Source organism: Shewanella sp. MM_2022_3, from assembly GCF_022557375.1.
In the GTDB taxonomy this organism is placed as follows: Bacteria; Pseudomonadota; Gammaproteobacteria; order Enterobacterales; family Shewanellaceae; genus Shewanella; species Shewanella xiamenensis.
Map to the genome: position 1 here is coordinate 57,672 of NZ_JAKZGV010000002.1, position 55,107 is coordinate 112,778.

Below are 55,107 nucleotides of genomic sequence, written 5' to 3' on the forward strand. Positions count from 1 at the left end.
GGCTTTTGAGCGCGCCTTGCGGGTCGTGCTATCAGCAAGCGTACCTAGTGGCAAGTTAGTGAACGGGTGCATGCCGACGTAAGCGTCACAGTCATTACAGGCATAAACCCAAGGCCACTCACCATACTGCTTACCGCTGTAAATAACCTGGTGATGAGTGATGCTCACTAGCCCTTGGCAATAAGGGCAAATACAGGGGATTTCTACGCGGTCTTTTACCAGTTTTAGCGCTCTACGGCTTGGGTTCCACGGCGTTTTTCCGTGGGTATCCAAAGGCGTTAAAGGCTCTGAGTGGTGTTTATTACGCCTCATAAACTACCCACTCCATTTTAGGTTTAGCGGTGCGAAGCTGGTGGGCTATCTCATCAGCTAAGGCCTGCTGATACTCAGCCTCAGTTAATTCAACTTTCTTTTTGCCGACCTTTTTAACGCGATTAACCTTGCTCTTTGCCAGTTGCTCCGCTTGGCTGCGGGTTATGCCAAATACTCTAAACATAGCTAACCCCTCACTAACATGCGGTCGATGCGCTTGGCGTGCTCGATAGCGCGCAGTTTGTTGCTGGTAAAACGCGAACCTAACAATGCCCAACCATGTTTAAACGCTTTTACCGTGGCTTGACCTACTAGAATATCGCCACGTTTGCAGCCTTCTGAACGTGGCGCCTCGATTGCACAGGCGCCGATACCGCGATGATATTGTCTTGCTCTTGCCATGATGTTTTCTCCAAATGAAAGCTATCGCGGCAGGCTATGCGCTTGCCGCGCTTAGGTTTTTAATGGGTTCAAGTGAGTCACGCGCTAGTAGTTGGCGCGTTAATAACGGATAGTCATTGCGCCAAGTTCGCCTTTAGCGGCAGCGGTAATAATGGCCTTGCTTAGCTCCTCAGTTGCACCGATGGCGATAAGTTGCTGCATAACGGTTTGGTTAATCTTGCGGCGGTGTTCAACATTAGCCGCTTTGCGGTCGGCTTCTTCTTTTGCCTTGCGTTCTGCCTCGTCTTTCGCTGCTTTATCCGCCTCACTTTTTGCAAGCGAGTTAAATTTGTTTTTAGCAGTTTCGTAAACAGAGTTGTAAATAACCCAAACGCGCTCAGTTTCAGTGCCGATTGTTGCCTCACTAAATTCAATCCGTGATATTTGATCAAGGCATTGCTTGGCTTCTACTGAATTAAGTACGTCTCCAACCTTTACCAGCCAACCGTTAAGCAGTTGAATAATTTGGTCTGCGGCATGTTTGTGGATGGCGGCTTGATTAGCTCTCTGTATCGCGGCCTGTTTATCTATCTCCGCTTGTTTAATTTGAGCTTGCAATTCGGCCTGGGCATCCGCTTTAGCTTTTGTCGCCGCTTCTTCGGCAATCTGTTTTTCACGGGCTAAGCGGTCTTGCTCGGCTTGCGCGTCTACCTTGCGCTGGTTGTCTGACTCAATGAGCGCGGCTTGATATGCTAGCGTCATTTTTTCAACGGTTTGTGCTTTGGCGGCTTCGCCTGCTTCTTTCATCGATTCAAAATCGTCGCCCACTGGCTCGGCTTTAATATCCTCAAGCACGGCTTTGATAAAGTCGGCGCGCTCATGAACATTGCTCGGCATGTTTTCAAGCATGCTTTGATATTCTTCGCCAAAGTAATCAACCTTGGCTTTAAGTCTCTCTAGAATAGCCTTTTGTTCTTCTTCCCACTTGGTTAAGGGTTCGCGCGTTTTGTCGCGCAAAGCGTCGCATTCATCAACAAATTCTTTAATGTTTTGCTCGATTGGCTTAACCACGGCTTTTAGATGTTTAAGATAAGCGCGACAAGGTTTTTCGACGACTCCTTTGCTACGGCTAACGCTGGCAGCAAGCGAGGCGATACGGTCGCGGCCTTTGGTGGTGGTTAGGTCTGGCACTTCGTTAACGCTGGCTTTAATGTGATCAAGATATGGCTTTAACGCGCCTGGCTCAGTGTAAAGCAATGGCCCGAGTTCTACGGCCTTGGCTTCGGTAATTTCTTCAAACGGAACGGGTAGGTTAGCGGTTTGTTCTGGCGCAGTTGCTTGAACATTTTTAGGGGATTTTGCGGCCATGATTGGCTCCTTAATTAATTTTAGATAAAGCAAAGCCACAGCGCGCTAACTGCGCGCCGTGAATGAGTGTTTGGTGGGGGTTAGGCTAGGTTAGTCGTTGCACCAGCTAGTTTCGTAAGATGACGCATAAGTCCCTTCGTCAAACTCGATTTGGCCTTTCATGGCGTAGACGTTGAACAGGATTTTTTCAAAGCCGTATTGACGGCCCATGCTGAGCTGTTCGCCTGCTTTATGACCGTCAACGCGCAGCCCGATGATTTCCCATTTTCCTGATTCTTTATCTTGATGCATGTGAAGGTTGTACTTACAGTCACGCTTTGACCGATCACTTTCTTTATCAAGGTAGATCTGCGCAAATTTCCCATAGGTGTTATCTTCTTCGATAATCAGCGTGATCTCGCCTTCATAATCATCATTGTATTCGCGACTTTCTGCGATCACCTTTTGTACCAGCCACGAAAGAGTGATTTGCTCAGGCAATTCGGTAAGCAATTCATTAAGCTCTTTATCGAGAATGGCAGCAAGGCGATTATCGTAAAACTGTTGGGTGGCCAGCTTGAGGCGGTTAGTCACGTATTCGTTATAGGTTGGCAGATCCGCAATGCTTTCAAGTTGCGGCATGATGGCTTTGGCAAACTGCTCTTTAAGCACTTTGCCAACATCGCCATAACTTTGAAAGCAGTCTCTAGCAGCATCATCAATCAGCTTGTCAGCATACTTTCCGATTGCTTGCTCAAGCGCGCCTGACTGAATGCGTTGCTGCAGCACTTGGCCAAACATTTCTTGCACTGTGGCAGTCATAGGGTTAACGGTTGGTAAAAATTCTTGTTGGTTTTCCATTTGATAGATTCCTTGGCGGCTATGGCGCCGCCATATTGATGGTTTAAAAGGGGAAAGATGATTTAGGCGACTTCGCCTGTTTCATAGTCGATTTCAGGCTCTTTAGGTTGCAGCCGTTCTTTGCGATTTTTGTAGATTGCGCCTAAGTGTTTCTTCTCAGAGTCGTTAACCTTGTGAGATTGAATTGCCGTGGCAATTTCGGCGGCGACTTCATCAAGCTCTTGAATCGTTGTGCAGTCATTAAGTGACAGGCTTAACTTTTCAAACGGTGATGGCAGCGCGGCTTGCGCTGGCTGACCAATTGCCTCTTGCTGGACGGTCGCACCGCTTAACACTTGGTTTAAGCGTGAGTCGGCGCGCTGCTCTGGCTGCGGTGTAATGTCGCGCTCTGGTCGCTCTGATTCCAATTCATCGGCAGAATAAACGCCTAGAATGGCCTCAGGGCAATATAGGCGCGCCCACCGCTTAACCGCTAAATAAGCTAATTGCTGCTTAGGGTCGGATGCCCAAAGGGTTGAATTGCGAACCTGTGCTTGAGATAACAAAAGCTCTAGTGGGCGTGGTTCGCTTTCTCCTGCTAAGGTGTTGAATACCTTAACCCCTAAGCCTTTTTCATCGGCAGGCGTCCAATTAGGCGCTTGGTATGGCTTGCCGTTCTGGTTTGTCTTGGTGATGAAATTACCAATCACTTTTGACCAGTCGCCAAAAAACTCGTAATGAAATGCACCCTGTACTGAGCCTGAGTGCTTCACTACTGCGTTAACTAACTGCGCCTCATAACCAAGCGTGCCGCTAACAACGTGGGTTTTTTGGGCAACTGCAAACGGATTCATGCGCCACAGCGCCGATTGCATTACGATAGCCATGCAGTCAGCCACGTTACCTTGCAGATGCTGCGGGACAGTAGCTTTGCCGCCTGCCATGGTTTCAGCTAAGCGATACATATTATTCATCGCGTCGAGGTTCATCATTAATTCAGTGGTGCTTGTCGGCTGGTCAATGATGATTGGTGTATGTGCTGTCATGCTGCACGCTCCATTTTATGAGTGTGTTCAATCACACTCTGGTTAAGTTCTGTGTATTCATTTTCAAGCGCATCAAGCTCTTGCGCTTCAAAGGCGTTGAGTCCAACTGTTACCGCTACGTCGGTGTAAGCAGGCCAGACGTTGTGCTCCATGCAGCGCTTAAGCTCGCGCATGGCTTTGCGGTACTTGAGATAACCAAGGCGCTTAACATCGGCATCGAGTATCACCGGCGCGGTGATCACAAACGGGCGGCTTGACTCGACAACGAGGAAAGCAAATTCATCGGCGCCAGCAACGTCGGTGTAAAGCGCGTCTTGAATGTGGTAGCCAAGCTTTTTAGCCTTAGCGCCAAAGAAGCGCGGATCTGCGCTAGCATCACTTTTAAGGTCGATAATCAGCGAACCTATCATGTAGTCTGGTCGGCATTTGATAATCAGTCCTGTGTCAACGTCGCGGGTGAAGATGCTGCGTTCTGCTACGCCGCCAGTGGTTAGCGCCTTAGCTTTGGGGTTTGACTCAAGCGACTGGCGCAGTATCGGCATATCGTCCCACTGGTCGCTAGTCAGCACCACTTGACCGTTTGCATCGGCTTTGGCTTTGAATGCATACCAAGCCTTACTACTGCGGATTTTGATTTCTTCTGGCTGGCACACGTAGCTTGACGCGAACAACCAAGGCTGTAAGAAGGTGGTATGCACTGCCTTACCAAAATCGAAGTAGGCTTTTTCAGGATCCGGAATGATTTTCGCGATGTACTTGGCGTAATACTTTTGCGGACACTCAATAAACAGCTTGAGCTTGCTTGAACTAACACCGATTGCGCCGTGGTAAATGTCATCTGGCAAGTCGTCGATGATTAAGCGTTCGCCAGGCACTAATTGTTCAAGGCGCGCATTAAGCGTTTCGATAGTCCACGGTTTTGGCGCAAAGGCCGCAAATGGGTCATCATCTTCGACTAACGCTGCTGGCTCAGGTGTGAGCGCGTCGGCATATAAGCTTTTATCGTGGTCGATTTTGGTTGACAATTCAGGCTGTTTGTCAACTTTTACGGTTTTATTGTCAACTTCAACAGCTTCATCAGCAACCTCACGTGACTCAACTAGCGTGCAATGGCTTTCTATATTGCGGCGAAAGTGTTTGCGGTTGTAACCTTCTGCGGCAAGGTTAGCTTCGGCTTGGCGTTCTGCTGCTGCGAGGCTATCAACCTCAATGCAGTAAGTAATACTGCAAGTGCCTTTAGGCGCTGACGCCATAGGGTTAAAGGTCATTTTAAAGAGCTTGCTCATGACTATTCTCCTTGTTTAATAATTGGCAGTTGTGCAGCGGCTGCGCGGACGGCTGCGGCGGCTTCTTTGCCATAGCCCCAAATGTCGCCGTTATCTGGATTCCAACGAGTAGGCGCAATCCATTCAATCGATAGTTGTTCGCCTTTTACGATGTAGTCACGCATTGCACAGACTAATTCGCGTAACGTTCCTCCATGGTTAAACCCTCTCCATCTGCCTCGGTAATGGGTGTAAACCCGTACTTTGGTATATTCATCGACAAACCAAACCTTGCCGTTTTTATCAAGCTCAAGTGTTGCTATGGTGCCTTTGTTGTCGAAGAAATTGCGGCCATGCTCGGATATCACTTTGATGAGCGCGTTTGCGTGTTCTACGCGCTCAGTGATGATTGGCTCCGGTAAGTCGTAATAAGATTTACAGCCGCATTTTGGGCAAGCACCGCAGTAAATAGCAAAAGACTTAGAAGCGTATTTAGGGTCAGCGATCTTGCTTAAATCTTCATGTCTACCAGTCCAGCGGCAGGTGCGGCGGCTACATTCGATACGTTGTGTCATGCCACATCCTCCAAGCTATCCAAATGCGCCTGCACTAAATCCGGCGCTATCATGTTTGATAAACGGGTAATTTCGGCATCAATTAACACGTTGATACCGTGCGGATTGCCGTACAGATAGGCGATTTTCATGGCTTCTTTAATTCCATCGTTATCGAGTACGGTTTCGATAATGGTGTCTAGGTCATGTCCTTCCACGGCAATACCTCGCTGTAGTTGGTTTTCAATCCACTCCGCCTTAGCATCAATCGCTTCGGCCTTGGCGCTATCAAGCGCGATTAAGTGAGATAACTGTGCAGTGAGATAATCACCCACTGCATTTACGTTGGTTAACATGGCAGCGCGCTCCTTAGGTCTATCCGATAAACGCCGCGGCGCTGCTCCTTGCGCTCAATGTATCGCTCGGTGCGGTCGGTAGTGTTGATGGTTTGGTTTTGGTATAACGGCCCGCCAATCTTTGCGACTCTGGCGCGGCCTAAGCAGTTGATCCGCAGCGTGCCAATGGTGGTTAGTTTGTCGTCGATGTAGTGATACAAATAACCTGTGAACTGGCAGAAATGCATGTCAAACGCATCGCTAACAGGGCCGATTAAGCAATGCTGCTCGATTGACTCGAGGCAGTTTTTAATCGCGCTATCGTTCATTGCGTCGCCTTTTTTATTAGCGAGCAGTGCAACGGTAAGCGCGAATAACAGTTGGTTTTCAAAAACCGAATAACGGTCGTCCATAAGTCCTCCTTGATAGGCTTTATCAAAGCCTCTCGATGAAAATCTTTGATAAAACGTTGCCGGTTACGTCATCCGGCGGCCTGAACCCGTCGTAGCGTCGCTCTATAGCCGCTAATTACTGGTGCAAGGCTTTCAGGCGTCCTTGCTGCTTTACCAGTGGTTTCTTTGCTAATTAACCCTGACCAGTCCCAAGGCTGGCTATCGACATGGATACTCGGGGCGCAGTCATAACCTGCGCTTGTAAGTGGCCGCTTCTAACGGCTAGTTAGTCACATGGGCTTGTCCTCTGATTGATTGGCTACTTTTGCCGTGCCATTGGCGTGATTTAATGAAATTCCTCTAACGATTAAATCTAAACAATTAATACTGCTGCGAATCATTTGGTTAACGTCTGCTTTTGAAACTGGAGTTCCACATGACCATTTGGGGTTCTCGCTTTTTAGCCATTCAATTCTTTTTATGTGGTGAATTTCATCAGCTTCTAATTGGCTTTGATTGAGTGATTTTTGATTGCTCATGATTGAAACCTTTTATTGATTCGCATTGGTGAAGCAGTTTGTGTACGGCCTTCCGAGCTTTCGCTGTACCCCAGCGCTTTGTAACGCCGTAACTCAGCACGTTGCGCACCGCGCTATTTAACCGATTGTGCAAACTGCTTCCCAATGCGCCCTCACTGTTAAATAAGGGGCTTTGTCCATCTACCACACCGCCGATGGTTGGCGGGGCTATACACATATTTGGGTCATGCTCGCAGTGAAACCATTCAGTACCTGTTCTTATGGGCTCTTCCCACTCAAACAGTCCGGTCGCCAATAGCGGTGTATAGGTCTGTTTACGCGGATTACTATCCTCCGCCGCGTGATCCTCGGAGTAACCTAGTCCGAATCTCAACAAGCGATGAGGCGGGTTTAGTTGTTCATGGGCCAGTCTGTTAAAGAGCGTTATCGAAAATTTATGAAATCTTCGATACAAGTAATTCTTGTATTTAATCCTACAAGTGAAATATAAAAAATCAAGAAAAACTTGTATAAATTTTTTTAGACAGGGTAATATTCGATGGAAGCTTTGAAGTGGGCGGTGTTATTCCGCTTTTCTGAAAGGTTTTTTTAACATACTATTCACCTGCCCAAACGGGCAGGATGACGGATTAAAAGGAAGTTATATGAGCAATACAATTGTTGGGCAACAGTCTGTAAACACCGCAGTTTCTTACTCCACGGCTACTAATAGCACTCAACCTGCATCGACTTCTGGCGATGCTTCCACGACTCAATCTGTTGCAACTGCTGAAAGCGATACTGTAACAATTAGTGAAGAAGCGCTTGCATTACTTGAAGCAGATAACGGCGATGGTGTTGAGCCTCCATTATTATCGACTAAAGATAATGGTGACGGGGTAGAGCCGCCAATGCAAAAAGCTGACAATGGCGATGGAGTTGAACCTCCAAAAGCTAAAGCATATAACGGCGACGGTGTTGAACCGCCAATTATTAAATAAGTAGATATTTAATATCGGCTAGAGGCAGGAAACAATGACCAATCTGTTAACAAATGAATTGCTTGATTATATTGGCGTAGCTGTAGAAGTCACATTAGTTGCACTTCTGATTGTGCATGTAGTCTGGTTAAGACGCTTATCATCAGAGTCAATAGCTGTTGTGGTTTTTTTAGTTGTCCAATCGCTTGGCGTTATTTTGAAATATCCAATACGCGGAGCTATATCTAGCTATGATGTTGATGTTGGCAGATTGGTTTTTTATATGACATTTGCTTTTATAGATATTATCGGCGTTGTGATGATCTATAAGTTGCACTCGTTTTTAAACCAAAAGTTTTCAAGCTGTGCCAAATACTTAGCGTTTAGCTTGCAGTTTTTTGCTTTGTTGCAAATTGTAAGGTTGTTAGATAGGCAGATAGGACCAGATTTGTTAGGTTTGATTTATAAATATTCAATACCGAGCATGAACGTTTCTATTTTAATTGTGATGATCTTCTTTACGGTAAAACAGATACAACACCAAAAAGGATTTTCAGGCATTAGAGGGATTTAACAGTGTATAACATATTTATGATTGCTCTCGTTTTTGTGTTTGTTTATTTCTTCTTTATTGTTAATAAGAAATATAACTCATCGGTTAAGTCTTGCGGCGCTAAGGAAGATGCAGAACGCGAGCTAGCAGCTAGCTTTATTCGCAATGCAATAAAGCAATATGAGTTAAGGCATACTCGGCCTGATCTGCAACTGGTTTCTGAGTTTGAAAGACTGACGGATGAGCAGGATGAGCTGGTAGAAAGGTATTTTAATTATCTTGAAGAGCTTGAAGCTAACCAGGTGAATGAATCAGTCGTACCGATAACGATTAAAGCCTCTAGATAAAAATAAAGCCGCAATTAGCGGCTTTATTTTTGAAGTGTTTCTTGTATTGCTGGCGGTTTCTCTTGTTCAGGATCTAGTCCGTATTCTTCAAGTAACTTGGAGAAGAACACATCATTCATGATACTCATCGTCACGTCATTGCGTTTCATGCCTATCCATCCCATAGAAAGCAGTGCTTGCAATGATTTTGCATGAGCTGAGCAAGCTTGACTCTTAAATTCATCCGACCGAATAAACTTAAGAATATCGTCAAGATTTTCCGAGGTAGATTGACCCATCCCGAATTGCAACCAATTAGGTGAAGTTTTTAATACTGTAGCCAGTTTTCGCATGCGTGTAGTTCTGGGCGTCGTTTTACCAGACTCCCATTGCTGCACTGACTGAAAAGACACACCCATCAGGTCGCCTAATTCTTCCTGACTGAGTTTTTGCTTTTCTCTAGCCGCTTTAATGCGCTGACCAATCAAGTTCTTATCGTCCATTTTTATAATGCTACAAGTATTGCTTTATTATGCACCACAAGAATAACTTGTCAAACTGGTTTTAAGGTGCAAGAATTAACGGAAATACAAGTAATACTTGCATGAGGAAGGTATGACTAAAAAAATTAGAGATTTAATCCCGAAGGGTTTGCCGCAATCTGCGATTGCTGACGCTTGCAATGTTACTCAACAAGCTGTTGTGCAGTGGCTTAACAATAATCAGATCCCGGCAAGGAGAGTGAAGGCGTTTAGCAAAATCACAGGTATTGCACCAGAGAAGCTAAATCCCGAAGTCTTTGGTGACTCAAGCGAGTCCGCTGCATAGCGAGGTGTAGTGATGCAAACAATATTCATCGCTATTAAAGGGGCTTCAAAGGGGCTTCAAAGGGGCTTAGTAAGGGATAACAAACCCCCTTATAAAGGGGTGTTTTATGCGTGAGTACAGCGTGGTTAAACCCCATTTTTGGATTGGTAAAACTGGCAAAGAATTACGGGGAAAACCTGAGGCGCAACTTCTTGCAATGTACTTAATGACCAGTCCGCACAGCACGATGATTGGCGTTTTTCATTGTCCAATCATGTACATGGCGTATGAGACTGGGTTAAGTATCGAAGGGGCTTCAAAGGGGCTTGCGAGCCTCTTGGAAGGTGGGTTTTGCACCTTTGATGCGGCTACTGACACAGTGTTCGTTAAGAACATGCTCAAGTTTCAAGTTGGTGAGAATTTAAACCCTAAAGATAACCGAGTAAAAGCGATTAAAAGGGCGTTTGGAGAGCTACCAGAAAGCAAAGCAAAACAAGAGTTTGCTGAGTTTTATTGGGAGGTCTTAGGGTTGGCAAAACCAGCGCAAAAAGAAAGCTCCTTCGAAGCCCCTTGCAAGCCCCTTCGAAGCCAAGATCAGGAACAGGATCAGGAACAGGAACAAGCAGCGCAAATCGCAAAAAGCGCGATTAGCTTGCCGCTGCTGGGTGGTGGCTTTATCGCTATCAAGCCTGAGCAGATAGAAAGATTCAATGAGCTGTACCCGAACCTAGATAACGAGCAAGAGCTGCGCAACATGATCGGCTGGTTTGAATCTCAGCCAGACAAGTTAAAACCCAAGACCAAGATTTTGCAGTTTGTGAATACTTGGCTGGCTAATCGCCAAACCGATTATTTGAACTCAAATCGGGCGTTTGATGATCTGGACGATACCAGCTGGGCAGAAGGATTGATGTTGCCAGGCGTGGAGCAAGCGCAATGAACGGCCCATTAGCGTTAAGCCAACTGCAAAGCCGTGCGATTAAGTACATCGGCGAGCAGCAACAGCAAGCACCTATGACGATTGGGCCCAATAGCCCTGTGGCTCACATCGTAAACCAGACCTTAAAGCAACTGATTGCGGTTAAGCCTGCGCACAAGCAAGCGTTCTCAGTGCAAGGTGCTGTAGCTGAATGGAAGCGCACATGGACACAAGCGTTTGCACAGCATGGCATTCGAACGCTTGAGCAAATCGAGCTTGGCATTAAGCGCGCACAGTTGGACCCAAGCCCGTTTATGCCTAGCTGCGGCCAGTTTATCCAATGGTGCAATCCAAGCGAGTTATCCGACGTCGATGTGCTTGAGGCATTCACTCGGATGATTGAGCGTAAAAAGCCTCTGACTGATGTTGAGCACGCAGTACGGCTTAAGTGTGCATACCAATGCCGCAACCAACTACCTCAAGAAAAAGCACTGGCGCTGTTTACTTCGCACATGCGCGCATACAGCGCAAAGAAAGCGCGCGGTGAGTTTATTCCAAGCCGTGAAACCAAGTTACTTGAGCGCACAGGCGAACTGCGCAAGTTCAATCAAGATTTTGAAGCGCAGATCGGCAAGCGTATAGCGAGAACGTCGATTGAAATCCGCATGCTCAAGTTGCAGTTAGCAACAAAACGCCGCAAAGCGTTTAAACAGCGCAAAGCCAACAGCCGCTTAAGAGTGGTTAGCCATGGCTAGAGCACTTAAAGCGCTACCGGATGATGCGCCAGATTTATACGCATTTGTGAATGCGCCTAAGGCGGCGAATGACGAAACGGTAAAGCCTGCGGCGCCAAAGCCAGATATGCGCGCATTGGTTGAAGCAGCAAGAACAGCAAAACCCGTGCGCTCAATACCGCTGTTTTATCACTGCCGTGGTGGTGAATCAGATTTGCGCTTTGTGCAGCGTTGCATTCGCTGGATACCTGACGGCCAACGCCATGCGGTTTCAGTCGAGTATGAAAGATTGTTTTTAGCCGGTGGACGCGATGGACGCAAAAACGCCAACACGTTTTTACATGGCTTAGCCAGCAGCTACAGAGGAAAGTGAAATGTTAACTATCGGTATCGACCCAGATTTAGAAGCCAGCGGCGTCGCCATCGTGATCCGCAACAAGATTAGCGAACTCCACAAAATGCCTTTCCCGCAGCTGATTGAGTTTATCACCACGCTCGCTGCGGATAACGAAATCATTGTCAAGCTGGAAGATGTGAACGCCTGGGCTGGTGTAAAGCATAGGGCAGGAACTGGGCCTGCTGCAATGCGCAAAATCTCGCAGAACGTCGGCCAAGTGAAAGCGACTGCAAGCCTCATTAAAGAAATGCTCAACAGTAAAGGCGTTGAAGTGCATTTGGTTAAACCGCTTAAGGGCGAGGTGAAGATGATGGCGAAAAAGAATCATGCCTACTTCTGCAAGCTGACTGGCTGGCAAGGTGAACGAACTAATGAAGATCAACGCGATGCTGCACTCATCGCGCTACACGGATAACAGATAACGGATAAGGGGAAAGTTATGTCAAGAGGCGTGAACAAAGTCATTTTAGTTGGTCACTTAGGGCAAGACCCTGACGTGCGCTATATGCCGAACGGAAACGCGGTCGCCAATATCAGTATTGCGACTAGCGAGAGTTGGAAGGACCAGCAAGGCCAACAGCAAGAGCGCACAGAATGGCACCGCGTTACGCTGTTTGGAAAACTAGCCGAGATTGCCGGGGAGTATCTGCGCAAGGGCTCACAGGTTTATATTGAAGGTAAATTGCAAACGCGTAAGTGGCAAGCCCAAGATGGCTCAGACCGTTACACAACCGAAATCATTGTTGATATGCATGGCTCAATGCAGATGCTTGGTTCAAAACCGAACGGTCAAGCGCAAGGCCAAGGGCAAGGGCAGAACAATAGCGGTTATCAAGACCCTGCGCACCAACAGCAATACCGCGCACCCGCTCAGCAATCGGCGCCAACTTATCAAGCACCAGCGTATCAACCGAAGCAGCAGAATGCGTATTCACCTAGCCAGCAGCCGCAACAACGTCCTGCGCCACAGCAAAGACCAGCTCCACAACCACAACAGAACTTCACTCCTGATTTAGATGATGGTTGGGATGATGACATTCCGTTCGCTCCGATTGGGCTGCAATATCCTTACTTGCTGCTTTGCTGTTAGAAGTTATTGATTTAAAAGAATAATTTAAAAGTTAAAAATAGAGCGCTTGATGGGTTGGCGCGTAGACTTGGCGAGACTTTGGAGATTCACGCATGTGCGTATCACTTGAGAGACTATTTTGTTTGACTTCACAGCAGGCGATAAGCGTTGAGCCGCGCGCCAGTGGGAAGGGCATTTTTAGCCGCGAGGATGCTGCCGGCGTGATCGCCATGGTTCAGCACGTTTATCCGGTCGGGGTGAAAATACTTGAGGCCAAGATTGGCGGCAATCAACACAGTAGCGCCGAGCTTAAGCGCGCATTGATTTGCACGCTGGAACATCAAAACGTGAATCCGGTTGCGGCAAAGGCGCTGGCGTCGATGGCGATTGAGGAAGTTTGCGGCGCAAAGAAATGCCATCACTGCAACGGTGTAGGGTTTAAAGATCCGCGCCACGCTTGCAGGCATTGCAAGGGTTCTGGGATTACAGCGCTAAGAACCTCAAAGCAACTGGCCGCGACGTTTAATGCGCTGGCCCGTGAGCATTTGACCGAGGCGCAATTCAATCAGGTTTATTACGACGTTTACACGAGCGCAATAGACGAGCTGTATCAGCATGAAGGCGATGCAGCGAAGTATGCGGCCAGTGTATTGCGTTTGGTGCAGGCAGAAATCGAGGTGATGAATGGATAAGCAGATCATTTTAATTGGTGGTGGTGTTGGTAAATCGATGCTTGGAAGGGCGTTAATGGCGTTGCGGCTTAGAAGTGGTGTGGTGACCGTGGCTGACATTAACGATATAGAGCCTGAAAATAATTGGGCTCAGGTTCAGGATGGTTTGCCGATTAAGATTCCTGAATTTTTAAACGAATCCATGTCAATGCAACCAATTTTTAGACGCAACAAATCAGACCGCAAGCGCAATCGCGCCAACCGTTGGAGGTAGTTAAATGAATCATTTCACCCCAGTGACTGCAAAAACAATCGCAGTAGCAAGAGCTAAATACGCTGCGCGCACTTTATCAGCAGAACTTAAACACCTTGCTGTAGATGCGCCAGCTTGCGCGCTTCCACCAAACACCACGGACGACCTGACAGAATCCAAGGAGGAACGCGAGGCGTTCGAGTTATTGGAGCGTCGCCAGCGTGATCCGCAACTAATCGATGAACGCCAGGCGAAGATTAACGCCATGGCAGCGATTGCGCGCCAGTGTCAGACGACCAGCATTGAGGGCATTTGCGCGCTGTTGATTGATGCGGGTTATGAGATAGGTGAAGGCAAATGACTGAGTATGTTTATCGTATTCAAGACAAACAAGGTCGCGGCCCATTTCGCCCGGGTTTCACTATCAAGTGGCTTGAGCAAGATAAAAATTTGCCGCCGTATTACGTCGAGTTTCCTGATTTAGATTTAAACGCAGAAACTCGAACAAGTGATTTTGTTGGCTGCGCTTGTTTGCATATGGTTCAGCTGCGCAAATGGTTTACGCCTTCTGAATATCGAACCCTAACTAAGTTAGGTTTTAAGGTTGTGAGGCTCGAAGTAGACAAAATTCTTAGGCGCAACGAAAACCAGTGCGTGTTCTCTAGGGCTAAGCGATTCAATAAAAACGCTGTCGAAATGCAGTTATATCCAGTAGGGGTGAAGTGATGTTTGTTTATACCATTAACGATATTTTGGGCTTAATTGTTATCGCCTTAGTCGTGGCGGTGGCTTTCGCCATTAACGCTATCACGCTATTTAAACAATGGCGCTGCAAGCATGACGGTGGCGTTAATGAAGATCAAGCATGTGATGCTTGGTGCAGGAAGTGCGGTAAGAACCTTGGCTTTATTGGCAGCTGGCGCAAGAAAGAGGAATCGAAAAATGGCTAAACGATTCTGCCAGAAATGCCAAAAGTCGACGCATCATTCCGAAATCAAGCAGTTGAACTTTTTGGAGCAGTGCGCAGTCGCGCTAATTAGCGGTTTTAGTGCTGATTTAAGGCAGGCCGAATTAGAGTGCAATGAGTGCGGAACCCTGCGAAATAACAACCCTAGCTCACTTAACTGATAAATTTTACAGGTGATTTATGAACGATAAAGAATGGGAAGAACTGCTAAAGGCTCGCTTCGAAGAAATAATTCTAGCAATAAAAACTTTAAATCTAACAGGTGAACAATCATTAAATGACTGCGAAGAAGCTGTAAAAGGCGTTATCGGCATTAGACTAGATGACTCTGGATACTGTATGCGAGATGTCTCAGCATCACTATACTGGCGAAAAGATGGAACGATGACACTCGATGAAGCCGTAACTCATTTGAACAATCTTCCGCTTGGGCTCAAAATTGCCAACTTACAACGGGCCGAAGTGCTTGAAGATGATCCGCAGCTTGTTGAGGCGGTAGAGTTACAGGAAGAAGCTGAGAAGTCACTTGAGCAGCTTTGCGACGAGTATGAAGATGGCCTTGTTGAAGGTAAACATTCACCGGAGGCCGTGGCTTACATCATGGCTCTTGAGGACTTAGTAAGCGAAATGCAGGGTAAGTCGTTCGCGGATAGTTCAAGGATAGGACAACTGGAAGCGGAGAATGCGGAGCTTAAAGCAAGAGTATTATGCTAATTTTCTGATATTATGGAGCTATTCTGAAAAGGAGTTCTTTTACCTATGCAAAAGTTTGTTCAAACCTCAATTTTTTACCTCTTAGTTTCTGTGCTGATCATGATGGCAGGCATTATCTTTGGCTATGTTTGGTCTAGCGATGTTGAAAAATTTGCTTGCAAATTGTTCCATTGGGAGCTGTTTAGCGCTTCAACTATTGGCACAGTATTCACTGTGTTGACATACTTTTTAGCTCTTAAGGCTTACAAACAATGGAAGCATCAGTTTTTAATAAATAAACAACATAGGCTTATTGAGCTATCCAATGGGCTGTGTGAACTATGTGAATTACTGTCTGAATACAACAAAAAATTAGCAAGTTACGTGAATTTTGATAATGATTGCTACGAAAGCACTAGGTTAGAATTTATTCATTCTGCAGTAAAGTATGAAGCAAAAATAATGAACTTAAAAGTTTATGATTATTTGTTGCACAATAAGTTAACTAGTGATTTTTCACTTTCTAAACTTACAATGGATATGATGGATAAAGCTGAAATAGAAAAAATAAAAAATAATAAAGATCAGGTTGATATGATAAAAAAAACAATACTTGGCATGATGGAAAACATAAACTTCGTTTTAAATTCAATAAATAAAGAGTTGAAAAATACGATCAGCAAATTTCCTTCTTGACATAGAATCCAAATCACATAGTATTTAGCTATCGTGCCATTAAAGCACCTGTACGAATCTAACTAAAGCCATCCTTCGGGGTGGTTTTTGCGTTTATAGGCCTCAGCATTCGCTGGGGCTTTTTAGTTTCTGGACTCCGAGGACTCCGATAATGAATGAGACAGCAGTTGATTTGAGAGCTTGCATAAATAACAAGGCAATGAGCCATGTTGCAATGCCTCGCTATGGTTGTCACAAGGAAGTTCACGCAATGCCGCTGACACGTGGCGAATATAACGATGTTCGTGGCTGGACTATTCCAGAAAATGAGAACCCAGCCGACGAAGGTTACTTGGTGGTTTATAACCTTGGCACTGCCGACGAATACGTTAGCTGGTCGCCAAAGCATATCTTTAATGATGGATATCACCCGCTTGATACTTTTGGCGTTTCTGGTCACACACCTCTTAAAACAGAAAACCTTACATTTGGCGAAGCACTTGAGCTGATGAAAAAAGGCTATCGAGTTGCGCGTGAAGGCTGGAATGGTGCTGGGATGTTTGCGTTCTACGCGCCTGAAAGCAAAGTTATTCCGTGCCCATATGAACAAGTAAAGCGTGAGTTTGATTCATCGTTCACACCATTTCGTGCGTGTTTGATATTGAAAACAGCGCAACAAGATTTGGCTTATTGGGCACCATCAACATCTGATTGTTTAGCCAGCGACTGGGTTTGGCTTAACGAGCCTGTGAGTGAGTAATAATGTCAAAAATCCGCGCCTTCCTTCTCGCTGCTGGCTTTTCTGGTGCAGTAGTGACGGGAGGCGTTTTTGTTGCTGAGCATGAGGGATTAGTGCTTGGGACCTATGTTGATCCGGTTGGAATTGTATCGGCATGCTTTGGTCAGACTGGGTCAGAGTTAGCACTAGGGCAACGCTTTAGCGAGCAAGAATGCCTGGCGATGCTTGCCGATGATCTGGAAGTGTTCGACCGCCAGTTAACCAATCTAGTGCGCGTGCCTATTACTGATAGCGAACGTGCTGCTTATCTCAGTTTTATGTACAACGTCGGCGCACAGAATTTCAGTGATTCAACACTGCGTAAAAAGTTGCTGCGTGGCGACCGTGTTGGCGCGTGCAATGAGTTGCCTAAGTGGGTTTATGCCAAGGGCAAGAAATTACAAGGGCTTGTTAACCGCCGTGAAGCAGAACGGCAACTGTGCTTAAAGGAGCTTACCCATGTTTCAAACCATTAAAGACAACTTTGTGATGGTGGTGATTGCCTTACTAACCATTGCGGTGATTGTAAGCGGTGCAATGTGGGCTGTTACGTCTGGTCAGCTATCGACTGCCAATACCAACTTAACCAATGAAATCGCAGCTAAGGCTGTGATTCAAACCGATTTGGACAACGCGACAGAGCAGCTTAAAGCGGCTGAGATTGAAAAGGAACGATTGCGGCTGGATGCTGCGCTCACCGCTAAAACGCTGACAGTGCGCGAGCAGGGACGCAATACCGTTGAAACAGTGTTGATTGATAGCAAGGCCAAAGCCAAGGCCGTGATGGAGAGTTCGACCGATGAAGCAGATAAAGCGTGGACTGTGGCTGCTGTGCCTGATGAGCTTAATCGGTTGCTCGAGCAGCGTTCCTATTGTGCGAACCGTGACAACGACCAAGACAGTCTATGTGTTGCCGGACGAGTCGCTACTGAGCAAGTGCCAGATCCCCATCTATTCGGGCCGCAAAAATCCCGATCTCTATAACTACTCATTGACACTCATTGCGGCGCTAGAACGGTGCAATACCGACTGGCAAGCGCTGCATGACTGGCGAGAGGCAAAGGCTAATGAACAATCTACATCAACCGATTAGTGATATGAGTTCGCAGAAAGTTACGGCTGCTGCAAGCTACGGCGCTTCTATTACTACAGCAGCTGGAGGCGCTTTTACTGTGAACGATTTGGCGCTGTGGGGTGGATTGTTCTTGGCTTTACTGACTTTCATCGTCAACTTAGTTTATAACGCTAGAAAGGATAGACGAGAAGCTGAGCTTACACGGCTTGAGTCAGAGCTAGCTAAAGCACGTTTAGCTAAAGAGTTGAGCGGTAAATGACTAGGGCTCGATTCGATTGGAGTCAGCACAAATACACTGACTTAGAGCGGAAGTTTGTCGCTGAGTATTTGATTGATCATAACAAGGCTCAAGCTGCTGCGCGTGCTGGTTCCCAGTCAAAAGACCCTAAAAAGGTCGGTTGGGAAATGTACCAGCGCCCACACGTTAAGTTAGCGATTGATTGGCATATAGAGCAGCTATTCGACGTTAACAACGTGACAATTGAGCGCATTATCCGTGAAGCCGCAATGGTGGCCTTTGCTGATATGGCACCAATCTATAACGACGACGGTTCATTAAAGCCGTTTGCGGAATGGCCTGAACACTGCCGCCGTGCCGTGGCTGGCGTTGAAACAGACGAGTTATTTGAAGGCGTTGGCGACGACCGTGAGCAAGTGGGATTTACCAAGAAGTTTAAGCAATGGGACAAGATGAAAGCCCTTGAGCTGCTTGGTAAGTACCGCAAAATGTGGACCGACAAAGTTGAAGTTAGCGAACGGCCTAAAGTGGTTGTTCGCCGCTACACCGGAAGAAATAAGGCTAAGGCACAGGAGGAGTAACAGCGTGTGTCAGAGCAAACAACTTATGAATTCCATGTCGCGGCTCAAGGCGATGTTCTTGAGCAGTATATTACAGCTCGCGGCCGTAACACGTTCATCATGGGCCCTATCGGTTCCGGCAAGACTTACGGCAGCGCCATGCGTGTATTTGACCAGATGTGCGAACAAGCGCCCAATTCGTTTGGCGTTCGTAAATCGCGCTTCGTTGCGGTGCGTAACACCTATCCTGATCTCAAGGGTACAACGATTAAGGACTGGTGCGACTTATATCACAACGAGGACTGCCAGCTAGGGAAGTTTAACCAAGACTTCCCGCCGACCCATTACCTAGACTTTGATCTAGAAGATGGCACTCGGGTTAAGGCTGAACTGGTTTTCTTGGCGCTAGACAGGCCAGACGCGGTGCGTAAGCTACGTGGTTTGCAGGTAACAGGGTTTTGGCTTAACGAAGTCAAAGAGTTATCTAAGGCCATTGTCGATATGTGTGACGGTCGCCATGGTCGTTACCCTAGCGCGGCAGAAGGTGGTCCAAGTTGGCACGGCATGATAGGCGACACTAACGCGCCGGATGATGATCACTGGTATTACGGGCTCGCAGAAGAAAGCCACCCAGAAGGGTGGCTTTTTTTACGACAGCCTGGCGGTGTTATCGAGGTCACTGTCGGCAAAGGCGAACATGCGGTTACCAAGTGGATTGCTAATCCAAATGCTGAAAACCTAGCTAACTTGCCAGATGGCTACTACATCAATCAGGTTCAGGGTAAAGCCGACGATTGGATCAGGATTAACCTTGCAAACCAATACGGCACTGTAGCGACAGGGCAACCGATTTATAAAGGTCAGTGGAATGATGTACTCCACGTTAACCATAACAAGCTGCTGCCCATTAAATCGCATGGCGACTTGCTAATGGGTTTCGACTTTGGCCGGACACCAGCGGCCATCATTGGGCAGTTAACGCCACTCGGTAAATTGCGCGTGCTGCGCGAATACGTTAGCGAAAACATGGGCGTGCGCTCGTTTATGGACTTCCTAGTGCCAGAGCTTAAGCGCGAGTTTCCTGCTTACAGTAAGGCCGATATGGTGGCGTTCTGCGACCCAGCAGGCTGGGGCAAGTCAGGCAATGACGAGAACAGCCCGATTGAAATCATCAATATGGAATACGGCATCACCGCTTATGCGACCAGCTCTAACAAGCCGGACAATCGCTGGGAGTCGGTGCGCTTCTTCTTAACTAAAAAAATCGATAACAAGCCTGCATTTGAATTGAGCGCCGACTGTAAAACCCTGCGCAAAGGGTTTAACGGCGGCTATCAGCTGCGCCGCATTCAAGTGGCAGGCGATGCGCGTTACACCAGTGTTGCTGACAAGAATAAATACTCGCATCCACACGATGCGCTGCAATACCTATCCCAAGGTGCGCAGGGCGAAATCGATTATGAAAAGACAGAACAACTTAGACAAACCGCCGCGCAAACCGCTGCGGCTGATTCGTTAACCGGCTATTAGTGAGATAACTCAATGTCAGACGAGCAAATAGGCGCAAAACCTAAAGCCTACAGCCATGATTATGATCCAAATTCTAACTTGGACATTCTGGCGCAAGAGCTTGAGCGCAAACTATCTGACACCATCTATCAGCGCGGCAATATTGATGTGCGCATGGTTGAAGATTTGCGCAACTATCACGGCCAATATGATGAAACCACGCTGAAAGCCATGAAAGACAGTGGCACGGCACAGGTATTTATCAAGCTAACTCGGGCAAAGACCAACGCTGGTGAAGCGCAATTAGTTGATCTGCTATTCCCTAACGACGATAAGAACTGGGGTATTAAACCAACGCCAGTGCCTAAACTTGTCGAAATGCTTGACGATAAAGAAACGCCTTTCGAGCTTAACGGCGAGCAATATCAAGATGAGCAAGGAAACAAGATTTCTAATGCTGATGTGGCCGCGCGCAAGCAGGAAATTATCAACACTGCCTGCGACAAAATGGAAAAGCTGATTAGTGATCAGCTAACCGAAACCCATTATAACGCTAAGTGTCGTGAGGTTATTCACGACGCTTGTGTAGTTGGCACCGGTATTATCAAAGGCCCAGTGGTGCTCGGTAAAACAGACCGAGCTTATACTAAGGATGCGGATGGCAACTTTATTACTGTGATTGAGCAATCCTTTGAGCCAGGTTGCGAAGTCGTGCGGCCTTGGGATTTTTACCCGGATATGTCGGCGTCGACCATTGAAGAAGCTGAGTTCGTATTCGAGCGCCGCTTTATGAGCAAGAAGCAGATCCGCAATTTGGTTAATCGCAAGGGGTTTGATAAAGCGCGCGTAGCTAAAGTGCTGCTAATGACGTCGAGACAAACCCAGCACCGCAGCACATATATGGATGATGTGCGCATTCTTGCTGGGCTTAGTGATTCTCTCAACGATACACGCTATGAAACGTGGGAGTACCACGGTCCTGTATCGCGCCAAGTGCTAGAAGAACTCGAGATTCTAAAACCTGTTGAGGCAGGTAAAGAGTCTGAGGCGCAAGACGAATATGATGCAGTAGTGTTTTACTGCGGTGGCGTCGTGCTCGGGGCCAAACTTGCACTAATGGATTACAGCCAAGATATGCCTTATCGTGTTTATAACTGGGAGTTAGACGATTCCAGCATTTTTGGTTATGGCATCCCTCGCATGGTGCGCGACGAACAGGCGATCATTAATACCACTTGGCGCATGATTCTCGATAATGGCGCGATTACCTCCGGACCACAAATCGGGGTAAACAAAAAGAAAGTAACACCTCAAGATAACAGCTGGGACCTTAAACCGCGCAAGTTTTGGGATATTGACGGCTCGATCACCGATATCAAACAAGCATTTAGTACGTTCGAATTTCAATCTCACATTAACGAGCTGAGTCAGATTTATCAAACTGCGCGCATTCTATTTGACGAAGTGTCAGGCGTGCCAATGCTGCAACAAGGCGAGCAGGGCCAGTCGACACAAACCTTAGGCGGTATGTCGATGCTGATGAATGCAGCTAATACCGTGCGACGCAACCAAGTTAAGCAGTGGGATGACTTTATTACCGCGCCGCTTATTAGCGACTTCTATCACTTCAACATGATGCACAGCGATGAAAACGAGATTAAGGGCGACTACCAAGTCGATGCCCGTGGCACATCGGCGTTGCTGATTAAAGAGCAAGTCGGCCAAGCCTTAACTAACTTCCTCAATATCGCAGGCAATAGCCCTATATTCGCGCCAGTGCTGCAACTTAAGTCAGTGCAGATCCTCAAGCAGTGGATTAAAACCCAGTCTCTACCAGATGACATTATCCCGACTGATGACGAGCTTAAGCAGTATCAGCAGCAGATGGAAGAACAACAAGCGAATGGACCGCAAGACCCTGCGATGCAGCTTGAGCAGTTGCGCACACAGCAAGCGCAGATTAAAGCGGATATGGATATGCAGCTTGCACAGTTTAATGCTCAGCAACGCATGCAAGAGAAGCAAGCTGATTTGCAAATGAAACAGCAGCAGATTGCCGCCGATATGCAGCGCCAAGAATCTCAAGAGCGCATTGAGCTGATGAAGTTGGCACAGAACGACAAGATGAACACTGAAAAGTTAGTGGTAGAACTACAGAACGTGCAAAGTCGCGCGCAGCTCGAGTGGGATAAATTCATGTCCGAATTAAAGGTTAAGCAAAACCAAGGTTTAACCGCTAACTATGGGCTTGACTAATGCTGAATGTAAACAGTGAATCATGGGCGGCAGTTAAGCAACGCTTACTGAAAGACCGTCAGGAACTACTCGAGTCGCTAGCCAACGATATGAGCGAAACGGCGACAGCAAGGATGCGCGGCAAAATCGAAATGATTGATGAAATAATCCGCTTATATCCAAACGGCTTAAAGAAACAAGCACAGGCCGCTGACGAATAGCGGCCTTTTTTATACCTGAATTTTAACTAACCCGCTCCGGCGGGTTTTTTTATGACTGCAAAAAGGCACTCACAATGAAAAACCTAGACGGGCAACAAGAACTTAATCCACAACAAACTCAAGGCCAAGGCGTTGACGATGAAGTGGATGCAATCAGCTTATTTAACGAAATCACACAGGACTCTAACGACTCCGGTGATGAGGTTGATGAGCTGGATCAAGAGCAGGATACCGAAGCGAAAGACCAGCAAGACGCAAAAGATACAGATGCCGGCGAAGGCCAAGCGGCAACTGATGATCCTTGGGCCTCTGCGCCGGAACCTTTACGCAACGAATATCTATCGCTCAAACAACAGCACCAGCAGCTAGAAGCTAATCATCGCGCCAATGCTGGCCGTGTCTCTGCGTTGACTAAAAAACTCAATCTAGTGACCGAAGGGCTAAAAGCAAATGAACAAGCTAATGGTGCCAATGCGAACAGCGCAAACGGGTTACCCACTGCCGACGACCTGAAAGGCAAGTCATTTGCCGAGGTCGAGGAAGAATTTCCCGAGATTGCTGCCTTTGTTCGCAATCAGGTTGATGCAGCAAAGAACGCATTTAAGCAGCAGCTCACGCCGTTTGAAGAAATGCGCCAGCAACAAGCCGAGGCACAACAGCAAGCCGAACTGAAAAACCAGTTTGATGCGTTGGCCAGCGTGCATCCCGATTATCAGCAAATCGCAGTTGACCCCAACTTTCACCAGTGGGTGGCATCACAGCCGTCTACGGTGCAGGCCATGGCTCAGAGCACGTTTGCAGATGACAACATCGTGTTGCTCAACCTCTACAAAGGTTCGCGCCCTGCGCCAAGCGCGCCAGCGGCTAAGCCTAAAACCAAACCCGCGTTAGCAGATTACGCCGAAATCCCGCGCAAAGGCGCAGGCAAAGCGGCGGCTGACACTGACGACGTTGATCCAGTGGCTTTATTCAATCAAATCACAAGTAATTAAGGAGCGATACCATGTCTAACGGCTATGGTGATATCGGCGCGCGCGTTGGCGTGTATGCCGAGAAAAAAATGCTTGAGCACGCAGAACCTATCTTAGTGCTTAACAAATTGGGTGATCACAAGCCCATGCCAAAAAACACCGGTGAAGTGATTAAGTTTCGCCGTCCAATCCCATTAGCGGCAGCAACTACACCGCTAACAGAAGGCGTTCGCCCTGCGGCAACAAACTTCCGTTACGCTGATGTGCAAGCCACGCTACAGCAATACGGCTCATGGATGCCAATCACCGACAAAGTTGTTGACTTGCATGAAGACCCTGTGGGCTCAGACATGGCAATGATGGCGGGTGAGCAAGCAGCCGAAACCGTAGAGTTAATCACCTACGGCAAGCTGATTGCGGGTACTAACGTGGTTTACGCTAATGGCTCAGCCCGTAACGCAGTAAACACGCCTTTATCCATCAAGGTGCAGCGTTTAGCGGTTCGCGCTCTGATGGCGCAGCGTGCTAAGCGTATCACCTCGATTTTGGCTGGTAGCCCTAACTATGCTACTAAGCCGATTGAGGCTGCGTTCGTTGCCGTGTGTCATACCGACGTGGTATCAAGCGTGCGTAAAATGCCCGACTTTACTCCTGTAGCCGAGTACGGCAACCGTCAACCCATTTGCGCTGAAGAAGTGGGCTCAGTGGAAGATGTGCGCTATATCGCTTCACCACTGTTTAACCCATGGATCAACGCAGGTGGAGCACATGGCGGAACGGCTGTTACCACTGGCGGTACAAGCGCAGACGTTTATCCAGTGCTGTATATGGGCGCTAAAGCGTTTGGCTGTATCCCATTGAAAGGCAGCAAGGAAGCTGGCGGCGCTATCAAGCCAATGGTGCGCAACCCTGGTACGCCAAGCCACGGCGACGAAATGGGCCAAAACGGTTCGGTCGCATGGAAAACGTGGTACACCGCGCTGATCCTCAACGACGCATGGTTAGTCCGTGGCGAAGTTGCGGCCTCAGTAGACCCAACCTAACCAGTCAGTAAACACACAAAAGCCCTCGCTTAATCGCGGGGGCTTTTTATTTCCGGTGGAGAAAATCATGAAATTTACTAGCAAAGATGGTACTGCAAAACTAATTAAATACGCCGCTGATGAAATGGGTATGGATTTATCAGGCAAGGATCGCGCCGAAGTGATTGCAGAAATGAAGAAGGTTGATCCTTCTTTATTCGATGACACTAAAACAAATGGTGATCAAGACCTTGGCGATGCTAATGATCTAAGCGATACCGACGAGCAAGAAGCCGAAGGCAAAGAGCTTACCGCGGTCACTATCAATATCCACGACAATAGCGGCGAAGATGAAGAAGTCGATAACTTCGTGCAGGTTGGTGTGAATGGCGTGATGTATAAAGTGAAAAAGGGCGAAGATGCGCGCGTACCCGTTGGCGTGTATGACGTACTTAATAACGCTATCGAAAGCCGCTTTAAAAATGTCGTCGATAAAGAAACAAAGATGAAATCTTTGCAAGAAACAAAGGTCAAGCGCTGGCCTTTTAGCGTTATCCAAAAACACTACGACTAATTAGGCGGCGCTATGACTTACTTAGAGCTGTGCGTGCGCGTGCGCGAGGAATCTGGCGTTTCTGGAACTGGTCCAGCGTCAACAATCAATCAGGTAGGCGTGCTGGCAAAAATTATCGGTTGGGTGCGTGATGCTGATCTTGATATTCAGCGCTTTAAAACTGATTGGAAATTCCTGTGGCGCCGCGCGCAATCGGCTCTTGTTGTTGGTCAGCAAAGTTACTCGGCTACCGAATTATCCTTAAGCGACTTAAAGGATATAAACCGATTTTGGGTGAATGATACACCTGTGCGGGTTGTAGATTGGGATGAATGGGTAGACCGATACGAACCACAAGGAACGGGGCAGGGAATGCCGCAAGTGGTCACCATTGCACCTGATCTCAGCTTTATGTTTTACCCTGTGCCGGATAGCAACTACAGCACGCGAACAGACTATTTTAAGATGCCTGTGGCACTCACGGCTGATAGCGATGTATCGGCTATCCCTGCTGCGTACCATGATTGCATAGTGCAAAAAGCCCTGATTTATTACGGCAAGTTCGAAGAAGATCAGAACTTGATTCAATTAGCATCGCTTGAGTATGAGCAAAAGCTAAGTGAGCTTTGTCGTGATTATTTGCCTAAGATGGGCTTTGCGCGGGGGCCGTACTAATGTCGTTTACTCCTGCTGCGCTATCACTACGTGGCGGCTTAAATCTGGCCGATAGTGATAGCGATATGAAGCCAGGCGAATGCCGCGAGCTGGTTAACTATGAGATTAACACCTCTGGCCGCTATCAGCGCGTGACAGGCTTTGAGCGTTTCGACGGTAGACCATCACCCTCTGCGGTGCGGATTGTCGATTTAGCTGGATTCCCATTTGATACCGACGATGAAGCATTAGCCGCGTTAGATGTTGAAGTTGAAGCGCGCAGAACATTGATTCAAGCTGTGCCTGGCACTGGCCCGATTATTGGCGTGTTTATGTTTGCTGGCATTGTTTATGCGATGCGCAATATCGCCGATGGCACCGCCGCCAAACTTTATCGCGCCACGGTAGCCGGTTGGGTTGAGGTCACAACACCAGTGCTTGCGCCCAATGGACGCTTATTTACGCGGCAAACTAACTTTACTGGCAGCGCTGGCACGCTTGAGATTATCGGCGTTGATGGCAAAAACCCTGCGTTCCGCTTTAATGGCACAACCTTTACCCAAATAACGGGTCCAATCACACCCGATGCGCCAACAGCGCTTGAGGTATTGCCAAGCCAAGTGCTGCTACTGGGTTACCGTGGCGGCTCATTTGTGTTTAGTGCGGTAGGTGACCCAACTAAGTTCAGTGCTGTGGATGGTGGCGGTGAAATCGCAGTGGCCGACGAAATCACCGAAATGCAAGTGCAGGCTGACAACACTTGCGCTATTGGCTGCCGAAATCGACTGTATATGCTGTATGGCAGCAGCAAAGCGGATTTTCAACTAAAAAGCTTAAGCACAAAGGTTGGCATGCGTACAGCAACCGCGCAGAGCTTAAGCGATACGCTATTCCTCGATGACCGTGGCTTAACTATGCTGGCCCGTGTACAGCAATTTGGTGACTTTGCTCAAGCTACCATTAGCCAAAAGGTGCAGCCTCTGCTTGATCAATATGCTGGCCGCGATATGTGCAGCGTGACGATTAAAACCAAAAACCAATATCGGCTGTTCTTCACAGATGGCAGCGCTTTGTTTATCACTTTAGCGCCAGACGGTTCGCCACAATTCACCCAAATTAACTATGGCATACCGATCCGCTGCGCGTTTAGCGGTGAGAACGCTTTTGGTATTGAGTCGGTATTCGTTGGCGCAGAAAACGGCTTTGTGTATCAGCTAGACAAAGGCTTTAGCTTTGACGGGCTTGAGTACGAGAGTTATTTGCTTACTGGCTTTATGCACTTTGGCAGCCCTGAAACGCGCAAGAAATGGCATAAGCTGGTCATTGAGTGCGATAGCGTAACCGAAGTCTTAATGCATGCCATTGCCTATTTTGATTTTATGAGCCCTGACACGCCAGACAGTGAGTTGATTGTCGGTTCTGGCAGCAAGTGGGATTTATCAGAGTGGGATAACGCCACTTGGGGCAGCAGCTCAACCAACTGGGCTGATATGTATATCGCTGGCGTGTCGCGCAATATCGCATTACACCTGAGCAACACATCAAAGCAGTTACCGCCGCACATCATTTCAAACCTATATTTGCACAGCAAACCAGTTAGCCGCAGGCGCTAACAAAGAGCCCGTAGGCGTAAGCCTACTATCAAGGAATCGGTATGACTCAACTCAGCTACTGGCAAGATAATAGCCCGTTTGTGACTGGTACGACTATCCGCGCGCCTGCGATGAATACCAAGCTAGGCGGTATCTCGGCCAGCTTGCAGCAAATCACGGCGCAGATTAATGGCTTTGTGGTGAAGCTGCCGCCTAATTTTGTGGGTAATACAGAAATCCCATTACAGTCATATACCGACACACTGCTGTACATCAACAAGCAAGGCAATCTTGATTTATTGCCAGCAGCGCAGCTAATCCTCAATGCAAGCCATGAATTAACTTTTGTCACCGATTCAACCAATGCGATAAGCGTTGATGGCGATAGCCATAACCAGTTTATTACCTGTAATTATGTGGTCCCTGAAAGCCCAACAGAAGCACAAAGTAAAGTGCTGGTAACAGTAGGGCGCAGCCTAAGGACGGTAAATGGTGATCCGGTTGTGGCAACTGGCAGCATCATCTTTTTAACTGCGGCAACCGATGCAGAATTGTGGTTAGTACCAGATGAAGCGCAAGGGGTGGCGATACTATCAAGCGGAACGCTGCGGGCCTATGGCAAAAACTCGGCGGTGGCATTGATTAGTTTAAGTGAAACTGTGTGGCTAATGGTTGGGGATATTTACCCAGCTGAAATCGTATTGCCGTAAGCGAGCCAGCATGAGCGAACCTATCAAACTCACCCAAGCGCAAGCGTTATTTGCGGTATTAGCAGGCGCATCACAAGCAAGGCGGGAGAGGGTTTATTATCGGGACGGGGTTTTAAAGAGCACGATTTATAGCCCAGTAAAATGCTTTGATGACACAGGTGCAATATCTTATTCTACTGACATTAGCGTAATAAGCGGCATAAATTTATCAGACTTAGATTATGGATTAATAAATTACTCTGTTGCGGTAGAAATGATTGCTAAAACAGATCCAAAAGAAGTTGATTACGGGGTAATAAATTACGATGTTAGCGTTATCCAAAGTGGATTAATTAAAACGTCTATAAATGACGCTGGCAAAGTTAGTTATAACGCTTCGGTAGTTGGTTTTGTAGGTGTAAAAGCAATAGATGCCGATACAGGAAGATGTACTTATTCAGTTGGAGTTATAAAATTATGAGCGGTTTAAACATTGACGCTAAAGCCTATGGCAAATTTAAATTAATTATCACTCATTCTGACGGAAGAAAAGTAGAGTCAGCGGAATTCTCAAATCTATTACTTAACAATGCTTTCAGTAATACTTCAGCTACCGAGTTTACTTATTGCGGAGTTGGGACTGGCACCACTGAACCAACAGTTACAGATACGGCATTAGTCAATAAAATTGGGCCGATATCTAGTAGTGCAAACGGGAGCTCATCAGAAATACCAACAACGTGGAGCGGTTCAGTCGCTACTGTCGGTAGAAAGATGGCTTACTCTTTTGCTTTAGGTGCAGTAGTTGGGAACATATCAGAAATAGCTATTTATAATTCTAATTCTTCATTATCTTCAATACTTGTCCGAACACTAGTAAAAGACACCAATGGAAACCCAACATCTATAACATTAACAGCATCTGATCAATTAAGTGTTGAGTACAGTTTTTTTGTTGAAATAGAGACAAGGCAACCAGCTCAGACCATTAACATAGGTGGAGCTAATTACCAAGCAAGCGTTATTGTTGGATTTCCAGAGTCATACGCATCTAGCAGCACAAAAGAAGCGTCCATAATGCCTACTAGATACCCTTACGCAAATACCACTGCTAATTCATTCTTTTTTAAGGAAGTAATGTCAGTCCCGCCAACTGGCACAGCAGCAAGGCTAGATATTAACTCAGGAAATAGGGTGAATCTAACAGCCAGTTCAACAACAGACAGAAGTGTAGCAGGAGTAATCAAAGAGACTATATCATGTACAATACCAACAGCTACGCAATTACCAAATGGAGCAAGCATAGGTTTTTGCGTAATATATACATCTGCTAACGTGGCTAATATAGCAATCGCATTTAATCCTCCTCTACCAAAAAATAATACAGTTGGATACACAGTATCACTATCATTCTCAATAACCAGAAAATAGGAGTTAATATGATTCCTGATACTGGATGGAGCGATGATAAGCAGTTAAAAGAGTATGCGACTTACGGAATAAGCAAGCCGCATCACACCTCTGAAAATCCATTTGAGCTTGAACTAGGTCCTGAACAATTAAATGCCAGTGGTGGAAATATTAAAGCGGCGTGGTGGTTGTTTGAGTTTACAGGCAGCGAGGTTACTGCAAGTAAACATAACGGAAATATATTTGAGCCTACAACGTCCGTTTTTTTAGCTGATAACATTAAGAGGTTAGCTGCTACATTTGACCAGCTCGGTCGTCCTATGGTGTTTTTTGAAACGCTAGATAATAAGTTAAAGCTATATTGGTTTGATCCGGTATTAGTTCAAAACATTATTACCGAATTTGGTGATGGAAATTACCCTTGCGCTACCTTTGATATTCGTTGGGACACATCGAATCCACGCAGCGATGTTATGCTGTTCTATATGCGCTCAGGCGCTATTTTTTACCGCATGCAGCGTGATCGGTATTCAATAGAATATGCAACACCCATTGTAGCCGATGCAGTATTTATCAAGGAAGCGGACATGGCGGTTGATTACCGCTTGCAACTGCTTTATCGCTACAGAGACAATAGCTACAACCCGAGTGAACCAACGAAGCCAATTGTGCCGCCAACGGATGGGCGATTTGCTTATTTGCTCACTGGCTATCAAAGCGCTATAGAAATTGATCAAGCTGACGCCATTAGCGCAAACAAACCGTTTAGCATTGCGTTTAGGCTTGATAATATCGGCGCTATCAACAGCAAATCTACCTTGTTTAGCTACGGCAATAAGCGGCAAATGGCTAAGGTTTCACTGTGCTTTAGTGGTCCGCAGCGCGATATTATGGAACTGAGTTATTTTGGCTATCTGTTTCAGCGCAAGATTGCCTTTGGCTTACAAGATGGTGACTGGCTTATTGAGTTTTACCGGTTATCAGGCACTGGGCCAAATGATTCAATGAGGTTAAGCTGCAAGCCAAAAGGTAGCGGTACTTATCAGATTTACCATATTGATGGCGCTATAAATCCAACGAACTCAACCAAAGGCGAACTGCTGCGCATAGGTAGTCGACCAAGTTACGGTGAGCGTGTTTACAATGTGCCTGGCGATACTGGTTCAGGTTTTGTGCCTGATAGTGAATACGCATTTGGACTACGTGGCGTGATTAGCAATATTGAACTGCACACTGCCATTGCTGGCTCACCAGTGATAAAACTGCCCATGGTTAAAGCGCAGGGTGAATCGCAGCTATTACTCGATGCTGCTGGCGTTCCGCTGGCATTACCAAACGCGCTAATCAACGATTACAAAGAGGCTAACTGGACTTTTGTAAAAAACTAATGCGCATAAACTAACCGATTGCATTAGTGCTAAATTCACGTATGATTTTTATATCGTGCCATTAAGCACGCCTTTCTTGCTCAATCCTGCTTATATCTCACTTAACTGATAATTTTTAACGATTTTTAAATCTCACGCCTGAGGTTCATTTGCTATGCAACAAATTAAGCCAGTGCAGACTATTCAGCCTGTAGGCCAACTGCCTGCGCCTGAAAAACCAACAGATAAAGCGATTTATCCTATTAATCAAACGCCGCCAGTCAATAAAACGCTTCCATATGAGGGGCAAAATGCGACTATGACTGGCAATATCGACCGAGCTGGATTTGGTTTTGATGTTAGCACCGCAAGCGGCAGCGGCTTAATGGGTAAAGCGCAGCAAATGGCAACCACTCAAAGCGCACCTAATCCTGTGCCGCCAAAGCCAGGCACTCAACCAACTGGAGGGCGCGAAAACTCCGCAACGACACCGGCCAATCCTACAGGGTCACAGCCGATTGACAATAGTCAGTATCAAGTGCCTACGCCTGCACCTGTTAAAAACACCTTTACACCTGCGCAGTATCAGTCTGTAACTGGTGACGCTTTAGCTAATGCGCCTAAGGCGAATGTAAAAGACAACACTTTTACACCTAATGAGTATCAGAATGTTGGCACTAATGGCGTGACAAGCGATAAACAGTATCAATATGACCCAAGCAAAGATTCGTTAGTACAAAATCAAATTACCGGCTTACTTGACCCTAATAGCGCATTAATGCGCAAAGCCATCGCCAACGCTCAAGGCTACAACGCCGCTCGTGGCTTGCAATCAAGCTCGATCGGTAATGAGGTGGCTTTATCTTCGATGATTGATAAGGCGCTACCGATTGCCCAGCAAGACGCACAAACCTACAACCAAGCCCAGTCTCAAGGTTGGCAAAATCAATTTACTTCTGACCAAACTAACATCAAAAACCAACAAGACGCGGCGATGGCAGATAAACAAGGTGCCATCAATAACCAACTGCAAAATAACCAAATGGGCTGGCAGACGAGCGAGAAAAACGCCGATCGTCAATTCCAAGCTGAGCTTGAAGATTTGAAGTATAAACAGTCGCTTGGCACGCTCGACGCCCAAGGACAACAGCGCTTGCAAGAACTGAATGCCCAACAATCTTGGCAGACTAATGAAAACAACGTAAACCGTGAATTCCAAACGCAGCTTGAAGATTTAAAGTATAAGCAGCAGCTCGGAACGCTGGATAAACAACAGTCATTGCAATTAGCGCAAATGGAGCGCAGTGCGCAAATTCAAACCGACCGTGATGCGATTTTACAAAAGTATCAAGTGCAACTTAACGAGTTACAAAACGATCAGCGCTGGAAAGAGCTTAACGCTCAAATCCAAGCCAACTTTGAAACCCAAACGCGCGGCTTTGACCAGCAAACCAAGATGGAATATGGCAATGCCCAAAGCACGGCGGTAAACGCTGCGATGCAGGCCATCGGTATGGCTATGTCGAACCCGAATATGACCGCTGCGCAACAACAAGCAGCAATAGCCAACATCGTTAGCACACTGCAAAGCCAAGCCAATATGTTGTCAGTCATCTATGGTGCGTCAGCGACTACGCCACCGCCATTAGTCACGCCACCGCCAGCAACGGGTAATACAGGCTCAACCGGAGGAACTGGCTCAACGGGTGGGGGTGGCGGTACTGGTGGAGGTACTGGCACTGTTGTTAACCAGCAAGCTAAAACGGGTACTTATCCCGGAGCGGGTTATATCGGCGGCGATGTAGGCGGTGTTAAACAGCAGCAGGTGAGGTAATCATGATCCGCACCGCAACCCATGCCGACCTTAAGCGCATTTTGGAGATCGGCAGGCAAACCCTTGCCAAAGCGCCTAGTTACCCCGTTGAAATGGACGACACAAAAGCCAGCTATATGGTGCGACGTTGCATTAGCGACAAAGGCATGGAGGCTTTTGTTGCAGTAGTCGATGGCGATGTAGTTGGCTTTTTGCTGGCAATGCAAGAAGAACACTGGTTTAGCAAGGACTGCTACGCCACAGACCTAACTTTTTGCGTACTGCCAGAACATGCAGATCAAGCCGTTTGGTTACTGCGCCGTTTTATCCGCTGGGCCAAATCATTCCCTAAAGTAAAAAGCATTTTGCTCGGCGTCAGCTCAGGGCTCGACGCTGACGGACGTATAGGTCGGCTATACGAAAAGCATAACTTCACCTTGGTCGGTGGTTTTTATAACCGCCTGCTTTAATCGCAAAGTTAATCAAATTATTTGACAGGAGGCAGTATGAGCGCTGTCGGAAAAGCATTTAAGAAGTTGCGTAATTTTGCGCATAAAATCACGGGAACCTTAGATCCTGTTTTCAAATGGGTTCACAAGAAAACCGCTAAGATCCGCGAAAAGATTGAATCAAGCCCAATCTTTAAGGTCGTGGCCGCAGCCGTGCTTATTTACTTTGGAGGTGCGGCCCTGATTGGGGCCATGAGCGCAGGTGGAACGGCAGCAGGCGGGATTGCGTCTGCTTGGGGTGGGGTAACTGGCGCAGCATCCTCTATTGCGGCGGGTAACTTTGCCGCAGCTGGTAGCGCAATTGCAGGCGGTTGGACTGGGGCAGCAGGTGCAGCAGCGGGAGCTACGGCAGCAGGCGCAGCCAGTAGCGCAGCAACCGCAGCAGGAACAGGGGCAACAACTGCGACTGGCGTTGGAACAACGGTAGGATCCGGTATTACCACTGGCGCGGGTTCAGCGTCGCAAATTGGCGCCGGAGTGTGGGGCACTGGTGCAGGCGCTACAACAGGAGCAGGTACTGCTGTTGGTTCTGGGCTAACTGCATCAACTACAGGAATGACAGCAGCAGAGTTAACGGCCGCAGCTAATGCAGCCGCCAGTACGTCAGCAGGTATTGGTTCTGGTGTAGGTGGGGCACTTACAGCTAGTGAAGCTTTAGCACCTGGCATGATCGGCTCTGGTTTTACTGGAGGAGCTGGCGCAGCAGGTGGTGGACTCCTTAGTACAGCAGGTGGCGGACTAATGGCCGCAGCAGGAATCCAAGCCGGAACGCAGCTTATCGGCGGTGCTATGCAGGGCCGCGCAGCAGAAAAAGAAGCCGAAGAAGCACGCAAGCGTATGACTTACTGGGGTGTTGATGGCGCGGGTAATCAAACCGATTTAAATATTGGCGGTTTGCTTGGCAAGGTTAACTTATCCCCTATGGCGAATATCGCTCCGGCAGGTATTAAACCTTGGCAACCGTCAACTCTCGACGATTTAACTAACACGGTGGGCTAACCATGGCTATGCAACCACAACCAATGAATGCGCCTGATGACGGTGAAGATTTAACGCCTCAGGAAGAAAAACAGTTAGCTGATGCTATGAAGGTCGCCCAAGTGATTATTCATGGCGAGGGGCAAACGGGTGACCAAATTGCCGCCATGATCAAGGACTCAGAGGATATTGCCAAGGGCATTGGTAATGCGGTGGCAACGGTATTGATTGCTGTTAGTAAGCAAATGGAATTTAGCGACGACATTAAACTGATTTTTGCCATGGAAATCTTTATGGAGCTTTCTGCGCTTGCAGTTGACGCTGGCGCACTGGCAGAGGATGAAATCAATGATCAGTTTATTGATACCGCGATAAGCCAAGCTTATAGCTCTTATATTTCTACTAAAGAAGCGATGGGCGAGCTTGATGTAAATGAGCTAAAGCAGTCGGTTGAAGACGCAACCAAAGAAGGCCAAGCGCTGGGTATTGTACCAAAGCAAGGCGCACAGCCAGCGCCTAAAGGCTTAATGCAGCGTGCCGCGCAAGGGGGTATGTAATGTCGCTATTAGCCGGATTAGGTCAAGGATTAATGGGCGCAGGCCAAGCTGTTGGGCAAGGGCTTTATGCCTACGCTATGGCAATGCGTGAGGATGAACGAGAACGGATGCGACAAGCGAGTATTGAAAAGCGTTGGGCAGTAGAAGATGCGCGCATTGCTAAACAAGATGCACGTTATGAACAACAGCAAGCCAAGGAAGAACAGCGCTATACCGAGCGCAGTGCTAAGGAAGATGCCCGTTATCAAGACTCGGTGAAATTCCGTGAGCAAGATGCCAACCGCGCCAATGCGCGTGAAGGTCGGCAGGACGAAAAACAATCGGCAATGATGTTAGGCCAAGCACTTGAACGCCTAGATTCAATTAAGAGCGCTAAGGCAAAGGAAGTTGCCGATATGTTTACCGATCCAATGACAAAACAGGTCACCGATCCTGAGGCGTATCGCGCTGCCATGTCTGAATTACAGCAAAGCTATATTGAAGATGCAGGTAAAATTGTTCAGCGTTCAGGCTTAAGCAGTGATCAAATCAATAAGTATGGATTCAGTATGTTTTTGCCTGATTCTGCGCCAGCGACAGAACCAGCAGTAACTAACTCAGTAGAGCCGCAAGCATCTGGCGCTTCCATTCCATCTAGCTTTGATATTGGCGGTTGGGCTAAAGGTGTACGCCAGCCTCAAACGCAAGTATCTGGTAACGCGATGCCTAAGCCTGGTGAAACAAAGCGTGAAATGGCCGTGGACTTTTTACTTAACGACCGTGGCGAAGTGACGCGCAAGCCCGGGTTATTATCGCCTGATGCCATATCACAGCAAAATGAATACCTAAAACGATTGCGTGAAAGCGGCGTGCAATCTGCTTATGGCGCCTCAATGATGCCACGCTAAACAATCAGCAAAATGTTATTAACCCGTCCATGTGACGGGTTTTCTTTTTTTGGAGCCTGAACAATGTCGCTACTCGGATTTGACCCTAACAAATACCGCACCACAACCACGGCGCAAACTAAACCACAAGAACAAGGACGCTTTGGTGATGTGGTTGATTCATTCCAAGCGGGGGCAGCGTCAGGGCTAGGAGGCATCTTCGACTTTGTTGGTGCTGACGGCATCGCTAAATCGTTATACGGCATTGCCGATGATCAGTACGGCCAAATGTCTAGCCGCGGTCAAGAGGCTATGGGCAAGCAGATGTTCCAAACCAATGCCCAAGGTGAAACCGAGCTAGGCGACGGCATGACCGACCTTGATACGTGGCTGTTGCAAATGGCAAACGTCGCTGGGCAGTTTGTACCTACCGCAGTGCCAGGCGCAGGGGCGGCAGGTTTAGCCACTAAAGCACTTAGCCTTGGTTCCAAAGTTGCGAAGGTTGCGCAAGCAATAGGTATGGGCGCGACGGGTGGCAGTGCAGCTACTGGTCAGGCAATGGACCAAGCGCGACAAGAAGTATTAAAGATGCCAGATCAAGTGCTGGCCGACTCTGATTTATTCAAACAAACCTTCTTAAATATCGATGCCCAATCACCAGAACTTGACGATGTAAGCAAATGGAATCAAGCCAAAGCTCAACTTGCTGAGCAGGTCGCCAGTGAAGTGCGCAGCGATCCTAAAACGTTGCTAGCTAATTTCGCCGCTTCTGCCATTGGAGATCCAATCATAGGTCGCGCCCTAACTGGCGTTCGCTTAGCTAAGTCTGGCGCATTTCGCAGTGCGTTAGCTGGCGGTGTTACCGAAGGCGCAACCGAGGCTACGCAAGCGGGGGTTAGTCAATATGCCGTTGATAGCGCTTTATCGAAAATCGACCAGCGTGATCCGATGGCTGGCGTTAAACTGGCTGCGCTTAATGAGGGGATTATTGGCGCTGGCTTTGGTGCCGGTGCTGGCGGTATTGGTGGCATTGCTAATCGCAATCCTGTTGACCGTGAACCTGCTAAAAACCCTGCTGCCGATCCTATTCGTGAAACCAACCCAACCGTAGCGGGTGCGATGGACGCAGACTCGCAGCAAGCGGCTAATCGCCGTGCTGATATGGATAGCATGGCGCAAGCTGGCCAAGCGCAACAGTCACAGCAACCTAACTATGATCAACCCACAGCAGCCCGTCGTGCAGGTATGGGCGATACGATGCAGACTGGCCGCTTTGGTGATGAGGCAATCGCGCGCGATAACGCGATGAAGGGCCGCAGCTTTCCGACCGTGCCTGAGCAATTCAACCCAAGCCCATTAACTCAAGCCATGGATAGCGTGCAAGGTCTGGCAGACAATCGCCGTGAAGGTGAATGGTTGCCACCAGAAGGCCAAGGCCGCATCCCTGTAACTGGGCTTTTATCCGCGCCATTTATTGACGGCGAAAACCTAAACCGTCAACGCACTCGCGACACGATGGCCGCGCAGCCAACTAACCTTATCGGCCAATCTAATACTATTTTTGCAGGTGATGGTAGACCAGCTCAGCAGCGTCAGGAGTTTGCAGATCAATTTACCCGTGACAACGCCAAGCGCCCACTCACCATCGAGGATAAAGGCATTATCTTTGCGCCTGATTCTTTTTCACCAGCTGCGCAGGGTATCAATGTCAAATCGAACAACACGCCTTTTGCTTCAGCTAAAGAAGCGTTGATCAGCAAAGGGGCTCGCACGGCAAAACGCGAAGGCGCCGAACTTGAAGCGGTAAAACTTGATAACGGCTTTGGCTGGCGAGTGGTGCCTAAAACTGAACCAGCAACACCAACTGAGGGCACAGTAAATGCGCCAATGGATACAACAAGCACAACAGGCGCAGGCAATATCGATGCAGGAAGCGCAGGAACTGGATCAGTTTCTGAGCTACAACGACCAAGCGCCGAGCAAGTTTCAGATAGTGCCGAAACACCTAGAGCCAACGTTGCAGAGGATATTTCTACTAGAGCTGAACAACCATCAACACCTACTGCACTAACCAATGCAGAACCCGCCCAAGACTTAGCTGGCGACAAAATTAATAACGAGTGGACCGCCTTTGCACCTGAAACGGGCACGCTGAATATTCCCCGCGCTGAAATGCCGCAGATTAAAGCTGAACATCGCGGCGCTATGGTCAACTTTATGAAGGCCCGTGGCGTTGAGCATACAACCGAAGAAGTGCCAGCGGATTCACTTAAACCAACACAGGCCGAGTTTTCACCCGCTAAAGTGAAAAAAGCATTAGGTTTTGAAGGTGGCGACCGTTCTATTTTGGTATCGAGTGATAACCACGTACTCGACGGCCATCACCAATGGCTAACCAAACGCGAGAAGGGCGAAACGATTAAAGTGATCCGCTTGAATGCGCCGATCAAAGAGCTAATCAATCTTGCTCATGAGTTCCCAAGTTCTGAAACTCAGGCGGGTGCTACGCCAACCGTAGAGCAACAAGTCGATATCGAGTCAGCTAAACCAAAAGCACCAAAGCAAGCGGATAGCAATATCACCGAAACACCTGCAATTCTGCGCACCTCTAAAACCAAGTGGGTTCAGGCCGAGATTAAAAAGCAGGGCTTTAAGAAGGGCTCACCTGGTTACGATGATGCCGTTAGCAAACTCAACGACTCATACGAAACTGAGATTGATAAGGCCTTAGCTGAGTCATCCTTTGAAACCTATCAGCAATTCAACAGTGACACGCCTGAAAGCATTAACCGCATGGCCTATGCCGAATTGCGCAAAGAGTTTGGTTTAGATGATAAGCCCAATAGCCAGACAGCAGCTAAACATGAAAGCAAAAAAACAGCAGAATCAAAGGTTGATAACCAGCAAGAACAATCCGGAAATACAGGAGAGACTTATTATAGCAAATCAGGACTAAGCGAAGCATCTATACTGGCCGCAGAAATTCGCGCCGATTACGACGGCCTAAAACTGTCAATCTCTGAAAACAATGGGCTTGTCACTATTTCAAATATCACCTTGCCAACTGAACTTAGAGAGCAAGGAATAGGCTCGAAAGTAATGCAACGTGTTATTGAATGGGCTGATGCAAATAGCAAGACATTAGCGTTAACTCCTTCGGCAGATTTTGGCGGCAATATTAATCGACTAAAAGAATTTTATGGTCGATTTGGTTTTATCAAAAACGCTGGAAAAGGAAAGGACTTCCAAATTAGCGAGACCATGTATAGGTTGCCAAACGGTTCCGACCCCATATTTAAGCAATCCAAAGGCGCTAACCGTGGCGCTCGCTTATTTACTCAAGCAGAAGCACAGCGCGCCGTTGATGATGTGATGAAGCGTTTATCTGGCGCAGCGGGGATCAGGGTTAACCTATTCACGTCACAGGATGAATTTTTATCCCGCTTCAACGTGCCAGCTATGGCGATGGAAGGTCAAACAATTTACGGCGCCTATGACGACAGACGCAACAGCGCTTACTTAATCTTAGATAACTTCAAATCCATTGACGAACTGCGCTCAACGTTAGTGCATGAGGTGTTAGCCCACGGTGGCTTGCATACTGTTATCGGCGCGCAAAAGTATCAGCAGTTTATCAATAAGCTTAATTCAAGCCGTAGCCGTAAAGACTTTAAAGAGCTTTGGGACCGTATTGATAAGGATTACGCTGGCGCATCAGATGCCGTGAAAGCAGAGGAAGTTTTTGCCAACTTTGTGCAAAACCAACCGGAGCGCGGCACGGCTAAAGCGTGGTGGTTTGAGTTAACTAAATGGCTGCGCCGTCAACTTGAAGGTTTGGGGATCATCAAGTCCAACATCACCCGCAATGAAATGGAAGATATGATGCAGGCCATTGTGCGCGGTTTCGATAAGCGCAAGCAGCGCACGGATAGGGCCAATAAAGTGCTTGATGCGCGCGATGAAGCGCCAGCAGATATTCTATTTAGTAAAGCTGCTACGGCGCCAGATGAGCGCACCGCCAAGCAAAAACTTGGACTCGAGGAAGAAGCCGAGCAAACGCTGAAAGAGAAGATCACCGATAATTACCGCAATACCGCCGACACGCTTAAGCAATCCAGCTTTTGGAGCCGCTTAAACGAGGGCATCTTCGACGGCTTGCACGGCATTAAAAAAGCCGAAGAAGCGGCAGGCATTACCGATCCTAATAAAATGGGTTATGTGTCTGCCCGTTTAGCCTCAGGTTTATCAGACGTATTGCACGGTGTTTTCCACTACGGTGCGCCCATGTGGAAAGATGGCATCATTCAGCGCAAAGCTGATACTAAAGGCTTGCTTGAAGTATTCGGCATGTTACCAGACGGCGAGCTGAATAACTGGCTGGCATGGATGGGCGCTAACCGCGCTAAGCAGCTCAAAGCCGAAGGCCGCGAGAACAACCTATCACAAGCCGATATTGACGAACTGTTAGCCCTTGCAGACGGCAAAGAAAAGCTATTTGAAGAAGTGCGCGCCGAGTACAACAAAATCAATTCGGCCGTGCTGGATGTTGCCCAAGGCGCAGGTCTGATTAGTGAAGCGCAGCGAGCCGGATTTGATGAGCAGTATTATGTGCCGTTCTTCCGTGAGCAAGATGTTGATCCAGAAATGCAAGATATTGCATCTATGGTCACAGCGCCATTCACTAAGAAGGGTATTGCTGGCCAGAGCGCCAAAATCAAAGAGCTGAAAGGCGGCAAGCAGTCAACTAAAGACCTGCTAGAGAATATTATCTTGCGCCAGTCAACCATGCTCGACGCTGCGCTAAAAAACAAAGCCATGCTTGAGGTCACCGATAACTTAAGTGGCACCGAGTTTATGACCGAAGTCGACAGCCCTGAGTTTGCCAAGCTGAGCCAGCGTGAGCTTAACAGCATCCAGCGAGTTAAGGTGATGCGCGACGGCCAAGCGGTAGCTTATGCGGTTACTGATCCGGCATTACTACGTGGCTTAATCGCGGTGAATGATGTTGGCAGCCAAGCGCTGCTTAACCGCATGGGGCGCAGTGCAAAACGCTTTTTGACTACAGGCGTAACGCTATCGCCTGACTTCATCTTTAAAAACTTTATCCGCGACGCGGCGCATGCGTGGATGATTAACAAAGATGACTTTAAGTTAGGTACTGATTCAATTAAAGGATTGAAAAAGGCATTTAAGGAAGATGAGGCCTACCGCGATTTGATATTCAGCGGCGCAGCATTCCAAGGCGGGTATATTCACGGGGCAGATCCAGAAGCAGCAGCGCAGCAGATACGCCGAGCACTGGCTCAGAAGGGATTATCTAACAAGCAGATTGATGGTTATATGGGCAGCTTGGTGACGAATGGCAAGATGCTACTCGAGAAGTACCGCAATGCCAGCGACAAGGTAGAAAATGCCAACCGGCTATCAACTTACGAAGCGAGTTTAACCGCGGGTAAATCTCGCCGACAAGCGGCCTTTGAAGCGAAAGACCTAATGGACTACTCGCTTAAGGGTAACTTTGCGCTGATCAGTACCATGATCGACTTTTTACCCTTCTTCAATGCGCGCTTGCAGGGTATGTATAAATTAGCCCGGGCATCGGCAGCGGGTGAAAACGATAAAGTGCTTAAGGTGCTATCGGCAAACTTGGCGATGAAAGGCTTAAAGGTGGCCGCGTTCTCTCTGGCACTGGCGGCGATGAATGACGACGATGACCGTTATAAAGAGTTACCAGACTGGGACAAGGACGCAAACTGGCATTTCTGGATAGGTGAAGATCACTTCCGTATACCTAAGCCGTTTGAGCTTGGCGTGGTATTCGGGACCATGCCTGAGCGTTTATTCGGCTTTGGTACTGGTTCGCAAACGGGTAGTGACCTAGGCCGAGCGGTAGGTAATGCTGTATTTAATACCATGGCGTTAAACCCAATACCGCAAATCGCTTTGCCAGTCGTTGAGGTAATGACCAATAAGTCATTCTTTAAAGGCACAGCGATTGAGGGGATGGGCGATGAAAACCGTATGCCAGCTGATCGCTATAACGCTTACACCAGCGACACGGCTCGAGAGGTTGGCCAGCTGTTAAACGTGAGCCCGAAAAAGATTGAGCACTTAGTTAATGGCTATGCTGGCACACTTGGCGGCTATGTGCTGGCTATGTCAGACATGATGGCGCGCCAGATGCTTGGTCGCGAGAGCGCCGAAACGCCAATCAGTCGTTATCCGGTGATCAAAGCGTTTTACGGTGGCGATGCACCAAAGGGCAATACTTATTATCAGAATGAGTTTTACAAGGCGCTTGATGCGGCTAACCAAGCCTATGGCAGTTATAAGCGCGCATCCGAGGAACAAGACTCAAGCCGCATGATGGCAGTGCTTGAGGATAACCGCGACAAGCTGGGCGTGCGCATTGCGCTTAACCGCGTGCAGCGCCAAGTATCGGCGTTGGGTAAGCAAGCTGAGATGGTCAATAACTCGAGTATGAGCCCAAGTGAGAAGCGCGAAAAACTGGACGCAATAACCCGCCAGAAGAACGCGATTTATCAAAGCGCTTATGTCGGCTTTAACCTGCGTGAGTGGTGATCACTTTACGCAGGTTTTTAACGTCATATCGCAGCGAAAACCAATAGGGCATTCACTGTTAAGCGTGCATTGCCCATTGATATTAGTGTTAGGTAATGTGCTGTTTGGGTTGCTGATCGTCGGCAAAGGAGTGCCAAACTCATTCACTTTTTGCATGCACTGCCCAGTGCTTTGCATTGGGCCTTTAATACAAGATAGGCCGAGTCCGCACTCATAATCAGAGGTGCAACCGCTTGATGTTGTTAACAGTGTAGATGAGCTGGTCTGCGGTACGGGAATAGGTGCTACTTTGGTTGTTTGTGCTTGCTGATAGTAGGCTGGTTGCTGATAATTTTGCTGGTAGTACTCAGTTGCGGTTGGTGCTCTTTGCGTTGACTGAATTGCGATAGGTGCAGTATAAATGCCAGCAAGCAAAGCAAGCCCATTGATTGCAGCTGACCACACTAATGCTTCACCCTCAGTTATACCTTGTTGCTGTTGTTGGTACTGCTTTTGTGCCAATTTAGCTTGTTTTCTTTGAAATTTGTCCTGCTGTTTGATTTGATCGTTAATTTCTTGTGCTTTTACCAAGGCTAGCTTTTCAATTCCTTTATCTTTATCAAGTTGACCTTCATCACCGGAATAAGGAATTTCAATATTGTATTTTCTCTTATATTCACAAAGTTTATAAGCTGGATAAGGTGTGCTTTGTGATCCGCTATACCAATTCGCTCTTACGCCTTTAATCATAAAGCATCCATCTATTGGCGTAGCTTTGCTAAGGTCGTAGTAGGTAGTTAGCGGAGACATTCCAAGATATTTACCAGTTTCAAGTTCGTAAATATCGGCTCCAGCAGGTGAGGTTGTGTAAGTTACATAAACAGTATTGGAGCAACCAGCAATAAAAATAGCTAATAAAGCAAGTGAAATATCCCTTTTCATAAAATCCTCAAGACTACGATACAAATTTTTTAAATGTAGATGAAGATTTAATCACTGTCATTATTTTTTGGTTTGGTTCTAAACGTTGATATAAGTGCAGCTTTGAATTCAGCTATACCTTTGTCAATTTTCATCATCATTTCAACTTCATCTTCATTAAGGGAGTCAGTTACATCTTCAAAGCTGTAGTGACCATAACCCTCAGAATCTAAAAAAAAGTAATGCTGAGCCACGCAAGACTCGATCATTTTAACAACTTCTGCATTAACTGAACGTTTATTTTCATTAGCAATAGCGGTGACTTTATCCTTCAAGCTTTGAGGTAAACGGATATTTAACTGTGGGTCTTTTCGAGACATAGCGCCCTCCTTAACAATATTGACATGATAGCACCGTGCTAATACACTTGGAATGGTATCACCGTGATACCAAAGAAAAGCCCCAGCTGCTGTAACAGCTGAGGCCGATGAAACACTACCAACTCCGCAAAAGTAGGAGGCATTTCAATGTCAATTATAACCTTCAAATCTCATATCACGCAAAACCTTATGGCCTTGACGCCATGTAAGGCAAGGGGGTGATTTATGCAACTTGCCATATTCAATCCTGAAATCCCACGTAACAGAGGTAGGGAGGCAATAGAGCTTATACGTCGTCGCTGGCAAATCGACAACATGCCAGCAACTATGGAGCAAGTTAAAGCCTTTGAACAATGGAAGCAGGCCGTCGATAACTTTATGAACAATGAATCAACAGGTGGTGCGATATGAGTAGCTTAAACAACATAGTGGCAGTAAGCGCTTGCCCATCAATTGCAGGGGTGGAGATCACCACCGATGACCAAGGCCGCTTTAACCTTAACGCACTTCATCGTGCGAGTGGTGGTGAAACAACTAAGCGCCCATCTATTTGGCTGACCAATAAACAAGCGCAGGAATTGGTTGAAGAGCTAAGCCAGAATTCTGGCTTAGGTCATAAATTAATCAATTCAGTAAAAGGCGGCTCTACACCAGGCACTTTTGCCCACGAACTGCTTGCGGTTTCATATGCTGGTTGGATCAGCCCATCATTCCAACTCAAAGTGAACCAAGTCTTTTTAGACTATCGCAGTGGTAAGTTACAGCCAGTTACTATCGACCCAATGGACGCGCTACGTGATCCAGCAATAATGCGTAGCTTACTATTAGGTTATTCTGAAAAAGTGCTCGAACTTGAAGATCAGCTCAAGGTTACACAACCTAAAGCGGACGCATTAGACCGCATTGCAACCGCAGACGGTAGTTTGTGCATTACCGATGCGGCTAAGCATTTACAAATGCGTCCTAAAGACTTGTTTGCGTTTTTGCAGCAAGATAAATGGATTTATCGTCGCCAAGGGACTAGCTGGCTTGGATATCAGGATAAGTTACAGCAAGGTTTGCTTGAGCATAAGATAACCGAAGTCGAACGCGGTGATGGCAGTAATAAAATAACCTCTCAGGTAAGAGTTACACCCAAAGGATTGGCGTATTTATCGAATTGGTTAACATCACACGCAGCATAAAGTGGCTTAAACAATAAGGGGCCAGTGGCCCCTTATCTAAATATTTCAATGATGATCGTAAGTACTATACCAATCAGGCCAAGCATTACAAATAACCCTTCCTGATCTTGCCTCCACCCCCGAGCTTTCTTCCCTCCAAAGTCCAGCATATAAAGCCCGACACAGATGATCGGCAGTCCAAGCAGCCAGCTAATATTTTCGCCAGCGGCATAACCTAAGATAACTAAAACCAGCATGGCGATTAGGTGCATACGGCCCCTTAAAAATAAAACCCGCCTAGATTATAGGCGGGGATTGGTTGGTAATGTGTCGCCATCGTCTAGGCCAATTACTCGCTGACGGGGGAGTTTACCCCCTTTGTGGCTTTCGCCAGACACATTGTTAAGGCGTTTAAGATGCGAAGCTAACGCATCTAGTTTAAAAACTAACTCGGACGCTACATACAAGCTAAACACCTTCACGATATGCCCCACACTAACGCAGTGGGCTAGAGCGCTTTGCTAGTCAAGATTTTTAAAACACCACAAGGAAACACCATTGTTGCGCTATTAAAGTTTGCCCCTATAAAAATCTATTGCAAGCAGTTTTTAGTCGAGGAGCACGACTGGCAAGCGTGCTCCTCGTTCAGGAGTCGAATTGAAAGTGCGTTATGTACGCTTTAAAAAGTCTGGGCAAAATCTGGGCAAAGCATAGGGCTTTTATGTCCGCAATAGTCCTGAGTGCTAACCGCTAAACTCTTACAAATAGCGGACATAAACGGACTCAAAAACAATATGATAGGGTTCGACTCCCTCTCTCACCGCCACATTCTAAGAACCCGATCACATGGTCGGGTTTTTTCTTTCTATCATAAACCTATGAATTATAGTTGCTAAATCCAATGGCTCACCAACCTTTGGCACCTTAAGGTGGTACAAAAGGGTGGTACAAAACGATGGCATTTATGACTCAACCATACCGCGATCCACAGTCTGGGATCTGGAAAATCCGCAAGGGTGTTCCTAAGCATTTACGTCCGTTCCTTGATGACAAATTCACTATGCCACTTCAGTCTAGAGACTAATGATGCCTATATTGCCAAAACAACAGCGGGTGGTGTGATTGTGGAGTTTGAGTCAGCCATAGCTTTGTTACGTCAAGAAAAAGAGCAGAAAATAACACCAGCACTGTTAGTTTGAGGGAGCAAAGCCATCAGGAGGATTACCATGCACGTGGCGGTCGATCTCGATAAACAAAACGCCTGCAATTGCAGGCGTTCTTCGATGGGTTTAGTCGGTGCTCAATTGTCATTAAAACAGGCTATTTCTTAACCCATTTGCCTTGAGCATTTTGCACATAGTTGCCTTTGTCTGTAGCCGCGATGGCTTTTTCACCAGCTAATTTGGCGACATCTGCGGCTGAAATATTATTCTTTTTGGCGATGGTTTCGTAGTGAGCGCGGCGCTTGTTGTTGACTTCATCCATCACGGCTTTGGCATCGCTATTATTTTGCACTAGACCTAAATAGCCATTGAGTTGCTCACCTAAGTAACCTTGGGATTTGGCTTCCTGCAATGACATGGCAAGGGCGTTTAAGCTGAATAAACTCAGTCCGAGCAACAGGAGTAATGTTGGCTTTTGTAGCAGGGTCTTGAGTGACATTGATTTCATCGTATATTCCTTAATTCTTTGTGATTAGAACAACTTATCATCTGACAGAAGCTGGTCTAGCTCCTTGTCCACTTTGATTTTTATCTCGTGTTCAATTTTCACATTGAGATTAATCACAATCGGTTTATCCGGCGGCTCAATTTTTACTGTAGGCGCACAGCCTTGCAATGTGCCTAGTAGCAGCAATGCACCTAAACTGACTTGCTGTAATTGAATGATCTTCACTGAGGGTTCCTTTTACTTCACGGATTTTTCGATTCTATCCTGCAGATCGTTACCAATCTGAAGGCTCCTGAATAATTGCAGCATGTTCTCTTCATGAGAGTAATTCAAGTGGATAGGGCGTTCAATCCCTTTGCTGCGACCTTTGACTTCCACTAATAGGTTGGCATCACCAGTTTGATCCATATCGAAACTACTGGATAACTGGCTGTATTCTAAGTGTTCGAGTGCTGAAAATACAAAGTCGAGATAAGGCTGTGATTGGCGCATTTGATCGACCGCTGGATTGCCAGATATGGCAATTAAACCGCCAGGCGCGCGGGCCGCTAATTGGCCGCCGCTGATCGACACTTTACCATCGACTAAGTCCACGGGTAACACGCCATCGAATATGCCATCGGCATAGATGCCTATTTGCGGCTGAATTCGCAGTACTTCTTCAAGATTCATGCCCTGCAATAATAGATAGGCGTGGGATTTATCCTGTAGTTTTAAATTAAAATCCGGTAGTAAAAATTGGCCGTTCAATACTTTACCCTTGGCGGTCATCGACACGTCGGTATCACTTAAGCCCGTGAGTTGTTGCAGCCAATTATCGGGAAGCTTCTCTGCATCTTTGCCTAGGACAATATCGGCCTCTACTTCGATATCGGTCAAGGGGAAGCCGGGATCAAACAAGTTAAAGTTTATCATGGTCTGCGGGCAGTTCAGTCGACTTAAACTGCTGAAATCACCTGATGCTTGCGGCGTTTTATAGGATTGTCCCCAAGTGAACTCGCATTGGGCCTGTAATTTACCGCCCTCGAAGAGAATGTCTTTGTAAAAACCTTCCAGCTCGGTCATCGATTGGGTAATTTGCATCGCAAATTGGGTTTGTTCGGGCTGATGTGTCAGTTTAAATTGTGCCTGTAATTGGTTATGCCCGGTCATATTAAACTCAGTGGGTAACGGCTGGGTTTGATTAAGCAAAGATAGTGCCTCTGTCATGCTGGTATCGGCAACCCACTGGCCAGTTAACAGCAGCGGAAAGTTTGCATTGGCGAACTGCAATTGATGATGGCTTTGAAGTTGAACATTGCCGACTTGCCACTGTTCATTGCCGATAAGCGTGTTATTTTTCCAATGTAAATCTTGCACTAGGGCTAAGTTATCCAGCTTAAGCACAGTTTGTTTACGTGTACGTCCCTTCGCCGAGAGCAGCTTTTCAATTGATAACTGTTTGGCTTGCCAGTGGAGTGTATTTTTGATTTGGCTCGATTGAATCGCTGTTAAAAAAGGATTTTGGCTCGAAAAATTCACTGCCACGCCCTGTGATAATCCAAGGGAAAAATCCTGCACTGTTATATCGCTGCGGCTACTCAGACTGGTTTTTGTGCTGTTAATTAAGGCCTGCGTTTGGTGTTGTGCATGGGTATTGTCTATTGCAAGTGTTTCTACCGCTTGGCTAAAACGCAGTTGTGCCAGCGTGAGTGACATTGGAGGTAAGTTAAGCGCAAATTGACTCCCCGCCGCGGTAGTCGCATCCTGTGCTGAAAATGATGTTGAGCTAAATGTGAGTGGAGCCTTGGCGTTTAGCTCAATATTGCCCAAGCCCAACTGGGTTTGTTTATTTTGAGGATCAGATGCTCGTGTTGCCTTATCTAGCTGAATATCCCTAAGCGTTAATTGCAGTGTATCCGTTGACTCAGTGGAGAAGGGCGCAGTCTTAAGTTGCCAATCGATCCCTTGGGCTGACTGTTTAAGATCCATCGTTCCGGCAGTTTGCAAAGTGCCCGAGCCCCAATTTAACGCTTGAGGTGCATCTTGCCAGCGCTTGTGTAAGTCAAGGTCACGTAAGTTGAGCGGAGTATTTTGTTGAAGCGCGATGTGCCACTGCGTTTGCAACATCCATGTATCCGACTCTTTGGTTAAGTGCTTGTTATCTAAGCGAGTGTTTGTTAGGCGAATGTGCGTCTCAAGTTTACTGCCTAAGGTGGATAATTCCAACGCGGGCAAGGTTAACGGCTCATCTGATTTTGCCAAGGCATAATGTAGCGGCTCAGTCATCAAGAATGCCAGTCCAATGGGGGACTCGGTGCTTTTAAGCCCTGAGAGTAAAGTGTTAAGCGCTTGATAGTCAGTATCATTTAACTGCAAAGAGTGATTTAGGGCTTCTAATAACAGCGCTTGTTGCGCGGCATTGGGCGTTAACGCAAGGCTAAAAGGCTCGAGTGTTAGATTCAGTGCAGCTAATGAACCACTGAGATTAAACGCCAGAGTTGGTTGTAGTGCTAAGGTGAAGTCTGCAAAATGCGCCAAAGTGACACTCGGCTGGATAAACTGGTGCTCACTCTTTATATCGCCCGTCGGGAGCTTGAAAGTACTTTGCGAGACTAACTGACCACTCAGTGTCATGCCAAGCGCTTGCCATTGTTGATCCCATTGTATCAATTGGCTAAGAATACTGGTTGGCGTTTGGCGTAGGCTAATTTGATGCAGACTCTCAAGCAGCGGCGCGATGTTCAGTTCACTTTTTAACGTCCATTCATCGCTGCCGAGTGTTGCAGCTAAGCTGATAAGCGGCTCGTCTTCATGGCTAAAGGCGGTGGTTAATTGTCCATAATGATTAAGGCTAAGTTTTTCCATCACCAGTTGATAGTCGCTGTGATTGGCTTGTGCCTTTAGCTTCAGTGTGGTTTTACCTATCTCAATTAAGGGTAATGAGTTGATGTTTAGCGCTATTGCGGGCGTTTGTTCATCGGCAATATTGGGGCTTCGCTCAAAGAGTGATTGACCGAGCTCCACTTCAATCTCACTTGTACTAATGCGTTTTATTTTTTGGCTCAAGACATCAAGCTGGGCCAACTGGAGTAGTTCTGCAATACTTTGGGGCCAGCTTAATGCCAGTTGAATATCCAGATTTTTTACCACTAAGTGCGAGTCATGCACGCGCAGGTTAGCTGAACTGACTTGCCAATGTGCTAAGCCCATTTTTCCTAAGCGAATATCGGTTAGCTCACTGTCCATGCCGCTTAAGGCATAATTGGCGGCACGCAGAATAAGGGTTTCGGTCTCACTATTGACAATCCATACAGTAAGCGCAATACCCACTAACATACCTGCCACTGTGGTGGCGATAAGGCTTTGTTTGACGCGCTTTTTGATTGTTGTTTTGCGTCTAGGCACGCCAGTTTCTACCGCTTGGGAATGTGACGTAGCAGCCGAGCTCGCCTGCGGTGCGTGTTCGGCGCTAGCCTTTTTCAGTGGTATTGGCGTCTTAACCATGTGAGTCGAATATCATCCTTATCATCAATGCGCTGTCGTTCACTCTAGTGCTGGCGATTGGAATACCAGCGATAAAGGGGCGTGGGATGAACGCCAGTTTAACACCCCACTACGTGGCTGACTAATTTTGCGATGGGTCTTGCTATGGGCAAATGAGGTTGAGTGCCTACTCAATCATCTTGATTTTACAGGCACTTATTCTGTAGTGACCTAAACCGATGTTAACCTAATAATTGGGCACCAATGACGGCAAGGCCTGACACGAGTGCAAGCACTAAGCCTAATGTTCCCCCTGCGACGCGGTAGCCTTGGGGAAGATTGGCGTTATCCCGTTGTTTTCTTTGTACCCATACCATGGAAACAGGTAAAAAAATCGCGAGGATCACTAGGGCAATTGCCGCATAACCTAGGGCGGTAATAAATCCCTGTGGGTAAAAAAGGGCAAAGCCTAATGGCGGCACAAAAGTGATCGCCGCGGTGATACTGCGACCCGTCGCATTATCTTCTTGCCTTAAGTTGGCGGCTATAAAGTCAAATAGACCTAGGCTCACCCCTAAAAATGAGGTCGCCAGGGCAAGATCGGCAAACACACTGATCGCTGAGCTTAAGGATTGACTGTGCAGTACACTGGCTAACTGATTGATAAAGCCTGAAAGACTCTGATTTGTCATCAGTTGGCTTTGGCTGAGCACGCCTTGGCTGCCCAGTTGCCACAGCAGGTAAATCAACAGCGGTAATGCCGAGCCGAGCAACATGATTTTGCGCAGGCTGTTAACCTCAACGCCTAAGTAGCGCACCACGGATGGAATCGAACCATGAAAACCAAAGGAGGTAAAAATCACTGGGATGGCCGACACAATAAGCCCTTGCTCCAGCGGCAATTCGAGTAAATGTGTGCCTTCCACCTGCGGCAGTAATAACGCCAGCATCAAGATCAACGCAATGATTTTTAAGCTAAAGAGCAGGCGGTTAATTAAATCGACGCAGTGGGTGCCTAAGCCCACAATCGTACCAACTAGGAGGGTAAATAAGATGGCGCCCGCCTGTGGCGGCAGTGCTAACCCTAACCAAGTGCTGAGCTTTTGATTGACTTGCTCACCGCCACCTGCGATGTAGGCGGCGCACAGGGCGTAGAGTAAAAACATTAACGCGATACTGGCAACCACTTGGCCCTTAGCGCCCAAAAGCGTGCGGGCTAATTGGTTGAGGCTGGCATCACTCGGGGCAAATTGATGGATTTCAACCATAAGCAGGGCGGTGTAGGCCATCAGCGCCCAGAGGAGCAACATAATCATGCTCGATACACCAAAGCCCAAGCCTGCAGATGCAATGGGGAGTGCGAGCATGCCCGCGCCAATGGTGGTGCCTGCGATCAGCAGTAAACTGCCGAAAAATTTATTTTGTGTCATAACTTACGCTCAAACGTCTTAATGAATGGCTCGAATATCTCAGTTAAAAGAGATAAAGGCTTAAGCAGAATGGCGGCGCGATACGGCGGCTGAGAGCTGTACCAGTACCAGTACAAAGCATTGGGATCGTGGCGCAATCTGCGGATCGTTGGGGATATGGCCACAATGGAAGGTCAGGCGAGTGTGCCTATCTATGCCATTGCGGCTACAGATAGGGATAATAAGCTGTTGTAATACACATAAAACGCGCCTTTGATTGGGTTTAATTCGACACTTAAATTACATCTAATGACTTAATCACATCTAATTGCTTGGTCACATCACATAACGAAGGCAATTTGGCCTGTTTTTAAAATTTGTCTTAAATGTTAATAAGTTGAGTCAACGCCTCGATGCCAATATCGAGTACGCTGGCTACGATAGGCAGTTAAGGTGTACTTGTCAACCATTACAACAGTATTTTGCTGATTTTTTGTCAATTACGATGTGATGGCTGATGAGAAGGTATACGGTTTTAGGATTCACTATTTGGGGGGGTAAGGGTTGTAAGGCGCATGAGAGGGGGTTGGATGTGGTGTTGGCTAACACTGCGTAAATAGAAGGTTGTCTGCCGCAGACCAAAAAGGCTTGCGGCAGATACTGGTGCTTAGGGCGTGTTGACGTTTCAGGGTTATTTTTGCAGTGCTTTTTGATGGCGAGCGAGTAGATTAGCCGTGATATCACTTAAGCTAAGTTGTTGATCTTCAAGCAGGACTAATAAGTGGTACATGAGATCTGATGCCTCATTAATAAGCTCTTCTTTATCGTGAGTCGCAGCGGCCAGCGCCGTTTCTAGTCCTTCTTCACCGACTTTTTGGGCGATGCGTTTGGTGCCACGGGCAAATAAAGAGGCGGTGTAGCTCGATTCTGGACTTTGCCCTTTACGTGAGGCGATAAGTTCGGCCAGATTGTTTAAAAACGGGTGAGCTTGGCCATCGAGCCAGCAGCTTTCGGTGCCTTTATGGCAGGTTGGACCATTGGGCAACACCTGCACCAACAGGCTGTCGTTATCACAGTCTTTATCGATGGCGACCAATTTTAGGGTATGGCCCGAGGTTTCGCCCTTGGTCCATAAACGTTGCTTAGAGCGGCTAAAAAACGTCACATCACCTGTTGCCAGAGTTTGTTCCAGCGCGGCTTTATCCATATACCCGAGCATTAATACCTTGCCTGATAAGTGGTTTTGGATAACAGCAGGGATAAGCCCATCCTGTTTGTCCCAATCCAGCTCGCTCAAATCTGACTTAGTGTTTGTTTGCGTTGACATAGTATTCACTCTTAATCTATTTGTAGAACCTAGAACCTAGAACCTAGAACCTAGAACCTAGAACCTAGAACCTAGAACCTAGAACCTAGAACCTAGAACCTAGAACCGCTCTAGCGTCTAATCGCGATGCCTTCGGCCGCTAAATATTGTTTTAACTCGCCGATATTGATAATGGCTTTATGGAACACGCTGGCCGCCAGCGCCGCATCCACCTTCGCATCGATAAACACATCGCGAAAATGCGCCATAGTGCCAGCGCCGCCCGAGGCGATTAAGGGCACGTCGCACAGCTGGCGTACTAGGCTTAACTGTTTGATATCATAGCCACCGCGCACACCATCTTGGTTCATCACGTTGAGCACGATTTCGCCGCAGCCGCGTTGTTGTACTTCCTCAACCCAGTCTTGGGTGTACCAAGCGGTTTCTTTGGTGGCGGCTTCATCACCAGTGAATTGCTTCACTTTATAACTGTCGCTTGCCGCATCATAAAAAGAGTCTATGCCGATCACGATACATTGACGGCCAAATTCATCCTGTAGGCGTGAGATTAAACTCGGATCGCTAAGGGCAGGTGAGTTGACCGAAATTTTATCCGCGCCAAAGGCCAGTAACTCACGGGCCTGACTGATGGTTTTAATGCCGCCGGCGACGCAAAAGGGGATATCGATTTGCTCCGCCACTCGGCTCACCCAAGACTTATCGACTACACGGTCGTGGGCACTGGCGGTGATATCGTAAAACACCAGTTCGTCGGCGCCCTCAGCGGCATAACGCGCCGCGAGTGGCACTATATCCCCAACAATTTCATGGTTGCGAAACTGTACGCCCTTGACCACGCAGCCATCTTTCACATCTAAACAGGGGACTATTCGTTTGGCCAGCATTGGATTGCCTCCGCCACATTAAACTGATTGATAAGTAAAGCTTTACCGATAATGATCCCCGCAGCACCACAGTCTCTGACGGCGGCAACATCCTCAAGGGTGGCAATGCCGCCAGAGGCTTGCCACGCGATATCGGGATAGCGGCTGGATAGCTCACGGTAGAGTGCGGTATTGGCGCCTGTGAGGGTGCCATCACGGCTGATGTCAGTTACTAGCGCATCTTTAAGTCCCACTTGGCTAAAGTCTTCAACGATAGATTCTAAACTCTTACCTCCACCGCTTTGCCAGCCAGAAACCGCGACGATTTTCTCGCCGCTCTGATTGATATTCACATCCAGTGCGAGGCAAATTGCCTCGCTGCCAAACTTGTTAAACCAGCCTTTGACTAACTCGGGCTCTTTGACGGCGAGCGAGCCTATCACCACGCGTTTAACCCCAAGGGATAATAACTCGGCGACTTGCTCTTCAGTGCGGATCCCGCCGCCCACCTGAATATTGGCGTTAAGTCCCGCTGTCAGCTTGGCAATCAAAGCTGTTTGGCGTTTAGCAGGATCTTTGGCGCCAGTTAAATCCACGATATGCAGCCAGTTTGCCCCTTGGTCTTGATAGGATTGCAACTGGGCCAGTGGGCTTAAATCGAAGGTGGTCTGCTGCCCATAATCCCCTTGGTAGAGCCTAACTACTTTGCCATCAATTAAATCAATTGCTGGAATGATCATCTGTTGTCCTTAATTCCTTGTGTGCATTTGCTGCCGCGCTTTATTGCTGAATGTTGTGGCTGAAAAATAGTGGTGGCTCAGCCAAACTTAGCGCCCCAAAACTTAGCTCAGTCAAAAGCTAATAAGCGATTGCATTTATTGCATTTTTAAAAAGTTACCTAGGATTTGTACGCCCACGGCGGCGCTCTTCTCGGGGTGAAATTGCACGCCCATAAAGTTGTCTTTACCGATGGCGGCGCTAAAGTCCTCACCATAACGGCATTGTGCCAAGGTGTAGTCGCTTAATGGTGCGCGGTAACTGTGCACAAAATACACGTAACTACCGGCTGGAACACCGGCAAACAGCGGGTGAACCTGAGACGGATTACTAAAGGTCAGTTGGTTCCAACCCATGTGCGGCAGAGGTAAACCTTCGGCCTTAAGTGCTTGACGGTCTAGCTCGTCAATCTCGGTTGGAATAATGCCTAGGCATTGGCAATCTAGCGCTTGGCCGCCGCGTTCTTTAGAGAGCAGAGTGAGCATTTGCATCCCTAAACAGACGCCCAGCACGGGTTGAGTTAACCCTTGAATTAATTCGACTAAGGTTTTTTCCGTTAACGAAGCCATCGCGGCGCCAGCGCTGCCAACACCTGGCAGTACCACCCGTTTAGCGGCTTTAATGCTGGCTTTGTCATCGGTGACTAACACCTTAGCGCCGAGGCGCTCAAAGGCGAAACGGACTGAGCTTAAGTTGGCGCAACCTGTGTCTATGATGACAACATCAAATTCATCTATGTTTGCTGACATTGGTTTTTCCTATTGATGGGTCAGTGGGGAAGCGGTTTGTCGCCGCATTCCCGAAACTGCCCCTCGTTAAAATCATCAGGCTTTATGTTATTTGCTCATGTACCTATTTTCAGTCAAGAAGCAGATAACAAATGTTTTAGCACGGTGTTAGAGCACGCCTTTACTCGATGGTAAGACATCACCTTCGACT

The 55,107-nt window shown here is 47.4% G+C and carries 66 protein-coding genes (2 of these 66 running past the window's edge); 42 read left to right on the forward strand and 24 right to left on the reverse strand.

What is annotated here, in order from left to right:
- The 11 genes from MMG82_RS01395 to MMG82_RS01445 all read right to left on the reverse strand — a co-directional run.
- Positions 1–312, reverse strand: the 5' portion of a protein-coding gene (locus MMG82_RS01395) for a zinc-finger-containing protein (protein WP_241406311.1). The gene continues 165 nt to the left of window position 1, outside the view; 312 of the gene's 477 nt are visible here — the first part of the coding sequence; the start codon lies at positions 310–312; its stop codon lies off the left edge, out of view.
- On the reverse strand, positions 302–496 hold the full coding sequence (locus MMG82_RS01400; RefSeq protein WP_241406312.1) for a hypothetical protein: 195 nt from the start codon (positions 494–496) through the stop codon (positions 302–304). Before MMG82_RS01400 ends, MMG82_RS01395 begins: the two co-directional genes overlap by 11 nt.
- A 2-nt stretch (positions 497–498) precedes the next feature.
- Positions 499–714, reverse strand: coding sequence for a hypothetical protein (locus MMG82_RS01405; RefSeq protein WP_241406313.1), 216 nt, complete (start codon positions 712–714; stop codon positions 499–501).
- 99 nt (positions 715–813) lie between these two features.
- A complete protein-coding gene (locus MMG82_RS01410) occupies positions 814–2,061 on the reverse strand; it encodes a hypothetical protein (protein WP_241406314.1) in 1,248 nt (415 codons plus the stop codon).
- Between the two features lie 90 nt (positions 2,062–2,151).
- The gene (locus MMG82_RS01415; RefSeq protein ID WP_241406315.1) at positions 2,152–2,901 is read right to left on the reverse strand and encodes a hypothetical protein; all 750 of its coding nucleotides are present in this window, start codon (positions 2,899–2,901) and stop codon (positions 2,152–2,154) included.
- 62 nt (positions 2,902–2,963) lie between these two features.
- Entirely contained in the window at positions 2,964–3,926 is a 963-nt protein-coding gene (locus MMG82_RS01420; protein ID WP_277622138.1) for a RecT family recombinase, read from the reverse strand.
- Complete coding sequence (locus MMG82_RS01425; RefSeq protein ID WP_241406316.1) at positions 3,923–5,212, reverse strand: PD-(D/E)XK nuclease-like domain-containing protein; 1,290 nt, start codon at positions 5,210–5,212, stop codon at positions 3,923–3,925. The genes MMG82_RS01420 and MMG82_RS01425 overlap by 4 nt, the downstream gene beginning before the upstream one ends.
- 2 nt (positions 5,213–5,214) lie before the next feature.
- Positions 5,215–5,766 carry a hypothetical protein gene (locus MMG82_RS01430; RefSeq protein ID WP_241406317.1) on the reverse strand — a complete coding sequence of 184 codons (552 nt, stop codon included), beginning with the start codon at positions 5,764–5,766 and terminating at the stop codon, positions 5,215–5,217.
- The gene (locus MMG82_RS01435; protein WP_241406318.1) at positions 5,763–6,101 is read right to left on the reverse strand and encodes a hypothetical protein; all 339 of its coding nucleotides are present in this window, start codon (positions 6,099–6,101) and stop codon (positions 5,763–5,765) included. The genes MMG82_RS01430 and MMG82_RS01435 overlap by 4 nt, the downstream gene beginning before the upstream one ends.
- Complete coding sequence (locus MMG82_RS01440) at positions 6,095–6,493, reverse strand: hypothetical protein (protein WP_241406319.1); 399 nt, start codon at positions 6,491–6,493, stop codon at positions 6,095–6,097. The genes MMG82_RS01435 and MMG82_RS01440 overlap by 7 nt, the downstream gene beginning before the upstream one ends.
- A 269-nt stretch (positions 6,494–6,762) precedes the next feature.
- Complete coding sequence (locus tag MMG82_RS01445; protein ID WP_241406320.1) at positions 6,763–7,011, reverse strand: hypothetical protein; 249 nt, start codon at positions 7,009–7,011, stop codon at positions 6,763–6,765.
- A gap of 644 nt (positions 7,012–7,655) precedes the next feature.
- On the opposite strand from MMG82_RS01445, the gene MMG82_RS01450 reads away from it, so the two are divergent.
- Genes MMG82_RS01450 through MMG82_RS01460 form a run of 3 tightly spaced genes read left to right on the forward strand, consistent with a single transcriptional unit; the run spans position 7,656 to position 8,870 of the window.
- On the forward strand, positions 7,656–7,991 hold the full coding sequence (locus MMG82_RS01450) for a hypothetical protein (protein ID WP_241406321.1): 336 nt from the start codon (positions 7,656–7,658) through the stop codon (positions 7,989–7,991).
- 34 nt (positions 7,992–8,025) lie between these two features.
- Positions 8,026–8,544 (forward strand): hypothetical protein, encoded by a 519-nt coding sequence (locus MMG82_RS01455; RefSeq protein ID WP_241406322.1) that lies wholly within the window; start codon positions 8,026–8,028, stop codon positions 8,542–8,544.
- Between the two features lie 2 nt (positions 8,545–8,546).
- Positions 8,547–8,870: a hypothetical protein gene (locus tag MMG82_RS01460; protein ID WP_241406323.1), complete on the forward strand. Its 324-nt coding sequence runs from the start codon at positions 8,547–8,549 to the stop codon at positions 8,868–8,870.
- A gap of 23 nt (positions 8,871–8,893) precedes the next feature.
- Here MMG82_RS01460 and MMG82_RS01465 read toward each other — a convergent pair whose 3' ends face one another.
- A complete protein-coding gene (locus MMG82_RS01465) occupies positions 8,894–9,352 on the reverse strand; it encodes a helix-turn-helix transcriptional regulator (protein ID WP_241406324.1) in 459 nt (152 codons plus the stop codon).
- A 112-nt stretch (positions 9,353–9,464) separates the two neighbouring features.
- Here MMG82_RS01465 and MMG82_RS01470 point away from each other — a divergent pair, with 112 nt between their 5' ends.
- From MMG82_RS01470 to MMG82_RS01645, 36 genes are all read left to right on the forward strand, one after another.
- A complete protein-coding gene (locus MMG82_RS01470) occupies positions 9,465–9,677 on the forward strand; it encodes a YdaS family helix-turn-helix protein (protein WP_241406325.1) in 213 nt (70 codons plus the stop codon).
- Between the two features lie 106 nt (positions 9,678–9,783).
- Positions 9,784–10,596: a hypothetical protein gene (locus MMG82_RS01475; protein WP_241406326.1), complete on the forward strand. Its 813-nt coding sequence runs from the start codon at positions 9,784–9,786 to the stop codon at positions 10,594–10,596.
- On the forward strand, positions 10,593–11,330 hold the full coding sequence (locus tag MMG82_RS01480; protein ID WP_241406327.1) for a replication protein P: 738 nt from the start codon (positions 10,593–10,595) through the stop codon (positions 11,328–11,330). Before MMG82_RS01475 ends, MMG82_RS01480 begins: the two co-directional genes overlap by 4 nt.
- The gene (locus MMG82_RS01485; protein WP_241406328.1) at positions 11,323–11,682 is read left to right on the forward strand and encodes a hypothetical protein; all 360 of its coding nucleotides are present in this window, start codon (positions 11,323–11,325) and stop codon (positions 11,680–11,682) included. The genes MMG82_RS01480 and MMG82_RS01485 overlap by 8 nt, the downstream gene beginning before the upstream one ends.
- 1 nt (position 11,683) lies before the next feature.
- A complete protein-coding gene (locus MMG82_RS01490; RefSeq protein WP_241406329.1) occupies positions 11,684–12,121 on the forward strand; it encodes a hypothetical protein in 438 nt (145 codons plus the stop codon).
- Positions 12,122–12,145: 24 nt separating this feature from the next.
- A complete protein-coding gene (ssb, locus tag MMG82_RS01495) occupies positions 12,146–12,796 on the forward strand; it encodes a single-stranded DNA-binding protein (RefSeq protein ID WP_241406330.1) in 651 nt (216 codons plus the stop codon).
- A 122-nt stretch (positions 12,797–12,918) separates the two neighbouring features.
- Positions 12,919–13,467, forward strand: coding sequence for a hypothetical protein (locus tag MMG82_RS01500; protein ID WP_241406331.1), 549 nt, complete (start codon positions 12,919–12,921; stop codon positions 13,465–13,467).
- Positions 13,460–13,720 (forward strand): hypothetical protein, encoded by a 261-nt coding sequence (locus MMG82_RS01505; RefSeq protein WP_241406332.1) that lies wholly within the window; start codon positions 13,460–13,462, stop codon positions 13,718–13,720. Before MMG82_RS01500 ends, MMG82_RS01505 begins: the two co-directional genes overlap by 8 nt.
- A 4-nt stretch (positions 13,721–13,724) precedes the next feature.
- Entirely contained in the window at positions 13,725–14,060 is a 336-nt protein-coding gene (locus MMG82_RS01510; RefSeq protein WP_241406333.1) for a hypothetical protein, read from the forward strand.
- A complete protein-coding gene (locus tag MMG82_RS01515; RefSeq protein WP_241406334.1) occupies positions 14,057–14,425 on the forward strand; it encodes a hypothetical protein in 369 nt (122 codons plus the stop codon). Before MMG82_RS01510 ends, MMG82_RS01515 begins: the two co-directional genes overlap by 4 nt.
- Positions 14,425–14,649, forward strand: a complete 225-nt coding sequence (locus tag MMG82_RS01520) for a hypothetical protein (protein ID WP_241406335.1) — start codon at positions 14,425–14,427, stop codon at positions 14,647–14,649. Before MMG82_RS01515 ends, MMG82_RS01520 begins: the two co-directional genes overlap by 1 nt.
- A 197-nt stretch (positions 14,650–14,846) precedes the next feature.
- Positions 14,847–15,380, forward strand: coding sequence for a hypothetical protein (locus MMG82_RS01525; RefSeq protein ID WP_241406336.1), 534 nt, complete (start codon positions 14,847–14,849; stop codon positions 15,378–15,380).
- A gap of 45 nt (positions 15,381–15,425) precedes the next feature.
- Positions 15,426–16,055 carry a hypothetical protein gene (locus MMG82_RS01530; RefSeq protein WP_241406337.1) on the forward strand — a complete coding sequence of 210 codons (630 nt, stop codon included), beginning with the start codon at positions 15,426–15,428 and terminating at the stop codon, positions 16,053–16,055.
- A 151-nt stretch (positions 16,056–16,206) separates the two neighbouring features.
- A complete protein-coding gene (locus tag MMG82_RS01535) occupies positions 16,207–16,794 on the forward strand; it encodes a DUF2829 domain-containing protein (protein WP_241406338.1) in 588 nt (195 codons plus the stop codon).
- A 2-nt stretch (positions 16,795–16,796) separates the two neighbouring features.
- Positions 16,797–17,288: a lysozyme gene (locus MMG82_RS01540; protein ID WP_241406339.1), complete on the forward strand. Its 492-nt coding sequence runs from the start codon at positions 16,797–16,799 to the stop codon at positions 17,286–17,288.
- Positions 17,272–17,796, forward strand: a complete 525-nt coding sequence (locus MMG82_RS01545) for a hypothetical protein (RefSeq protein WP_241406340.1) — start codon at positions 17,272–17,274, stop codon at positions 17,794–17,796. The genes MMG82_RS01540 and MMG82_RS01545 overlap by 17 nt, the downstream gene beginning before the upstream one ends.
- Positions 17,797–17,879: 83 nt before the next feature.
- Positions 17,880–18,146, forward strand: coding sequence for an HP1 family phage holin (locus MMG82_RS01550; RefSeq protein WP_241406341.1), 267 nt, complete (start codon positions 17,880–17,882; stop codon positions 18,144–18,146).
- A complete protein-coding gene (locus MMG82_RS01555) occupies positions 18,143–18,706 on the forward strand; it encodes a terminase small subunit (RefSeq protein ID WP_241406342.1) in 564 nt (187 codons plus the stop codon). The genes MMG82_RS01550 and MMG82_RS01555 overlap by 4 nt, the downstream gene beginning before the upstream one ends.
- Positions 18,707–18,712: 6 nt before the next feature.
- Entirely contained in the window at positions 18,713–20,215 is a 1,503-nt protein-coding gene (locus tag MMG82_RS01560; protein WP_241406343.1) for a hypothetical protein, read from the forward strand.
- A 12-nt stretch (positions 20,216–20,227) separates the two neighbouring features.
- Positions 20,228–22,450: a hypothetical protein gene (locus MMG82_RS01565; RefSeq protein ID WP_241406344.1), complete on the forward strand. Its 2,223-nt coding sequence runs from the start codon at positions 20,228–20,230 to the stop codon at positions 22,448–22,450.
- Positions 22,450–22,650: a hypothetical protein gene (locus tag MMG82_RS01570; RefSeq protein ID WP_241406345.1), complete on the forward strand. Its 201-nt coding sequence runs from the start codon at positions 22,450–22,452 to the stop codon at positions 22,648–22,650. Before MMG82_RS01565 ends, MMG82_RS01570 begins: the two co-directional genes overlap by 1 nt.
- A 74-nt stretch (positions 22,651–22,724) precedes the next feature.
- Positions 22,725–23,642: a hypothetical protein gene (locus MMG82_RS01575; protein WP_241406346.1), complete on the forward strand. Its 918-nt coding sequence runs from the start codon at positions 22,725–22,727 to the stop codon at positions 23,640–23,642.
- A gap of 11 nt (positions 23,643–23,653) precedes the next feature.
- Complete coding sequence (locus MMG82_RS01580) at positions 23,654–24,664, forward strand: N4-gp56 family major capsid protein (protein WP_241406347.1); 1,011 nt, start codon at positions 23,654–23,656, stop codon at positions 24,662–24,664.
- A 67-nt stretch (positions 24,665–24,731) separates the two neighbouring features.
- On the forward strand, positions 24,732–25,217 hold the full coding sequence (locus MMG82_RS01585) for a hypothetical protein (RefSeq protein ID WP_241406348.1): 486 nt from the start codon (positions 24,732–24,734) through the stop codon (positions 25,215–25,217).
- A 12-nt stretch (positions 25,218–25,229) separates the two neighbouring features.
- Positions 25,230–25,871, forward strand: coding sequence for a hypothetical protein (locus MMG82_RS01590; RefSeq protein ID WP_241406349.1), 642 nt, complete (start codon positions 25,230–25,232; stop codon positions 25,869–25,871).
- On the forward strand, positions 25,871–27,463 hold the full coding sequence (locus MMG82_RS01595) for a hypothetical protein (protein ID WP_241406350.1): 1,593 nt from the start codon (positions 25,871–25,873) through the stop codon (positions 27,461–27,463). The genes MMG82_RS01590 and MMG82_RS01595 overlap by 1 nt, the downstream gene beginning before the upstream one ends.
- A gap of 41 nt (positions 27,464–27,504) precedes the next feature.
- The gene (locus tag MMG82_RS01600; protein WP_241406351.1) at positions 27,505–28,152 is read left to right on the forward strand and encodes a hypothetical protein; all 648 of its coding nucleotides are present in this window, start codon (positions 27,505–27,507) and stop codon (positions 28,150–28,152) included.
- Between the two features lie 10 nt (positions 28,153–28,162).
- On the forward strand, positions 28,163–28,612 hold the full coding sequence (locus MMG82_RS01605; protein ID WP_241406352.1) for a hypothetical protein: 450 nt from the start codon (positions 28,163–28,165) through the stop codon (positions 28,610–28,612).
- Positions 28,609–29,562 carry a hypothetical protein gene (locus tag MMG82_RS01610; protein WP_241406353.1) on the forward strand — a complete coding sequence of 318 codons (954 nt, stop codon included), beginning with the start codon at positions 28,609–28,611 and terminating at the stop codon, positions 29,560–29,562. Before MMG82_RS01605 ends, MMG82_RS01610 begins: the two co-directional genes overlap by 4 nt.
- Positions 29,563–29,570: 8 nt before the next feature.
- Positions 29,571–30,929, forward strand: a complete 1,359-nt coding sequence (locus tag MMG82_RS01615; protein ID WP_241406354.1) for a hypothetical protein — start codon at positions 29,571–29,573, stop codon at positions 30,927–30,929.
- Between the two features lie 154 nt (positions 30,930–31,083).
- Positions 31,084–32,742: a hypothetical protein gene (locus MMG82_RS01620; RefSeq protein WP_241406356.1), complete on the forward strand. Its 1,659-nt coding sequence runs from the start codon at positions 31,084–31,086 to the stop codon at positions 32,740–32,742.
- 2 nt (positions 32,743–32,744) lie between these two features.
- Positions 32,745–33,191 carry a hypothetical protein gene (locus MMG82_RS01625; protein ID WP_241406358.1) on the forward strand — a complete coding sequence of 149 codons (447 nt, stop codon included), beginning with the start codon at positions 32,745–32,747 and terminating at the stop codon, positions 33,189–33,191.
- 36 nt (positions 33,192–33,227) lie between these two features.
- Positions 33,228–34,229 carry a hypothetical protein gene (locus tag MMG82_RS01630; RefSeq protein WP_241406359.1) on the forward strand — a complete coding sequence of 334 codons (1,002 nt, stop codon included), beginning with the start codon at positions 33,228–33,230 and terminating at the stop codon, positions 34,227–34,229.
- A gap of 2 nt (positions 34,230–34,231) precedes the next feature.
- On the forward strand, positions 34,232–34,765 hold the full coding sequence (locus MMG82_RS01635; protein WP_241406360.1) for a hypothetical protein: 534 nt from the start codon (positions 34,232–34,234) through the stop codon (positions 34,763–34,765).
- Positions 34,765–35,652 carry a hypothetical protein gene (locus tag MMG82_RS01640; protein WP_241406365.1) on the forward strand — a complete coding sequence of 296 codons (888 nt, stop codon included), beginning with the start codon at positions 34,765–34,767 and terminating at the stop codon, positions 35,650–35,652. Before MMG82_RS01635 ends, MMG82_RS01640 begins: the two co-directional genes overlap by 1 nt.
- Positions 35,653–35,715: 63 nt before the next feature.
- On the forward strand, positions 35,716–42,213 hold the full coding sequence (locus MMG82_RS01645) for an LPD38 domain-containing protein (RefSeq protein ID WP_241406367.1): 6,498 nt from the start codon (positions 35,716–35,718) through the stop codon (positions 42,211–42,213).
- Here the strand turns inward: MMG82_RS01645 and MMG82_RS01650 are convergent, their stop codons facing one another.
- On the reverse strand, positions 42,214–43,134 hold the full coding sequence (locus MMG82_RS01650; RefSeq protein ID WP_241406370.1) for a hypothetical protein: 921 nt from the start codon (positions 43,132–43,134) through the stop codon (positions 42,214–42,216).
- A gap of 47 nt (positions 43,135–43,181) precedes the next feature.
- Complete coding sequence (locus MMG82_RS01655; protein ID WP_241406372.1) at positions 43,182–43,493, reverse strand: Arc family DNA-binding protein; 312 nt, start codon at positions 43,491–43,493, stop codon at positions 43,182–43,184.
- A gap of 225 nt (positions 43,494–43,718) precedes the next feature.
- Here MMG82_RS01655 and MMG82_RS01660 point away from each other — a divergent pair, with 225 nt between their 5' ends.
- Together MMG82_RS01660 and MMG82_RS01665 are read left to right on the forward strand one after the other, a co-directional pair.
- Entirely contained in the window at positions 43,719–43,904 is a 186-nt protein-coding gene (locus tag MMG82_RS01660; protein ID WP_241406374.1) for a hypothetical protein, read from the forward strand.
- A complete protein-coding gene (locus tag MMG82_RS01665) occupies positions 43,901–44,677 on the forward strand; it encodes a phage antirepressor KilAC domain-containing protein (RefSeq protein ID WP_241406381.1) in 777 nt (258 codons plus the stop codon). Before MMG82_RS01660 ends, MMG82_RS01665 begins: the two co-directional genes overlap by 4 nt.
- A 32-nt stretch (positions 44,678–44,709) precedes the next feature.
- Here MMG82_RS01665 and MMG82_RS01670 read toward each other — a convergent pair whose 3' ends face one another.
- Positions 44,710–44,928 (reverse strand): hypothetical protein, encoded by a 219-nt coding sequence (locus MMG82_RS01670; RefSeq protein ID WP_241406383.1) that lies wholly within the window; start codon positions 44,926–44,928, stop codon positions 44,710–44,712.
- 774 nt (positions 44,929–45,702) lie between these two features.
- On the opposite strand from MMG82_RS01670, the gene MMG82_RS01675 reads away from it, so the two are divergent.
- Positions 45,703–45,855, forward strand: coding sequence for a hypothetical protein (locus MMG82_RS01675; RefSeq protein ID WP_186293706.1), 153 nt, complete (start codon positions 45,703–45,705; stop codon positions 45,853–45,855).
- Positions 45,856–45,976: 121 nt separating this feature from the next.
- On the opposite strand, the gene MMG82_RS01680 is transcribed toward MMG82_RS01675, so the two are convergent.
- From MMG82_RS01680 to hisB, 9 genes are all read right to left on the reverse strand, one after another.
- The gene (locus MMG82_RS01680; RefSeq protein WP_037417891.1) at positions 45,977–46,327 is read right to left on the reverse strand and encodes a YdbL family protein; all 351 of its coding nucleotides are present in this window, start codon (positions 46,325–46,327) and stop codon (positions 45,977–45,979) included.
- Between the two features lie 24 nt (positions 46,328–46,351).
- Complete coding sequence (locus tag MMG82_RS01685) at positions 46,352–46,552, reverse strand: YnbE family lipoprotein (RefSeq protein WP_011072131.1); 201 nt, start codon at positions 46,550–46,552, stop codon at positions 46,352–46,354.
- 12 nt (positions 46,553–46,564) lie between these two features.
- Positions 46,565–49,813, reverse strand: a complete 3,249-nt coding sequence (locus tag MMG82_RS01690; RefSeq protein ID WP_241406384.1) for a YdbH domain-containing protein — start codon at positions 49,811–49,813, stop codon at positions 46,565–46,567.
- A 221-nt stretch (positions 49,814–50,034) separates the two neighbouring features.
- Positions 50,035–51,222, reverse strand: a complete 1,188-nt coding sequence (locus MMG82_RS01695; RefSeq protein WP_099458191.1) for an aromatic amino acid transport family protein — start codon at positions 51,220–51,222, stop codon at positions 50,035–50,037.
- A 670-nt stretch (positions 51,223–51,892) separates the two neighbouring features.
- Positions 51,893–52,528 (reverse strand): bifunctional phosphoribosyl-AMP cyclohydrolase/phosphoribosyl-ATP diphosphatase HisIE, encoded by a 636-nt coding sequence (gene hisIE, locus MMG82_RS01700; RefSeq protein WP_047539753.1) that lies wholly within the window; start codon positions 52,526–52,528, stop codon positions 51,893–51,895.
- Positions 52,529–52,638: 110 nt separating this feature from the next.
- Entirely contained in the window at positions 52,639–53,412 is a 774-nt protein-coding gene (gene hisF, locus MMG82_RS01705) for an imidazole glycerol phosphate synthase subunit HisF (RefSeq protein ID WP_047535524.1), read from the reverse strand.
- Positions 53,394–54,131 carry a 1-(5-phosphoribosyl)-5-[(5-phosphoribosylamino)methylideneamino]imidazole-4-carboxamide isomerase gene (gene hisA, locus MMG82_RS01710; protein ID WP_047535522.1) on the reverse strand — a complete coding sequence of 246 codons (738 nt, stop codon included), beginning with the start codon at positions 54,129–54,131 and terminating at the stop codon, positions 53,394–53,396. The genes hisF and hisA overlap by 19 nt, the downstream gene beginning before the upstream one ends.
- A 135-nt stretch (positions 54,132–54,266) precedes the next feature.
- Entirely contained in the window at positions 54,267–54,917 is a 651-nt protein-coding gene (hisH, locus tag MMG82_RS01715) for an imidazole glycerol phosphate synthase subunit HisH (protein WP_241406389.1), read from the reverse strand.
- A 147-nt stretch (positions 54,918–55,064) separates the two neighbouring features.
- Positions 55,065–55,107 carry the end of a bifunctional histidinol-phosphatase/imidazoleglycerol-phosphate dehydratase HisB gene (hisB, locus tag MMG82_RS01720; RefSeq protein WP_011716856.1) on the reverse strand. Its footprint extends 1,049 nt past the window's final position, so only the last 43 of its 1,092 coding nucleotides appear in the window; its start codon lies off the right edge, out of view — the gene reads right to left on this strand; the stop codon is at positions 55,065–55,067.

What these genes read in the sequence shown, in the direction of transcription:
- MMG82_RS01400 (WP_241406312.1), bottom strand. Translation starts at nt 496, where the DNA reads ATGTTTAGAGTATTTGGCATAACCCGCAGCCAAGCGGAGCAACTGGCA.
- MMG82_RS01405 (WP_241406313.1), bottom strand. Translation starts at nt 714, where the DNA reads ATGGCAAGAGCAAGACAATATCATCGCGGTATCGGCGCCTGTGCAATC.
- MMG82_RS01410 (WP_241406314.1), bottom strand. Translation starts at nt 2,061, where the DNA reads ATGGCCGCAAAATCCCCTAAAAATGTTCAAGCAACTGCGCCAGAACAA.
- MMG82_RS01415 (WP_241406315.1), bottom strand. Translation starts at nt 2,901, where the DNA reads ATGGAAAACCAACAAGAATTTTTACCAACCGTTAACCCTATGACTGCC.
- MMG82_RS01420 (WP_277622138.1), bottom strand. Translation starts at nt 3,926, where the DNA reads ATGACAGCACATACACCAATCATCATTGACCAGCCGACAAGCACCACT.
- MMG82_RS01425 (WP_241406316.1), bottom strand. Translation starts at nt 5,212, where the DNA reads ATGAGCAAGCTCTTTAAAATGACCTTTAACCCTATGGCGTCAGCGCCT.
- MMG82_RS01430 (WP_241406317.1), bottom strand. Translation starts at nt 5,766, where the DNA reads ATGACACAACGTATCGAATGTAGCCGCCGCACCTGCCGCTGGACTGGT.
- MMG82_RS01435 (WP_241406318.1), bottom strand. Translation starts at nt 6,101, where the DNA reads ATGTTAACCAACGTAAATGCAGTGGGTGATTATCTCACTGCACAGTTA.
- MMG82_RS01440 (WP_241406319.1), bottom strand. Translation starts at nt 6,493, where the DNA reads ATGGACGACCGTTATTCGGTTTTTGAAAACCAACTGTTATTCGCGCTT.
- MMG82_RS01445 (WP_241406320.1), bottom strand. Translation starts at nt 7,011, where the DNA reads ATGAGCAATCAAAAATCACTCAATCAAAGCCAATTAGAAGCTGATGAA.
- MMG82_RS01450 (WP_241406321.1), top strand. Translation starts at nt 7,656, where the DNA reads ATGAGCAATACAATTGTTGGGCAACAGTCTGTAAACACCGCAGTTTCT.
- MMG82_RS01455 (WP_241406322.1), top strand. Translation starts at nt 8,026, where the DNA reads ATGACCAATCTGTTAACAAATGAATTGCTTGATTATATTGGCGTAGCT.
- MMG82_RS01465 (WP_241406324.1), bottom strand. Translation starts at nt 9,352, where the DNA reads ATGGACGATAAGAACTTGATTGGTCAGCGCATTAAAGCGGCTAGAGAA.
- MMG82_RS01470 (WP_241406325.1), top strand. Translation starts at nt 9,465, where the DNA reads ATGACTAAAAAAATTAGAGATTTAATCCCGAAGGGTTTGCCGCAATCT.
- MMG82_RS01475 (WP_241406326.1), top strand. Translation starts at nt 9,784, where the DNA reads ATGCGTGAGTACAGCGTGGTTAAACCCCATTTTTGGATTGGTAAAACT.
- MMG82_RS01480 (WP_241406327.1), top strand. Translation starts at nt 10,593, where the DNA reads ATGAACGGCCCATTAGCGTTAAGCCAACTGCAAAGCCGTGCGATTAAG.
- MMG82_RS01485 (WP_241406328.1), top strand. Translation starts at nt 11,323, where the DNA reads ATGGCTAGAGCACTTAAAGCGCTACCGGATGATGCGCCAGATTTATAC.
- MMG82_RS01490 (WP_241406329.1), top strand. Translation starts at nt 11,684, where the DNA reads ATGTTAACTATCGGTATCGACCCAGATTTAGAAGCCAGCGGCGTCGCC.
- ssb (WP_241406330.1), top strand. Translation starts at nt 12,146, where the DNA reads ATGTCAAGAGGCGTGAACAAAGTCATTTTAGTTGGTCACTTAGGGCAA.
- MMG82_RS01505 (WP_241406332.1), top strand. Translation starts at nt 13,460, where the DNA reads ATGGATAAGCAGATCATTTTAATTGGTGGTGGTGTTGGTAAATCGATG.
- MMG82_RS01510 (WP_241406333.1), top strand. Translation starts at nt 13,725, where the DNA reads ATGAATCATTTCACCCCAGTGACTGCAAAAACAATCGCAGTAGCAAGA.
- MMG82_RS01515 (WP_241406334.1), top strand. Translation starts at nt 14,057, where the DNA reads ATGACTGAGTATGTTTATCGTATTCAAGACAAACAAGGTCGCGGCCCA.
- MMG82_RS01520 (WP_241406335.1), top strand. Translation starts at nt 14,425, where the DNA reads ATGTTTGTTTATACCATTAACGATATTTTGGGCTTAATTGTTATCGCC.
- MMG82_RS01525 (WP_241406336.1), top strand. Translation starts at nt 14,847, where the DNA reads ATGAACGATAAAGAATGGGAAGAACTGCTAAAGGCTCGCTTCGAAGAA.
- MMG82_RS01530 (WP_241406337.1), top strand. Translation starts at nt 15,426, where the DNA reads ATGCAAAAGTTTGTTCAAACCTCAATTTTTTACCTCTTAGTTTCTGTG.
- MMG82_RS01535 (WP_241406338.1), top strand. Translation starts at nt 16,207, where the DNA reads ATGAATGAGACAGCAGTTGATTTGAGAGCTTGCATAAATAACAAGGCA.
- MMG82_RS01540 (WP_241406339.1), top strand. Translation starts at nt 16,797, where the DNA reads ATGTCAAAAATCCGCGCCTTCCTTCTCGCTGCTGGCTTTTCTGGTGCA.
- MMG82_RS01545 (WP_241406340.1), top strand. Translation starts at nt 17,272, where the DNA reads ATGTTTCAAACCATTAAAGACAACTTTGTGATGGTGGTGATTGCCTTA.
- MMG82_RS01550 (WP_241406341.1), top strand. Translation starts at nt 17,880, where the DNA reads ATGAACAATCTACATCAACCGATTAGTGATATGAGTTCGCAGAAAGTT.
- MMG82_RS01555 (WP_241406342.1), top strand. Translation starts at nt 18,143, where the DNA reads ATGACTAGGGCTCGATTCGATTGGAGTCAGCACAAATACACTGACTTA.
- MMG82_RS01565 (WP_241406344.1), top strand. Translation starts at nt 20,228, where the DNA reads ATGTCAGACGAGCAAATAGGCGCAAAACCTAAAGCCTACAGCCATGAT.
- MMG82_RS01570 (WP_241406345.1), top strand. Translation starts at nt 22,450, where the DNA reads ATGCTGAATGTAAACAGTGAATCATGGGCGGCAGTTAAGCAACGCTTA.
- MMG82_RS01575 (WP_241406346.1), top strand. Translation starts at nt 22,725, where the DNA reads ATGAAAAACCTAGACGGGCAACAAGAACTTAATCCACAACAAACTCAA.
- MMG82_RS01580 (WP_241406347.1), top strand. Translation starts at nt 23,654, where the DNA reads ATGTCTAACGGCTATGGTGATATCGGCGCGCGCGTTGGCGTGTATGCC.
- MMG82_RS01585 (WP_241406348.1), top strand. Translation starts at nt 24,732, where the DNA reads ATGAAATTTACTAGCAAAGATGGTACTGCAAAACTAATTAAATACGCC.
- MMG82_RS01590 (WP_241406349.1), top strand. Translation starts at nt 25,230, where the DNA reads ATGACTTACTTAGAGCTGTGCGTGCGCGTGCGCGAGGAATCTGGCGTT.
- MMG82_RS01595 (WP_241406350.1), top strand. Translation starts at nt 25,871, where the DNA reads ATGTCGTTTACTCCTGCTGCGCTATCACTACGTGGCGGCTTAAATCTG.
- MMG82_RS01600 (WP_241406351.1), top strand. Translation starts at nt 27,505, where the DNA reads ATGACTCAACTCAGCTACTGGCAAGATAATAGCCCGTTTGTGACTGGT.
- MMG82_RS01605 (WP_241406352.1), top strand. Translation starts at nt 28,163, where the DNA reads ATGAGCGAACCTATCAAACTCACCCAAGCGCAAGCGTTATTTGCGGTA.
- MMG82_RS01610 (WP_241406353.1), top strand. Translation starts at nt 28,609, where the DNA reads ATGAGCGGTTTAAACATTGACGCTAAAGCCTATGGCAAATTTAAATTA.
- MMG82_RS01615 (WP_241406354.1), top strand. Translation starts at nt 29,571, where the DNA reads ATGATTCCTGATACTGGATGGAGCGATGATAAGCAGTTAAAAGAGTAT.
- MMG82_RS01620 (WP_241406356.1), top strand. Translation starts at nt 31,084, where the DNA reads ATGCAACAAATTAAGCCAGTGCAGACTATTCAGCCTGTAGGCCAACTG.
- MMG82_RS01625 (WP_241406358.1), top strand. Translation starts at nt 32,745, where the DNA reads ATGATCCGCACCGCAACCCATGCCGACCTTAAGCGCATTTTGGAGATC.
- MMG82_RS01630 (WP_241406359.1), top strand. Translation starts at nt 33,228, where the DNA reads ATGAGCGCTGTCGGAAAAGCATTTAAGAAGTTGCGTAATTTTGCGCAT.
- MMG82_RS01635 (WP_241406360.1), top strand. Translation starts at nt 34,232, where the DNA reads ATGGCTATGCAACCACAACCAATGAATGCGCCTGATGACGGTGAAGAT.
- MMG82_RS01640 (WP_241406365.1), top strand. Translation starts at nt 34,765, where the DNA reads ATGTCGCTATTAGCCGGATTAGGTCAAGGATTAATGGGCGCAGGCCAA.
- MMG82_RS01645 (WP_241406367.1), top strand. Translation starts at nt 35,716, where the DNA reads ATGTCGCTACTCGGATTTGACCCTAACAAATACCGCACCACAACCACG.
- MMG82_RS01650 (WP_241406370.1), bottom strand. Translation starts at nt 43,134, where the DNA reads ATGAAAAGGGATATTTCACTTGCTTTATTAGCTATTTTTATTGCTGGT.
- MMG82_RS01655 (WP_241406372.1), bottom strand. Translation starts at nt 43,493, where the DNA reads ATGTCTCGAAAAGACCCACAGTTAAATATCCGTTTACCTCAAAGCTTG.
- MMG82_RS01660 (WP_241406374.1), top strand. Translation starts at nt 43,719, where the DNA reads ATGCAACTTGCCATATTCAATCCTGAAATCCCACGTAACAGAGGTAGG.
- MMG82_RS01665 (WP_241406381.1), top strand. Translation starts at nt 43,901, where the DNA reads ATGAGTAGCTTAAACAACATAGTGGCAGTAAGCGCTTGCCCATCAATT.
- MMG82_RS01670 (WP_241406383.1), bottom strand. Translation starts at nt 44,928, where the DNA reads ATGCACCTAATCGCCATGCTGGTTTTAGTTATCTTAGGTTATGCCGCT.
- MMG82_RS01675 (WP_186293706.1), top strand. Translation starts at nt 45,703, where the DNA reads ATGACAAATTCACTATGCCACTTCAGTCTAGAGACTAATGATGCCTAT.
- MMG82_RS01680 (WP_037417891.1), bottom strand. Translation starts at nt 46,327, where the DNA reads ATGAAATCAATGTCACTCAAGACCCTGCTACAAAAGCCAACATTACTC.
- MMG82_RS01690 (WP_241406384.1), bottom strand. Translation starts at nt 49,813, where the DNA reads ATGGTTAAGACGCCAATACCACTGAAAAAGGCTAGCGCCGAACACGCA.
- MMG82_RS01695 (WP_099458191.1), bottom strand. Translation starts at nt 51,222, where the DNA reads ATGACACAAAATAAATTTTTCGGCAGTTTACTGCTGATCGCAGGCACC.
- hisIE (WP_047539753.1), bottom strand. Translation starts at nt 52,528, where the DNA reads ATGTCAACGCAAACAAACACTAAGTCAGATTTGAGCGAGCTGGATTGG.
- hisF (WP_047535524.1), bottom strand. Translation starts at nt 53,412, where the DNA reads ATGCTGGCCAAACGAATAGTCCCCTGTTTAGATGTGAAAGATGGCTGC.
- hisA (WP_047535522.1), bottom strand. Translation starts at nt 54,131, where the DNA reads ATGATCATTCCAGCAATTGATTTAATTGATGGCAAAGTAGTTAGGCTC.
- hisH (WP_241406389.1), bottom strand. Translation starts at nt 54,917, where the DNA reads ATGTCAGCAAACATAGATGAATTTGATGTTGTCATCATAGACACAGGT.